Source organism: Pseudomonas sp. CFBP 5748, assembly GCF_053850495.1.
On record NZ_JBSPTN010000003.1, the window covers coordinates 1 to 55587 of the forward strand.

Consider the following 55587-nt stretch of genomic DNA (forward strand, 5'->3'; position numbering starts at 1 on the left):
TGTTGATCCGCTGATTGCAGGTGGATGATGTAACCCTTGTGGGGGCGGGCTTGTTCGCGAAGGCGTAGTGTCAGTTAACAAATAATGTGGCTGACACAGCGCTTTCGCGAGCAAGCCCGCTCCCACAGTTGTTTTGGGTTGGTTTCAGCAGTGGCTCAGCCGCAGCTCGGCACACAGCCCGCCGCCGTCGCGGTTGCTCAAGGTCAGTGAACCGCCCATGGCATGGGCCAGTTGCTGGGCGATGGCCAGGCCCAATCCTGTGCCGCCGGTTTCCCGGTTGCGTGAACTTTCTACCCGGTAGAACGGCTTTAGCACCTCGGCCAGTTCCTGTTCATTGATGCCTGGGCCACGGTCCAATACCTGGATCGCCAATTGCCCGTTGTCAGCGAGGAGCACCTGGATCTGGGCAGCACCGCCAAACTTCAATGCATTGTCCACCAGGTTGACCAGCACCCGGCGCAGAGCATGGGGCCGGGTGTCTATGACGGAAGCGTTTTTCCCGGATAACTGCACGTCCTGTCCGGTGTCCTGGTAGTCGAATACCAAGCTGTCGAGAAACGCATCCAGGCTAATGCGGCAACTGGCTTCGGTGGCGCCGTGGATGCTGCGGGCATAGGCCACGCCTTCACGCACCAGGTGCTCCATTTCACTCAGGTCGCTCCACAGCTTGTCCTTTTCAATGCCGTCGTCCATGAACTCGGCGCGTAGCTTCATGCGCGTGATGGGGGTCTGCAGATCATGGGAAATCGCCGCCAACAACTGCATGCGCTCCTTGAGGTAGGTGGCGATGCGATCCTGCATGGCATTGAACGCCTTGGCGGCATGCACCACTTCGGTCGGGCCTTTTTCGTCCAGGCGCACGCTGTGAGCGTTCGGGTCGAGGGTTTCCACCGCGTCGGCCAATCGGGTCAGCGGGCCGACGGCGATGCGCACGGCCAACCAGGTGCAGCCGATCAACAGCACTAACTGCCCCAGCAACACCACCGGCAGCCAGGGGGAGAGGGGCATCATCGCCGGCCTTACATCGATGGTCAGCGGACTGCCGTCGTTCAGGCGCAGATGGGCCTGATAGTGCTTCTGCGGCCCGGGAATGTCGGTGAAGGTCAGGGGGTAGGCCTGGCCGATGGCCTCTTGGATCGAACTCACCGACACCGGTGCGCTGGCAAGGTCCATCGGCTGGCCGGGCTGGCCTTCATCGAGTCGGTAACCGTAGTTGGGCCGGATGAGTTTGGGCAGCCAGGCCTGGCGCTCGATGGCCGGCAGGCGGTCGAGGATGGCGACAGAGGTCGAGACATCGGTTTCCAGATTGCCGAGCATGGTCGACTTGGCGGTTTGGTAGCGCTCGTAGTACTGGGCGCCAAACGACAGGCCCTGGGCCAGGATCAGCCCGATCAGGAAAATCAGCGACAGCCGCGAAGCCAGGGTGCGCGGCCAATGCAGCGGCAGACTCATACCGACGCCTCGAGGATCTCCACCGGCAACGAGAACACATAACCCTCGCTGCGCACCGTCTTGATGTAGGCCGGCTCTCGGGCATCGTCCAGCAGGCGCTGGCGCAGACGACTGACCAGCAGATCAATGGAGCGATCGAACAGATCGGCGTCCCGGCCCTGGGTCAGGTTAAGCAACTGGTCGCGGTTGAGCACCCGCTGCGGATGGTCGAGGAACACCCGCAACAAGCGATATTCGGCACCGCTCAGGGCGACCATGGTGCCGTCGGAATCCAGCAGATGGCGGGCGGTGGTGTCCAGGCGCCAGCGCCCGAAGGCCAACAGGCGACCGCTTTCAGTGACCACCAGGTTCGGCGGCAGCATGCGGGTGCGGCGTAGCACGGCGTTGATCCGTGCCAGCAGCTCACGGGCGGCGAAGGGTTTGACCAGGTAATCGTCGGCGCCCATTTCCAGGCCGATGATGCGGTCGGTTTCGTCGTTGCGAGCGGTGAGCATCAGCACCGGCGTGGCCTTGTGCTTGCCGGCGCGTAGTTCCCGACACAGCACCAGGCCGTCATCGCCCGGCATCATGATGTCCAGCACGATCAGGTCCACCGGGGTGGTTTCCAGAAAAGCGCGCATCTGCCGGCCATCGGCAACCACCGTGGTGCGCAGGCCGTTCTTTTTCAGGTAGTTGCCCACCAGCTCTCTGATCTCGCGATCGTCATCCACTATCAACACGTGATCGACATGATCCATGGTGTCCAGTCCCCTTGGCGTTTTCTTGTGATCAGTCTACAGGCGCCGGCCGGCACGGCTTGCGGCGCTTTGTATTGCAGTGTATCTGGCGCGCGACGGATACACAGCGATGTAAAAAGCCGTCTGGCTCGATACAGACGCGATACCTGCGCGGCATTCAATGGTTTACATCGAGGCAACACGACAGGCCTCGGCAGAAAAACACCCATTGAATGAATCGAGGACACCACCATGAACACCAAAGCCGTCTACGCCGCCTGCCTTTTCGCCGCGCTGAACATCTGCACCTTGTCGGCCCGGGCCGAGAGTGACGTCCAGGCGCAAACCTATGCCTACGGCACCCACCTTGATATCCAGAAAGTGCTGTCGCTGTCCGAAGACGCCGAGCCGACCTGCGGCGTGGTGAATGCCCGGATGACCTACCTGGACTCGGCGGGCCACAAGCAGGCGCTGGACTACCGCAAGTTGGCCGACAACTGCAATGACGGTAACTGAAACTAAAGTCTCAGGAATGATTGGTAACAGTTTGTTATTAAACATTTTTTATTAAAAAGTTCTCCACCATTGAGGTGATGCCATGCTTCTGATCGCTTTCCTCGGCGGGATCCTGACGATCCTCAGCCCCTGTATTCTTCCCGTGGTCCCGTTTCTGTTCGCCCGGGCCAATCGCTCGCGGGGTTCGGTGCTGCTGACGCTCGCCGGCATGGTGCTGACATTCGCCCTGGTCTCGAGCCTGGCGGTGGCCAGCAGCGACTGGGTCCTGCGCGCTAGCAGCCTGGGTCGGCAAGTCGCCCTGGGGGTGATGGTGCTGTTCGCCTTGTCACTGATGTTCAGCCGGTTCGGCACCTGGCTGGCGCGGCCGTTGGTCAGCCTGGGCAACCGGATTGATGCTGGCGCCGGACGGACCGCCGGGCCTGCCGGGGCGCTGCTGATCGGGGTGGCCACCGGGCTGCTCTGGGCGCCGTGCGCCGGACCGATCCTCGGGGTGATCCTGACCGGGGCCATGCTGCAAGGCGCCAGCGCCGAAACCAGTCTGCTGTTGCTCGCCTATGGGCTGGGCAGTGCCTTGTCGCTGGGAACATTGATCTTCGCCGGACGTGGGTTGGTCGGCCGCCTGAAGCTCTCTTTGCCGATCACCACCTGGCTGCGCCGGGGCAGTGGTGCGCTGGTGTTGCTGGTCGCTGCGGCGATTGGTACCGGTGCCGATGATCGTCTGTTGGCCAGTACCTCTTCCCAAGGCGCGGCGACCCTGGAGCAGAGCCTGCTGGAGAAGGTGCCCAAGGCCATCGATTACGTGGTCAGCAAGGCCGGCGCGGCCTCCATGCCGAGCCTCGAAGTCCAGGGCACCATGCCCTCGCTGGACGGTGCAGTGCAATGGCTGAACTCGCCACCCTTGAGCAGTGAGTCACTCAAGGGCAAGGTGGTGCTGGTGGATTTCTGGACCTATGACTGCATCAACTGCCAACGCACGCTGCCGTATGTAAACGGCTGGGCGAAGAAGTATGAAAAGGACGGACTGGTGGTGATCGGCGTCCACACGCCGGAATACGGTTACGAGAAGATCATCGACAACGTGCGCGAGCAGGTGGGCAAGCTGGGCATCGGTTACCCGGTGGCCATCGACAATCAATATGCGATCTGGCGGGCCTTCAACAACCAGTATTGGCCGGCCCATTACTTCATCGATGCCAAGGGGCAGGTGCGCTACAGCCACTTTGGCGAAGGGCGCTATGGTGAGCAGGAGCAGGTGATCCAGCAGTTGTTGCAGGAGGCGAAGGTAGGCCGGTAATTTAAATAAACATATTTAATTTCATTGGCTTAGGGATATGTCCTCTACCTATTTCTAGATTGGTGTTCCGCTTGGAGAGGGGGATACCGCAGTGGCGAAGGCAAGCCGATACCTGTGGCGAGGGAGCAAGCTCCCTCGCCACAGGTGTTTCCAGCCAAGTGCTGGCCCCTTGCTCATCTTTATACCGTCAAACTTCTTTCATTTCAGAAAGTTGAGCGACAAACCTATGCGAATTTCTAAGTGGGTCGTAGCGACGTTTCTCCTGGCCGCCGTCTCGTTTGAGGCCCAGGCCAGAGCCTTGACGCCAAACCAGCAGTCTGTGTGCCGCTGGGGTTCGGACATTGCCGCGGGGGCCCAGGCGTCGAAGCTCTCCGGGGTCAGCCTGTACGGCGCGCGCAAGAAGCTGCAGGTGCGCAAGTTTTCCCGGCCCTGGATGCGCATGACCGCCCTGGGCATCACCGAACAGACCTACAACAGCGCCTCGCGCCTCAAGCCCGCCGCAGTCAAGCAGACTTACTACGAACAATGCGTGCGTCACGAGCTGGCGCGAAGATAGCCTTCGATTTCACGCCGGGCTTCTTCCCGGCATGTCGATGCCATGTTGGTGCACTCTCCGATACAAGGTCGCTCGGGAAATCCCCAGGGCCCGAGCCGCGGCGGTGGGTTTCCAGCGGTGGCGTACCAGGGCATCGAGCAGAGCCTGGCGTTCCGGGCTGGCGCTCGGCTCCGGCCCATATGCAGCCGTGTCTGCGCTGTGCAATGACTCGGGCAGATGGCTGAGTTGGATCACATTCACTTCGCACACCGCGCAGGCGTAACGCAGCACATGGCGCAACTGGCGGACATTGCCTGGCCACGGATAACCGAGCAGGCACTCCAGGGCCGCACCGCTCAATTGCATGGCGTCCCCGCACCGCGCCGATTCCTCTTCAAGAATACGGTTGATCAGCGCCAGTCGATCCGTGCGTTCGCGCAAGGGTGGCAACTGGAAGCGGGCGCCGCCCAGGCGAAAATACAAGTCCTCGCGAAACTCGCCAGCGGCAACCAACGTCTCCAGGTCGCGGTGGGTGGCGCAGATCACCTGAATGTCCACGGCCTTGCGACGCGATGCCCCCAGGGGCGCCACTTCGCCTTCGGCCAGCACCCGTAGCAGGCGGGTCTGCAAGGCCAGCGGCATATCGCCGATTTCATCCAGGAACAGCGTGCCGCCATCGGCCTGTTGCAACAGGCCCTGCATGCCCTTGGCCGAGGCGCCGGTGAAGGCTCCGGCGACGTAGCCGAACAACTCGCTTTCGATCAGGCTTTCGGGGATCGCTGCGCAGTTCAACGCCACGAAAGGCCGGTCACGGCGCTGGCTGGCCTGGTGCAGTTGGCGGGCGAACACTTCCTTGCCGGAACCGGTTTCACCCTGGATCAACACCGGCAGGTTGCGATCCTTGACCCGCACCGCCAGGCGCAGGCTGTCGGCCAGGCGCGGGTCGATTTCGCATGGGTTCAGCGCCACCCGCGGACGCGGATTCGCTCGCCGTCGCGGCGCGCTCAAGCGCCCGTGCAGGGTCTGATCGAGCGGATAGAGACTTTCGTCGCGGGCGCGGTGCAGCAGTTGCGGATCGAAGACCTGGCTGATGTGCCCGGGTAACTGAGCGTAATGCTGCAGCAGGTACTGGCGCGCGGCCGGGTTCAGGGCTTGCAGGCAACCGTCGTCGTCCCAGGCGAACAGGAAGTCCGGTTGGCTATCGACGTAGCCGGCGTTGCGATGGGCCCGCAGCACCCAGTAGCCCTGGGCGCTGCTCATGAAAAATGCCTGTTCGATCTCCCGGGCGCTTTGCACCACCATTTGCCGGATCAGATGCTGGGAGCGTCGATCATCCGGCGAGCGCACCGCCGAGACGTCCAGCACCCCGAGCAACTCGCCTTGCGGGTCGAACACCGGGGCGGCGGAGCAGGTCAGGCCGATGAACGCGGCTCGAAAGTGGTCGCGCTTGTGCACCGTCACCGGGGCCTTGGCCGTGAGCACCGCCGCCACGCCGCAGGTGCCTTCTTCGCCTTCCGACCAACAGGTGCCCAGGTACAGCCCGGCCTTGCGACAGTCATTGCGAATGGTGGTTTCGACCCGGTAGTCGATGGTCTGGCCCTGGGCATCGGTCAGCAGCACGCAGTAATCGGCATCGCGCACCCGCCCATGCAGGCGCGCCACTTCTTCACTGGCGATATTGAGGAACAGCTCGGAACGCTCGCGGCATTGCTTGAGCACGTCCTGGGACAGGATGCGCGGGCCCTGCAGCGAACCGGGGTCCAGGTGATGTTGCTCCATGGAGCGACGCCAGGAGTCGAGGATCAGGTCCGGAACGGGCAGTTGTGGCAATTGGTCCGCGTTTTTCAGTACGCGGCTGACGCAATCCACATGCGCCCGGGAGTGAGCGGAAAGCATACGGGCCTCCGATTCAGCTTCTTATCGTTGTGCGCACATTAAGCGCCGTTCGCTGTTCGCAGACAAGCACGGCGGGCTGCCCGGAGGGCGTGAGACGCCACGTCTCAATGTCTCGCTGGAACTCCATGCAGGCTGACATGCGGCGTCTCACCGAGGCGCGGTTCGCCTCATTGAACATTGCACGGTGGCCGCTCTGGACCGCGGGTTTCGCTGAATTTGTACGCAACTGGCACCGGCCTTGCTCTATGCCCTGAACCCGCCTGACGGGTCTTCCAATAATAAAAAATCGAGGTGCTCATGGTTCCCTGCCCAGGTCATTTACCGTTTTCGTCTACGGTGACGCCATGAGCCGCCGGCCACTGACCGTAGGCATCATCGCCAACCCCGCCTCGGGCCGTGACGTGCGGCGCCTGACCGCCAATGCCGGGCTGTTTTCCAGCACCGATAAAGTCTCTGTGATCCAGCGCCTGCTGGCCGCCTTTGGCGCCACTGGCATCGAACAGGTGTTGATGCCCACCGACATGACCGGCATCGCCGCCGCTGTGCTGAAGAACAGCCACAGCCGCCAGGCCCGTAGCAGCCACTGGCCGGCCCTGGAGTTTCTGGACCTGACCCTGCGCCAGACCGTCGAAGATACCCGCCGCGCCGCGCGTCTGATGGCCGAGCGCGAGGTGGCGCTGATCGCCGTGCTCGGTGGCGACGGCACGCACAAGGCCGTCGCCGCCGAAGTCGGTGACATCCCGTTGCTGACCCTGTCCACCGGCACCAACAACGCCTTCCCTGAACTGCGCGAGGCCACCAGCGCCGGGTTGGCCGGTGGGCTGTACGCCAGCGGGCGGATCCCGGATCAGATCGGCTTGCGTCGCAATAAGCGCCTGCTGGTCTGCGATGCCGCACGGGGTTTGCGCGAAGTCGCCCTGGTGGACGTCGCCGTGTCGCCGCTGCGCTTTGTCGGTGCCCGGGCGATCAGCCGGGCACAGGACCTGGCCGAGGTGTTCGTGACCTTCGCTGAACCGCAATCCATCGGCCTGTCGGCGCTGTGCGGCTTGTGGTTCCCGGTGTCACGCCAGGCAGCGGGCGGCGCCTGGATGCGCCTGGACCCGCAATCGCCCGAAGCGCTGCTGGTGCCACTGGCCCCCGGCCTGCTGCAAGGCTGTGGCGTGCTCGCCGCCGGCCCACTGGACCCCGGCATTGCTCACGGACTGTCGTTGTCCAGCGGCACCCTGGCCCTGGATGGCGAGCGGGAAATCGAATTCAACGCGCAGGACCGGCCCACGGTCACCCTCGATGCCGGCGGCCCGCTGAGCATCGATGTCAACGTGGTACTGGCCTATGCCGCGCAACACCGTTTGTTGGCCATCGGCCGCGAACACCCGCAACACCCTCTGAATCTTCAAGAAGACACCCCAGGAGAATAAAAAAATGTCGACATCGCTCAGTCACGATCAACTGCTGCATGCCTATCAGGTGATGCGCACTATCCGCGCCTTCGAAGAGCGCCTGCACGTGGAGTTCGCCACCGGCGAAATTCCCGGTTTTGTCCACCTGTATGCAGGTGAAGAGGCTTCAGCCGCAGGCGTCATGGCCCACTTGGGCGATGCCGATTGCATCGCCTCCAACCACCGTGGACACGGTCATTGCATCGCCAAGGGCGTGGATGTCTACGGGATGATGGCCGAGATCTACGGCAAGAAAACCGGCGTCTGCCAAGGCAAGGGCGGCTCGATGCACATTGCCGATTTCGAGAAGGGCATGCTCGGCGCCAATGGCATTGTCGGTGCCGGCGCGCCCCTGGTGGTGGGTGCCGCGCTGGCGGCGCGGATGAAAGGCACCGACAGCGTCGCCGTGGTGTTCTTCGGTGACGGTGGCTCCAACGAAGGCGCGGTGTTCGAAGCCATGAACATGGCCTCGGTGTGGAACTTGCCGTGCCTGTTCGTCGCCGAAAACAACGGTTATGCCGAAGCCACGGCCTCCAATTGGTCGGTGGCCTGCGATCACATCGCCGACCGCGCCGCCGGGTTCGGTATGCCTGGGGTGACGGTGGATGGCTTCGATTTCTTTGCCGTGCATGAGGCGGCCGGGGCGGCGGTCGAGCGGGCGCGGGCCGGGGAGGGGCCATCGCTGATCGAGGTCAAGCTGACCCGCTATTACGGCCACTTCGAAGGCGATGCCCAGACCTATCGGGCGCCCGATGAGGTCAAGCATTTTCGCGAGAACCACGATTGCCTGATGCAATTTCGTGAGAGCACCACTCGCGCCGGGCTGTTGGCGGTCGAGCAGTTGGACCAGATCGACAAGGACGTGGAGTTGCTGATCGAAAACGCGGTGCGCAAAGCCAAGTCCGATCCCAAGCCCACGGCGGCGGACCTGCTGACCGACGTCTACGTCTCCTATCCCTGAATGCCCTTTATAAAACAAGAATAGAGAATCTCATCATGGCGAGAAAAATCAGCTATCAGCAGGCAATCAACGAGGCCCTGGCCCAGGAAATGCGTCGCGACTCCAGCGTCTTCATCATGGGCGAGGACGTGGCTGGCGGTGCCGGCGCGCCCGGTGAAAGCGACGCCTGGGGCGGTGTGCTCGGCGTCACCAAGGGGCTTTACGATCAGTTCCCCGGACGCGTGCTGGACACGCCTCTGTCGGAAATCGGTTACGTCGGCGCGGCGGTCGGGGCGGCTACCTGCGGCGTGCGTCCGGTGTGCGAACTGATGTTCGTCGACTTCGCCGGGTGCTGCCTGGACCAGATCCTCAACCAGGCGGCGAAGTTTCGCTACATGTTCGGCGGCAAGGCTTCCACGCCGCTGGTGATCCGCACCATGGTCGGCGCCGGCCTGCGCGCCGCCGCCCAGCATTCGCAGATGCTCACGTCCCTGTGGACGCACATCCCCGGGCTGAAAGTGGTGTGCCCATCGTCGCCCTACGACGCCAAGGGCTTGCTGATCCAGGCGATCCGCGACAACGACCCGGTGATCTTCTGCGAGCACAAGTTGCTCTACAGCATGCAGGGCGAGGTTCCGGAAGAGCTCTACACCATTCCCTTCGGCGAGGCCAATTTCCTGCGTGACGGCAAGGACGTGACCCTGGTGTCCTACGGGCGCATGGTCAACACCGCGATGGACGCGGCGCGCAGCCTCGCCGGGCGCGGCATCGACTGCGAAGTCATCGACCTGCGCACCACCAGCCCGATGGACGAGGACAGCATCCTCGAAAGCGTCGAGAAAACCGGGCGCCTGGTGGTGATCGACGAGGCCAACCCACGCTGTTCCATGGCCACCGACATCTCGGCGCTGGTCGCGCAAAAAGCCTTCGGTGCGCTCAAGGCCCCGATTGAAATGGTCACCGCGCCGCACACGCCGGTGCCGTTCTCCGATGCCCTGGAAGACCTGTACATCCCTGACGCGGCGAAGATCGAACAAGCCGTGCTCAACGTGATCAAGTGGAGCAAGCGCTGATGAGCCAGATTCATACCTTGACCATGCCCAAGTGGGGCCTGTCGATGACCGAGGGCCGGGTCGATGCCTGGCTCAAGGAGGAGGGCCAGGCCATCACCAAGGGTGATGAGGTGATGGACGTGGAAACCGACAAGATTTCCAGCAGCGTCGAAGCGCCGTTTTCCGGCGTGTTGCGCCGGCAGATCGCCCGGCAGGACGAAACCCTGGCGGTCGGCGCCTTGCTCGGGATTGTCGTTGAAGGCGAAGCCAGCGATGCCGAGATCAATGCGGTCATCGAGCAGTTCCAGGCCAGTTTTGTGCCGGGCGATGCCGCCGCCGAAGACAGCGGCCCGAAACCGCAGAAAGTCGAATTGGACGGCCGGGTGATCCGTTATTTCGAGCGTGGCGAGGGCGGCACGCCGTTGGTCCTGGTGCACGGTTTCGGTGGCGACCTGAATAATTGGCTGTTCAATCACGAAGCACTGGCGGCCGGGCGTCGGGTCATCGCCCTGGACCTGCCGGGGCATGGCGAATCCGCCAAGACCTTGCAGCGCGGCGATCTGGACGAACTGAGCGGCGTGGTGCTGGCCTTGCTCGATCACCTGGACATCAACGCTGTGCATCTGGTGGGGCATTCCATGGGTGGGGCGGTGTCGTTGAACGCCGCACGCCTGATGCCCCAGCGTGTGCGTTCCCTGACCTTGATCGGCAGCGCCGGCCTGGGCCCGCAGATCAATGGCGGCTATTTGCGAGGCTTTGTCGAGGCCGCCAACCGCAATGCCCTCAAGCCGCAGTTGGTGCAACTGTTTTCCAATGCCGAGCTGGTCAACCGGCAAATGCTCGATGACATGCTCAAGTACAAGCGTCTGGAAGGGGTGGACGCCGCGCTGCAGCAACTGTCAGCGACGTTGTTCGCCGATGGCCGCCAACAGGTGGACTTGCGCGAAGTGGTGCAGGCCGGCCACGTGCCGACCCTGGTGATCTGGGGCAGCGACGACGCGATCATCCCGGCGGCCCACAGCGACGGGCTGAATGCCCAGGTCGAGGTGCTGCCTGGCCAGGGCCACATGGTGCAAATGGAAGCGGCCGAGCAGGTCAACCGACTGATCCTCGATTTCATTGAACAGCACTGATCAAGCGGGCGGCGAAGTGATTCGTCGTCCCTACAAAATTCTGGAGGCAACGTTATGAACGTTTCAATCAAGCCTACCCGCAGCATGCGCGCCGCCGTCTGGCATGGCCGCAATGATATCCGCGTCGAAGACGTGCCACTGCCGGTCTCGCCGCCCGCCGGCTGGGTACAGATCCGCGTGCAATGGTGCGGCATCTGCGGTTCCGACCTGCATGAATACGTGGCCGGGCCGGTGTTCATCCCGGTGGACGCGCCGCATCCACTGACCGGGATCAAGGGCCAGTGCATCCTCGGCCATGAGTTCTGCGGCGAGATCGTCGAGCTGGGCGCCGGCGTCGAAGGTTTCAGCCTCGGTGAACCGGTGGCGGCCGATGCCTGCCAGCATTGCGGAACCTGCTATTACTGCACCCACGGGCTGTACAACATCTGCGAAAACCTGGCGTTCACCGGGCTGATGAACAACGGTGCGTTTGCCGAACTGGTCAATGTGCCGGCCAATCTGCTCTACAAATTGCCGGCCGATTTTCCTGCCGAGGCCGGCGCGTTGATCGAACCCCTGGCGGTCGGCATGCACGCGGCGAAAAAAGCCGGGAGCCTGTTGGGCCAGAACGTGGTGGTGGTTGGCGCCGGTACGATCGGCCTGTGCACCATCATGTGCGCCAAGGCCGCTGGCGCGGCCCAGGTGATCGCCCTGGAAATGTCCGGCGCGCGCAAGGCCAAGGCCCTGGAGGTCGGGGCCAGCCATGTGATCGATCCGAATGAATGCGATGCCTTGGCCGAAGTGCGCCGCCTGACGGGCGGCCTGGGTGCCGATGTCAGTTTTGAATGCATCGGCAACAAGCACACCGCCAAACTCGCCATCGACCTGATCCGCAAGGCCGGCAAATGTGTGTTGGTGGGCATCTTCGAGGAGCCCAGTGAATTCAACTTCTTCGAACTGGTGGCCACCGAGAAGCAAGTGCTCGGCGCGCTGGCCTACAACGGCGAGTTCGCCGATGTGATCGCCTTCATCGCCGATGGACGCCTGGACATCTCGCCGCTGGTGACCGGACGCATCCAGCTGGAGCAGATCGTTGGCCAGGGTTTCGAGGAGCTGGTCAATAACAAGGAGCACAACGTGAAAATCATCGTGTCTCCCGCACGGATCTGAGAGCGCCTGACGTGGGCGATTTGGCGATGGCCGGCAGCGGCCATCGCCTTTTTTTCAGGTGTAGTTCAGGTATAGGCCAGCAACCGACCGCAGAGAATGACCGAGGTCCATAGCATCATGGACGCCAGTGCTTGAATTCTGGCCAGGCTGGGCGCCTTGTGGCCGGTGTTCCATTGCTCGACCGAACGGTAGGTTCCAACGTGGAACAGCAGGGCATTGATGCCCGCCGCCGCAATCAGACAGAGCTTGAGCACAAAGACCTTGTTGCCGACGAAGTCGTGGGGATGTGCGCTGAACATCATCAACCCGGCAGGCACGATCAACAGCAGGGCCGCAACGGCCCAGGGCAGCAGGTGGCGGGCCAGGGCGGTCACGGCGATGCCCTTGGACAGCCCCAGGATGCGCAGGTCGAACATCACCACCGCGCCCACCAATACCGAAAAGCCGATGATGTGCACCACTTCCACCAGTGGATAGAGCCACAGCTCGCTGCGCATGGCCAACGCCAGGGACGAATCGCCCAGCCGGTCCATCCAGCCTTGGGCTGAGCCTGCCTGGGAGGCCTGCATCAGCGCAACTCGGTGGTCTTGTTGTCGAGGGTGATGCGCTCGGCGCGCAATTCGTCGGGTTTGTTGCGGTTCGCATAGCCGACCACGGTGGCGCGGTTACCCGCTTTGAGCATGTCTTTGGTCAGTCCCCGATTCTCCATGCGTGACGGCGGGGCCAGCACGACGGTCCAGGTTTTGTCGGTGGTCTGCACGCGCACGTAGCCATGGGGATGGGAATAGCCGGCTTCCTTGATGGTGCCTTCGAGTTCCAAGGGGTTGCTGGTGTCGTATTCGCTCCAGCCGTGGTGAGCGAGTGCTGCCGTGGTGATCAGCATCAACGCCAAACCGATGCAACGAAGGATAACGTTCATGGCAAGGTCTCCTTTGGGAGGTCGGTTCAACCGCGCAGGTATTCGCGCCAGACCCGCCGCTCATCGAGTTGAAGCCGCTGTTCCTCGTCCACGCGGAACCGACGGTCGCACTCGAGAAAAAACTCATCGAGTTGGGGCGGCTTGACGGGGGTGGCGCTGAGCAGGGTGTGGACCTGCCCACGATGATGGATCTGATGCTCGAACAGGTGCAACAGCAGCCGGTCGATTCGTTCGCGCACCACACCGTCGGCACGCACCAGGTCGACGGAGCGGGCGAGGTCGTTTTCCCGCAGGGCTTCGCAGAGCGCCACCAGCCGCTGGTCGGTTTGGGTTTGGCTTTCCCTCAACCGGGGAAAGGTCAGGGTTTCAGAAAAGTCCTTGTTCTGGCCATCTCGGTCGCCTTCGAGGGCGGTCAGGTAATAGCGGTCCACTTCCAGAATGTGGCAGAGCGTGCTTTGGATGGAGGGGAAGAAGCTGGTGCGCTCCGCGAGGTATTCGGCCTCGCTCAACTGCGCGCAGGCCGTGAGTAACCGGTGATTGGCCCACTGATTGTTCAGGGCCTGGGCCAGGAAGTAATTCATGGGGCACCTTGAATCCCTGTGGGAGCGAGCTTGCTCGCGATGATGGCGGCACATCCAGCATAGTCGATTCAGACAGACCGCTATCGCGAGCAAGCTCGCTCCCACATGGGTTTCCTTACCTACCTGGCGTGCCGGGTCGGTTCTTAAAGCCCCACATCCGGCAACACCGGCCGATTGGCCAAGGCCTTGGCCATGATCTGTTCCACATACACCCGATCCTCTTCCGGCAAGGCCAGGCGCGGTGGGCGGGTGAGGGCGCTGCCACGGCCAGCGATGGCTTCGCACAGCTTGATGCATTGCACCAGATCGGCGCGGGCGTCCAGGTGCAGGATCGGCATCAGCCATTCGTAGATCGGCATTGCCTCGGCAAAGCGCCCGGCGCGAGCCAGGCGGAAAATGGTCTCGCCTTCTTGCGGGAACACGTTGGACATACCCGAGACCCAGCCTTCGGCACCCACGGCGAGACTTTCCAGCACCACATCATCCAGGCCTGCGAACAACACAAAACGGTCACCGACTTCATTGCGCACGTCGATGAAACGCCGGGTGTCGCCGGAGGAGTCCTTGAAACACACCACGTTGTCGCAATCGGCCAGGGAAATCAGAATGTCCGGCGTCACGTCGTTCTTGTAGATCGGCGGGTTGTTGTAGACCATCAACGGCACGTCGGCATGCCGAGCGACGTAACGGAAATGCTCGGCGGTCTCGAACGGCTTGGAGCCGTAGACCAGCGCCGGCATCAGCATGACCCCGTCGACCCCGACCTTGCGCACGGCGTTGGCAACCTTGGCCGCTTGCACACTGGTGAACTCGGCCACGCCGCAAATCACCGGCACCCGGCCCTGGGAAGCGTCCACCGCGACTTCGGTCACGGCGATTTTTTCCTCGGCGCTCAGGGAGGTGTTTTCCCCCACCGACCCGCAGACCACCAGGCCGGAAACGCCATCACGAATGACGTTGGAAATCACTTGGTGGGTTTTTTCCAGGTTGATGGAAAAGTCATCGTTGAATTGGGTGGTGACGGCAGGGAAGACGCCGCTCCAGTTGATGCGTTTGCTCATGGGTTGTCTCCGGTTAGGGTATGTGGCGAGGGGATTTGTGGGAGCAGAGCTTGCTCGCGAAACAGGCGCCTCGGTTCCACCGAAGACCGCGTTATCTTCATCGCGGGCAAGCCTTGCTCCCACAGGGGGTGTGCAAATATGGAAATCATGCGCCAGGCCAGGTATCCGAAAGTCGATACCCCTGCGGCCACGGGTCGGCCGGGTCGAGCAGCAGTTGATGAGTGCCGGTGATCCACGCCCGTCCGGCGATGCATGGATAAATCGCCGGGCGCCCGGCCACATCGGTCAGGGAGTCGATACGGCAGTGGAATTCGGAGCCGATGATCGAGCGGCCGATGAACCGTTCGCCAACCTGCATCAAGCCCTTGGCATGCAGCACGGCCATGCGCGCCGAGCAACCGGTGCCGGTCGGCGAGCGGTCGATCTTGCCCGGTTGGATCACCACCGCGTTGGCGCCGGTGGCAATGCCGTTCTCCTGGACGATGGGCGCGGCGATCTGGCAGAACGAGATGTGCGACCAGTCGGGGTTCAGTGGATGCACGAAGCCCAATTGTTCGTTGGCGGCCCGGGTGATCTTCAGCCCGACGGCCACCAGCTCGGCGGCCTCAAAGGGGCGGATGGTAAAGCCCAGACGCTGGGCGTCGACGATGACAAAGCTGTCACCGCCATACGCCGTGTCCACCTGCAACGAGCCCAGGCCCTCGACTTCGATCCAGGCATCGAGACGGTCGGCGAAGGAGGGCACGTTCTTGATCTCCACCCGCTGCACCTTGCCGTCGCGGCAGTCGGCCACGGCTTCGATCAGGCCACCCGGTGCCTCCAGCACCAGGTGGGTCTGGGGTTCGGTCATGGGCAGGATGCCGCTGTCCAGCAGCACAGTGGCGACGCACAACGAGTTGGAGCCGGACATTGGCGGGGTGTCGGCCGGTTCCATGATGATCCAGGCCATGTGCGCCCGCGGGTCCTTGGCCGGCACCAGCAGGTTGACGTGGCGGAATACGCCGCCCCGGGGCTCGTTGAGGACGAAGTTGCGCAGGGTCTGGTCCTGGGCGATCCAGCGCGACTGCTCCCACACGGTGGCGCCGGGCGGTGGGGCGACGCCGCCGACGATCACGTCGCCGACTTCGCCTTCGGCGTGGCAGCTGACTACATGGATGATTTTCGATGAGCGCATGAGTCAAATCCTTGTGTTGTCTGTTCGGGCCTCATCGCGGGCAAGCCTTGCTCCCACAAAAGGTTCTGTGGTGTACACGAAACAGTGTGGGAGCGAGCTTGCTCGCGATGGGGCCATCCGTTATTTCACCGACTTGAGAAACGCCGCCGTCTCCGGCTGCAGGGGGTTGCCAATCACCTGTTCCGGCCGTCCTATCTCATGGACCCGCCCGTTGCAAAAGAACGCCACGCGGTCGGACACGTCCCGGGCGAAGCGGATCTCGTGGGTCACCAGCACCATGGTCATGCCGTCTTCGGCGAGCATGCGCATGGTGTCCAGCACTTCGCCCACCAGTTGTGGGTCGAGGGCCGAGGTGGCTTCGTCGAAGAGCATGTAGTCCGGCGACATCGCCAAGGCCCGGGCAATCGCCATGCGTTGTTGCTGACCACCGGAAAGCTTGCCGGGGAAAGCCTTGAGCTTGTCCCCCAGGCCGACGTGCTGGAGCTGTTGCACCGCCAGTGCCTCGGCCTCCTGCTGGCTTTTACCCAGCACCTTGCGCGGTGCCAGCATCACGTTTTCCAGCACGGTCAGGTGCGGAAAGGCGTTCCATTGCTGGAACACGATGCCGATCTTCTGCCGCAGGCGATTGAGGTCGGTGGCGCGATCGTGGACCTCGACGCCATCCACGCGGATGCTGCCTTTCTGGATCGGCTCCAGGCCGTTGATGCACATCAGCAGGGTCGATTTGCCGGAGCCGGAGCCGCCGATGATCGATACCACTTCACCCTTGTCCACGGTCAGGCTCACGCCCTTGACCACTTCCAGGTCACCGAAGGATTTGTGCACGTTTTCGATCTCAATCATTTTCCTGCCACCTTCTTTCCAGACGTGCGCCGAGGCGGGCGACCACCAGGCTCATGACGTAGTAAATGAGGCCCGCGATGCACAGCACCAACAGGGGTTCCTGAATGCGCGTGACAATGGTTTGCGAAGCACGGAGCAATTCGACGATGCCGATCCACATCACCAGCGCGGTGTCTTTCATCACGCCGAGCACCAGGTTCAGCCAGCCGGGAAAGGCTACCCGCGTGGCAATCGGCAGGACGATGAAACGCAAGTCCTGCAAATAACTCAGGCCCAGGGAGCGGCTGGCCCGGCGGGTGCTCAGCGGCACCGCCAGCACACCACCGCGGACGATTTCGGTGAAGTACGCAGCGGCATAGACCCCGAGCACGATGCAGCCAACCGCGAAGGCGCTGAGGTTCAGGCCGACGATGCTCTTGAGGGAGTTGAACAGCACGAACTGGATCAACAGCGGCACGCTGCGAAACACGTCCAGCACCCAGGCCAACGGCAGGCTGGCCCGAGGCAACAGCGCACGCAACAGGCCGAACAGCAGGCCGGCCAGGGTGCCCAGCAGGATCGACCAAACGGTCAATTGCAGCGTGACCCAGGCTCCCTCAAGCAAGTACAACAGGTCGTTAACAGTGAGGCTCGTAGAAAACATGACCAGTCCTCAATAGCGGAACAATCGCCAAGACAACAGTCGGGCGAGCCCAACGATCAGCTTGGCGATCAGGTAATACAGCAGCGCCGCGAGGGCGAAGTATTCGAAGGTGCGGAAGGTCTTGACGTTGTATTCCTGGGTGACGCCGGTGAGGTCGTTGTTCAGGCCGACGACCACACCCAACGACGTCATCAACACCGCCCAGACCATCTGGTTGGTCAACGGGTAAAAGACGATGCGCAGCAATTGCGGGACGATGATCATCCGGTAGGCCTGGAAGGCGCTCATGCCCAGGGAACGGGCGGCGCGCATCTGCGTAGGCGGCACGGCCTTGAGGCCGCCGCGAAAGTTTTCCGCCAGGTAACCGGCATTGTTGAAGGTGATCCCGGCCAGCAAGGCCAGCCAGGAGCTGACATGCAGGCCGAGGGAGCCGAGCCCGAAGTAGAGGATGTAAATCTGGAACAGCGAGGGCGTGTTGCGGGCGATGGACACCCAGCCATTGCCCACCCCGCGCAGCAAGGGCTGCCGCGCCTGGCGCATCACCGTCAGCACCAGGGCGATCAGCACGCCGAAAATCATCGACAGCGCTGCGGTTTCGAACGTCACCCACGCCCCAGCGAGCATGTCGGGCAGGGCGCGTAAAGCCGGGCGCCATTGGAAGCTGTAGTCAAACATGGGTCGGGCTCCCCGTGCGGGTGGTGGGTTGCAGCCACCTTGGCGGCTGGCCACTGGTCGAGGCGCTGCACGCGGCGTCGACGCAATCGGCGAGGGCGGCAAAGTGCACGCCGCGACCGACCAGGCCCGGTGCGTAGTGGGCGTATTTGCCAGAGTTGGTCATCAGCGTGGTGGCGTGGGGCGGGATCACCGGTTCGCCCAACATGCACCAGCAGGTGTCGGTCACCAGTACCGCGCCGAAGGCCTCGATGGCCGCCAGGTAGCCGGCTTTGCGGGCCTGCTCCAGCACAGCCCGACCGCAGGTGATCGCCAACACCACGTACGGATGCTTGAGCCGACCCGCGCACAAGGTCGCGAGGACGGCGAATTCGCTGAGGGAGAAATGCGGGTTACCCAGCGAGACCACGTCCACCCAATTGTCCCGAGCGCTGTTGAGCTCGCGCCAACTGGCAAGCAGGCCCGCGACGCAGACGGTTTCCAGTGGCAACGTGACCTCGCTCTCCAGCACAGCGGCAAGGTCGAGGGCTTCCGGCGTCACCCCGGCGATGTGGAACAACGGCGCGGCGCTGGTGGTGGCGAACGCGGCGCCGAAGGCCTTGAGGTCGTCCAGGGTTGGCGCGGCGTGTTCCAGGCCGAGTATCAGCGGGATGCGCCGGCCCGCCAAAGCGCCGATGTGATAGCCCAACAGCGGATAGAAACTGTCGTCCACGTTGCCCAGCGCCGGCACGTCGACGATCAGCCTGGCCTTGCGCTGGTCGTCGAGATGACAGCCAGTCAACGGCGCCCGCCCGCACAGGGCAATGCATATATCGAGGAAGTCCGGGTACTTCTGCGTGCGCGCCCCCAGCACACTGTTGGCATAAACCACCGCGTTGGATTCGGCCCAGACGATTTGCTCGCCGGCCTTGGGCGCGGTGTCCAGCAGGTAGGGCGCGCAGGTGAAACTCAGCTGGGCGCCCATCGCCATGTAGGCATCGCCCAGGGCACTGGCCGGCTCGCCCAGGGCCGGATCGACGCCCAACTCCCGCCAGCGGCGCTGGTCCACGGAAATGGAATTGAGGGTGGTGGGCACGCGGACCTTCGCGCCCCACTGCACCAGTTGTTCGGCAAAACGCAGGCTGGCCGGGCCGGTGTAGATGCAGCCGTCAATGTGGGCCTGGGTCACGTTTAGCAGTTGCGTGGCACCCTGGATCTCGGCCATGCGCAGCACGATTTGCATCGCCACTTGGGCTGCCTTCCCGTGGGTGCCGTCGAGCAACACCCGGTCCTGTTCGGTCAGGTCCAGGGTCGAGGGAGTGGGCGGCTGGCAGGCGTCCGAACCCTGCCAGCCGTCGTTGGGACGGCGGCCAGACAGCGTCAGGACGTCCTCCTCGAGGCGGACAAAGCCCTGGCCGCGCAACCCATTGAAGGCCTCGTACCCCACGCACACCACCGGCAAGGAACGCTGGAAAATCACCTGCGCCACCAGCACGCCCAGGGTCAGGATTTCATCGGCTTCGGCCAGCACCAGGGCCGCAGGTGCATGGCCGTTGCTGATCAGTTCCATCAGTACGCTGCTGCCGGTGCAGGAGCCGCGTCCGCTGGGAATCGCCAGCACCCGTCCGGCCAGGCGTTCACCGCTCAGCGGGTGATGCCGGTCAATGACTTCGCCACTGGCCGGATCGACCCCGCCCCAGAAACTCAAGCCGACATCGGCGAACAGCAGGGCGCCCTGGGCGGCGCCCCCGACCAGGCTGCGGCCTTTCACACGGACAGGTGTGCTTGGCATGCGCCGATCCTCAATAGTAGACCTGGGGAACAGTCAGGTTGGCCGGCGGGATGTCGGTGCCGACCCATTTGACGAACAGCTCCTTGTACCGCCCAGTGCGCACTTGCTGGTTGACGAACAGGTTGAGGTAGTTGAGCAGGCCGTACTCACTGCGCTTGGCACCCAGGGACACGTAGTCGATGACATAGGGCGCATCTCCGGCGATCTTCAGGCCCTTGTACTTGCCCGACTTGATGGTCGCGGCCGCCACGGTGTTGGTGACCACGGTCGCGTCGATGTGCCCTTGGGCGACCGCCAGCAGGGTGTCGTTCTGCGACTGGTAGGCGCGGAAACTGCCGCTGCCCCAGCTCTTCTGGTCCTTCTCCAGGGCGATGGCTTCGTAGGTGCTGCTGGTGTTTCCGAGTTTCTTGCCCTTGAGGTCGGCGTAGCTGTTGATGCCAGTGTCGTCGCGGGTCAGCACGACCATTTGGAAGGCGAAGTAGGGCACGGTCAGGCCGACGGTCTTGGCTCGCTCCAAGGTGTCGGAGGTGGAGGCGACGATGACATCGGCGCGGCCGGACAGCAGCGCGGGGATTCGGTCAGAGAAAGGGGTTTCCACCACTTCGGCGTCCACACCGAGGACCTTCGCCAGATCGTTGCAGTAGTCCACGTCGAATCCCGCCGGTTTGTTACTTCCATCGCGGAAGCCCATGGGTGGGAAGTCCAGGGTCACGGCGCAACGCAGTTTGCCGGAACCGATGATGTCATCGAGTTTGTCGGCGTGGGCGGGGGTAATGAAAAGCGGGGTGAGGACAACGCTGAGGGCTACGGCCAATGCAGGGTTTTTCATAAATGCCTCGCTGTCGAATAAATGCGGTGAAATATCGTATTGAGGATTTCGTATACGATATTGAATAAGCAATCGACGTGCCTGTTTGCTGTTTTCTCATGGGAACGTTGCTGCAGGACTGAGATAGAGGCGTCCCTGCAAAACGGTAACGTTCAGGGCCGCGGGAAACGTTGGCTCAGGGTGTTACAGATGGGAGCAGCCGCGGGGCTCGACGCCCCTTTAGGGATCAGCGTTGATTCTCACGATACTGGCTGGGTGACAGACTGGTCAGGGCCCGAAACTGGCGACTGAAGGCACTGTGGTCGGTGTAACCACAGCGCAAGGCGATTTCGGTGATCGGCAGGTCCTGGTCCAGTAACAGCCGGGAGGCCTCCTCCAAGCGTGCCTTGTGAATCATCTGCCGGGGCGTGAGCTGGAAAATGCGCTTGCAGTGCCGCTCCAACTGCGCCACCGACAACCCGGCGATGGCCGTCAGTTCGGCCAGGCTGATGGGGCGGGCGAAGTGGCTTTTGATATGAGCATCCACCGCCGCCAGTTTCTGGAAGGCTGGGTGGCCCGACTGGGGCAATTGCAGGTCACGGGAAATGCCAGCGAGGCCGACGATCTGACCATTGGGGTCGTGTAGGGCCAGTTTGTGGGTCAGGCACCACACGGGTTGATTGCCGTAATACAGATGCAGCTCTAGCTGGTCGGCCAACTCCCGGCCGCTGGCCAGCACCCGGCGATCCTGTTCGGTGTACAACGGGCCGAAGCGTTCGGGGAACACCTGTTCGGCGGTGAGGCCGAGCAAGTCGGCGCAGTGCTTGAAGCCGCAGCGCCGGGCCAGGGTCTGATTGACGAAGGCGTAGCGGGCTTGCTTGTCCTTGATGAAAAACACCACGTCCGACAGGGTGTCCAGCAGCGGCGCGATGGGTTGCAGGCTGCGCAGCAGGGTGTCGAGGTCGCAGGGTGCGAAAGAGGTGAGCGTGGGGTACATGGCGCCAGGTTTCTGAGGGGACGCACAGATCATAGGGGCAAAGTCATCGAGGCAGGAAGTCCAGGCCCGACGTGGTCCACTGTGGGAGCGGGCTTGCTTGCGAAAGCGGTGGGTCAGCTTGCATCGATGCTGGATGTGCCGACGCATTCGCGAGCAAGCCCGCTCCTACAGAAGGATCTGGCGTGAGCTCAAGTGGGTGGGGTTTGTTCCAGATGCAGCAAGGTATCGATTCGCGCCGGGCTGAACGGCGGGCGCGGGGTGGGAGGTGTCCAGCCGAACAGATGTTCCAGCGCGGCGCCGCACACCCGGCCCTGGCACGCGCCCATGCCGCAACGGCTCGCCAACTTCGCTTCGCGCCAGTTTTCCTGGCCGGCCAGTTCGCCATACGGCACGTCTTCGCAGCGACAGACCAGGGTGTCGGCGCGGGCCAGGGTCTTGAGTCGGGCGTCGAGGGCAAACGCCTTGTTCAATGCCCGGGCGAAACCCTGCCAGCGTGCGCGGCGGGGCCACAGGCGCTGGGCCGCCGCAGTATTGCCGACGGCGGCGTGGCCGGCGATGGCACCTTCCACCAGGGCCAGTTCGCTGCCGCCAAAACCGCTGCATTCACCGGCGGCGTAATGTCCGACGCGGGTGGTGGCTTGCCAGGCGTCAACGGCCAGCGCCTGGCCTGCCAGTGCGCAGCCCAGAGCCTGACCGAGTTGGGTGTTGGCAATGAGTCCGAAGCCACAGGCCAGTCGGTCGCAGGCCAGTTCAATCGTCTTGCCCTGTTGCAGCAGGCGCACGCCTTCGAGCCGCTCCCGACCCAAAGCCTCCAACACGTAAGAGCCAGTGCGATAGTGGTGGTCGAACAAACTGATCGATTGGAAGAGCTTGCCCGGCCAGCGTGGCAACTGCGCGGCGAAACCAGCCACGGCGGCGCGGCTGGCCTGCTCGGCGATCCGCAGCACCTGCGCACCCTGATGTTTCGCCGTGGCGGCGCTGGCCAGCAGCAGAGGTCCGCTGCCGGCGATCACCAGCCGTTCGCCACACACCGGCAGGCCGCCCTTGATCAAGGCTTGCAAGCCGCCAGCACCGGTCACACCGGGCAGTGTCCAGCCGGGGAAGGGCAGCAGCAATTCCCGGGCGCCGGTGCAGAGGATCAAGCGTTCGTAAGTGATCTGCCAGCCGCGCTCGGCATCTTCCACCAACAGGGTTTTATCGGCGGCGCAGGCGATCACCCGGGTGCCGGTGTGGCAGCGGACGTTAGCGCAGGCATGCAACTGCTCTCGCAGGCGTCGTGCCTCGGTGGGCAGGTTGGCCTGGGGGCCGTCGCGCCAGATCTGCCCGCCCGGCAGCGGATTGTCGTCCAGCAGCACAATGTGCGCGCCGCTGCTTGCTGCCGCCAGGGCGGCCGCCATGCCGGCGGGGCCGGCGCCGATGATCAGCAGGTCGGTGGTTTCGTTCATGGTCGGGTCTGCACTTGCATGCCATCGCGGCACAACGTCTGACAGGCCAGGCGTCGATGGCCGTCGATCGTCACCCGGCATTCCTGGCAGATGCCCATGCCGCACAACGGCGCGCGGCGCTGGCCGCTGACCGAGGTGCGGCTGCAACCGTCCGCGGCCAACGCCAATGCCGCCGCGACGCTGGTGCCGTTGGCGACCGACAGCGGGCAGCCGTCGAGGAATAGATCAGGCATAGACCGGTTCTCCCAGGAATCGCTGTGGCAGGTAAGGTTGAGCGGCAAGTGGCGGCGTTTCGTTGAACAACTGCGCGGCCAGCAGATCGGCGGTCGCGGGGGCCGTTGTGACCCCCAGACCTTCGTGACCCACCGCCAGCCATAGTCCCTGACGTTGCGGATGTTGGCCCACCAACGGCAGGCCGTCGGGGCTGGCCGCACGAAAACCGGTCCAGGCACGAATGCCATTGAGCTGCGCCAGCCCCGGCATGTATTCGACGGCCCGCTTGAGCATCTTTGCCAACATCCAGCCTTCCACCTGCGGGTCAACGGTGCCGAACTGCCGCGAGGCGCCGATGAACACTTGTCCGGTCGGGCGCGGCTGGATATTGCACGCCACCGATGGCCCGCTGGCGTTGTGGGCGCTGGTGACATAGCCCAGTTCCACCAGCGTATGGGTGATGGTGGCGGGGTAGCGATCAGTGATCAGCAGGTGTCCTTTTTTCGCTTCGATGGGCAGCTCCGGGCACAGCTCCGTGGCCTGGATGCCATTGGCCAGGACCACCGCTTCGGCGCTCAACCAGCGACCGTCGTCAAGGCGCACGCGGTGGCCATCGACTTCGCTGACCCGGGCGCGCTGCTGGCGAATGTTGGGCGCGTCCAGCATCCAGCGGGCGGCAGCCGGGGCGTAGAGGATGCCGTCACCCTTGATCAGCAGGCCGCCTTCCAAGCCTTCGCGCAGCTCGGGTTCACGCTGGTGCAGAGCGGTGCGGCCGAGCAATTCGCAGGCTTCGCCATGGGCCAGCAGGTTCAGGTATTTGCTGTGGGCCACGGCCATTTCCTCGGCATCGGCCGCCAGCCACAGGGTGCCGTTGTTGCGCCAGGCGCAGGCCTCTGGCAGGGCCGGGGCCAGTTCGCGCCAGCGTTGCAGCGAATATTGACTGAGGGCCAGTTCCGCCGGGTTGTCATCCAGTACCAGCAGATGGCCCATGCCGGCCGCCGTTGCGCCGTGCCAACCGGCGTCCAGCACCAGCACTTGCAAGCCGCGTTGGGCCAATGCCCGGGCACAGGCAGCGCCAATGATACCGGCGCCGATGATGATCACGTCGGCGACCTGGCCCTCGCTCACGAACGGATACCCCAGGCGAACGGGTCATCCGCGTCGATGATCAGCGTGGTTTCGGCGCTGATGTAGGCTCGACCACGGATCGTCGGCACGATGCGTTCGCCCGAGCGTTCATAGGAACCCTCGAACTCGCTGCCAATGACACTGGCCTGGCGCCAGATCTGCCCGGGTTGCAGTTTTCCATCGGCGGCCAGGCAGGCCAGTTTGGCACTGGTGCCGGTGCCGCAAGGGGAGCGGTCATAGGCCTTGCCGGGGCAGAGCACGAAGTTGCGGCTGTCAGCGTGCGGGTCGTCGGCGAACAGTTCGATGTGGTCGATCAGGCCGCCGTCCTCGCCGCGAAAACCCTGCTGCTCCAAGGCTTGCTGCACGGCGTAGGTATAGGCGGTCAATGTGTCGAGGTTATCGCCGGCCACGCGCTGGCCGTGGTCGGCGATCAGGAAAAACCAGTTGCCACCCCAGGCCACATCACCCACCACCTTGCCGATGCCCGGCACCTCCAGTTCCAGAGCCTTGCGGTACCGGTAGGCCGGCACGTTGCGCACGCTGACCGAGTGATCGTCGTGCAAGGTGGCTTGTACCGTGCCCACAGGGGTTTCGATGCTGTGCACGCCGGGACCGATCCGCCCCAGATGGGCCAGCGACGCTACCAGGCCGATGGTGCCGTGACCGCACATGCCCAGATAGCCGCTGTTGTTGAAGAAGATCACCCCGGCACAGGCACGTGGGTCCACCGGTTCACAGAGCAGCGCGCCCACCAGCACATCACTGCCGCGGGGTTCCAGCACGCAGGCCGTGCGCCAGGCATCGTGTTGCTCGGCCAGGCGCTGCCGGCGCTCGGCCATGCTGCCTTGACCCAGGTCGGGAAAACCGTCGGTGACCAATCGGGTCGGCTCGCCGCCGGTGTGGGAGTCGATCACGGTGATGCGTTTCATGGGGGCCACGTCCGTTCAGATGAGTGACGGCAAGCGTGGCCCGCGCCGGGGGGCGACGGCTTGATGGATTTATCTGGCGCTGATGACGAAATCGGCACAGTGCGGCAACAGCCAGGTGAGCCTGGTCAGGCGTCAGCGTTGCGCCATCGCCATTCGATATGCTCGGTATTGATCCCCAAGGCCTCGAACTTCTCGGCCACATACCGCAGGCAAGCGCCACCGTCGGGCTGGTAGTGCCCGGAAGCATCGTTGACCATGGCAAGCACATGGTCCATACGATGTTCGGTGACCCTGAACTCCCCGGCACACATGACCGGCCTGCCACTGCCGAGCTGGCTATGCCTTACATAGTTGGCCCGGTCGCTATGTTCCCAGCGCTTATAAATAATGGCGTGTTCCGGTGTATAGACCCATGTGTAGCTGTTGGACTGGTCGTTGGGGGACAGCAGCTCACTGGTGTGTGTTTTCAGTTGATTGCCGATCAACTTGCCGTCCCACATCCCGACCAACTGACCTACGCCGTCTATTTTCGACGGGTCATAACAGCGCCAATGCATCAGGTCACCGATAAAGGGCATCCACCTGATCGGATAGGTCTGGGCGTTGAGATCGATGGATCTGTGGTCGGAATTTTTCCAGTCGGCGAAGTGAACATGGCCTGACCATACGAATTGCAAGTGCGCGGATGAGTTTCTGAGCCATTTGTTGATCTGTTTGAATGAGGTATTGGTGTAGATGTCATTGGCTTTGATCAGCACCGATTCCAACGCCCAGTCATCAGAAGCGATCGGGTGTGCGACGGGCACCTGGTAGAGGACCAGTCCGTCAATTTCCATGAGTGAAATACGTGGTCGGCCGAACATCCGGGTAATGTCGATATCCACGTGGATAACTTGCCCCACTCTGGGCGCTTCACAGAACAACTGCATCTGACCCAAGGGGCCCATCGATATATAGATGCTGTCGTCCGTGCCCGCCCAGTTTTGATTCTTTATGGAGGCCGTCACAGAAAGGGTGTCGATGAAGGTGTCGAATGGATGTGTCATGGAAAGCAAGTGTCTGTTTCAGATAACCAAGGCACCTGATTCTAGAGCGACGTCGGACAGTCGCTGCGGTACATATGTATAGGTCCTCAAGAAATACCGAGTCGATCATCGACTCGATATTTCGGGCAGGCTCAATGGCTGGAAGGCAGGAACTCGAACAGCGTCTTGCAGACCCCGGCGATGTGTTCATCCAGCAGCTTCACCGCCCGTTCGACATCACCGGCGCGGCAGGCGTCGAGGATTTCCCGGTGCTCGTGGTCGGCGCGCTCCTTGCCAGCCGAAAGGCTCATTTGCATGCGCAAGTAGCGCTCCAGCTTGTCATGGACCGAACGGATCAAACTCACCAGGAAGGGTCGTTGCGCCGGCTCATAGAGGCAGGCATGCAATTGCCAGTTCAGTTCAGCCCAGCGTCCTACGTCGTCCTCACCGATGAACTCCTGGCAGATGCTCTCGGCGCGGGCGAAGGTTTCTTCGGTCATGTTGGGAATCGCCAGGCGCAGCACCTTGTCCTCCAGCAGCATCCGCACTTCAAACATCTGCGCCAACTCCGCCTCGGAAATGCGCGTGACCATCGCCCCGCGATTGCGCTGGAACATCACCAGGCCCTCGGCCTCCAGGCGCTTGAGGGCCTCACGCACGGGGATCTTGCTGACGTTGAACTGACGGGCGATGTCGTCCTGGCGAATCGGCTCGTCCTCGGCAAAATGCCCGGCGACGATGGCATCGCGCAGGTGCCGGGTGATGATTTCCGAAGTGGAGGGGGTGTTGCCCAGGTCAGGTAGATTGAACTTGGATAAGGTCACGGCGGCGGGTCGTTCGGCTGAGATGGGGATATGGTATACGACTTTGCCAGGGGCAAGTCGAGCTGTCCGGGCCTCCACCTGTGGCGCGCTGTCCAAAGGTTTTGTGTTCAACCGTGGGACAGCTGGGTGGCGTAGGCCTGCGTCCGGACGATGATCAATCCCGTAACACACGCCCCGGCTGTCAACACTAGGCCGAACAAGATCAACGCCACGTCGGCACCGAAATAATCCGCCAACAAACCGGTCACCACCACCGGGATGCTGAAGCCGACATAGGCAAACAGGAAAAAACCGGCGCTGACCCGCGCCTTTTCCGCGCCGGCCATGGCCGTGACGGCGGATAATCCACCCAGGTACAGAAAGCCATAACACGCACTGCTGGCGCCCAGTGCCCCGAGTAGAACAGCGGCCAGGGAACCAACACTCGCGCCCCAGGCCAGCAACGCGTAGCTCAAGGGCAGGATCAACAGCCCCAAGCCAGTGGCCCTGGCCGGTTGCATGCGGCGCACCCAAGGTTGAAAGAGCAGCCCGCAACTGATCACGGTGAAGGTCGACAGGCCGGACCAGCGCTGCAGGTCGTGGGTGGCAAGCACCGAAGGCAGGATAGCGATGACCAGGCCGGAGGTCGCCCAGGCCAGCAGCATGGAAAAGCTATAGGGCAGGCTGCCGGCGGGAAACAACGGTAGGCGCAACAGCGGTGCGTTTTTGATTTTTACGGCAGGGTCCGGTAACCGCCACACCACGACAAGCGCGATGCCGGCCAGCAGCAGTTGCAGCCAGAAACTGCCGGGTGTGACGCTGTGGTGGGCGAACAGGAACAGACTGGTCAATGCGGCGCCCAGGCCAAATCCCAGGGAGGTGCTGGCGGTGACCCGGTTGGCCGGTGAACGGGCATCCCGGGAGGCCATCAGCTCTGTCATATAAGCGGTCGCCGTCGCCGAGGCCAACCCGGTGCCGACGCCCATCATCAAGCGCGCCACACCCAGCGCCACCAGGCTCGGCCAGAGCAATGTCACCACGGTTGCCAGCATCGACAGAGCCAGCGCGATCAGGATCAACGGCCTGCGGCCCACCCGGTCGGCCAGCCCGCCGAAGGCCAGCAGGACCGGCAACACGCCCAGCACGTAAGCGGAAAATGCTACCGCCGTGGCACCGGCACCGTAGCCGGACAACTGCGCGTAGGTGGTGTACAGCGGTGCTTGCAGGTTGACCGCCAGGGTGATCAGGCAAAGGCCGAAAGCCAGTCCCCACGCGTGTCGATGCTGTGTGTTCAAGGGTGTTCCTTAAGGGGTGTGAAGTCCTTGGGGACTATCACGTCCGGGCACAATGCAAACAAGGAACAGACAAAGGCCTTTTGTGCTTAACTGTTCGCTCGAAATTCAAGAACACTTGGGCAGAGTGCGCGCCATGGACCTGAACATTGATCGCAATGCTGCTGAGCCGCTGATCCGGCAACTGGTAACTCACGTCATGGGTTGGATCGAGTCCCATGGCATCCGCCCCGGCGCGCGCATGCCTTCCATCCGTCAATTGGCCCAGGAAAATGACCTGAGCCTGTCGAGCGTGATCAAGGCTTATGACCAACTGGTGGCCGTCGGGGTGCTGGAGTCGCGCCATGGGTCGGGCTTCTTCGTCGCGCAGCCGTTGTCCCAGCCCACGGTGCCAGACATTGAAACGGACAATGCGCGCTGGCGGTTATTCGACAATCAATCGACGCAACTCAAGCTGGGCTGTGGCTGGCTGCCCGACGCCTGGCGTGACGATACCGACCTGGGCCAGGCCATCCGCCAGGTGGTGCGCAGCGACAGCCAGGCCTTGTTCAATTACAGCACCGCGCTGGGCTCCCCTCAGCTGCGTCTGCACATTCAGAAGCGCCTGGGCCTGATCGATATCCACGCCGATCTGCGGCAGATTCTCACCACCCAAGGCGCCAGTCATGGCCTTGACCTGCTGGTGCGGACGTTGCTCAAACCCGGCGACCTGGTGTTGGTGGAGAGCCCCGGTTATTACAATCTGTTCAATCTGTTGCAACTGCATGGGGTCAAGACCCTGGCGGTACCCAGGACCGCCCAGGGACCGGATATCGCCAGCCTGGAGCGAATCCTGAGCCAGCACAAACCCACGTATTTCTTCATCAACAGCATGTACCAGAACCCCACCGGTACCAGCCTGGCGCCGAGCGTGGCGTATCGTTTGCTGCAACTGGCCACGCTGCATGACTTTCGGCTCATCGAGGACGACATCTACGCCGACTTCCAGAACGGCCCGACGTCGCGCCTGGCGACCCTCGACGCCCTGGACCGGGTGATTTACCTCGCGAGTTTCTCCAAGACGCTGTCCAGTTCGCTGCGCATCGGTTATGTGGTTGCCCAGCCCGAAATCGTCAATCGACTGGCCGAGGTCAAGATGATCACCGGCATCGGTTGCTCGCTGCTGGCCGAAAACGTGGTGGCGACGTTATTGGCCAACGGCGCTTACCGCAAGTTGATCCAACGCTTGCGCCAGCGCCTGAATAAACAGATGGCGAATACGCTGCGCCAACTGGACCCGGCGCATTGGGAGGTCTTTGCCGAACCGACGGGGGGCCTGTTTATCTGGGCCAGGCCCCGGCGACTGGAGGCAACGCGAGTGCAGCAGATTGCCCGGGAACTGCACGTCCAACTGTCCCAGGGCTCGACGTTTCTGCCCGAGGGGGAGGCGTGTGACTGGCTGCGGCTGAACGTGGCCTATACCCAGGATATTCGTGCGCAGAGGTTCTTTCAGCGGGTTGAGGAGGAGTCGGTTGTGCTTCAGTGAGCGTTGCGGGTGATGGTTAGGGGGACAGCGATTTCAACTGTGGGAGCGGGCTTGCTCGCGAAGGCGTCGTGTCAGGCGCCATTGATATTGACTGATACCCCGCTTTCGCGAGCAAGCCCGCTCCCACAGGAGATTGGCTCAGCAAAAATGACAGCGTTAATGGGAATATATATCAAACAAGAATGAGTTCATGTATCTTTCGCGACACATTCTTGTCGGCCCCCAAAGTGGCCGATGTTCTTTCATTAGGATTGTGCATCGATGCGTCGGATTCTTGTATCACTGTGTGTGCTCCAGGCTTACTCCATTCCCACCTGGGCAGAGGAGCCCATCGCCGCCAACCCGGCGACCCTCGAACTGCAAGCCACGGACATCGTCGGCGAGTCGGACTATGAGACAGCCCAGGGGCCAGTGAAGGGTTATCACGCCACCCGTTCCGCCAGCGCAACCCGTACCGACACCGCGATCCATGAAACCCCGCAATCGATTTCCGTGGTGTCCCGCGACGTGGTCGAAGACCTCGGTGCCACACGCCTGCAAGACGCCCTCGATTACGCCGGTGGGGTAGGCCGGGGCAATAACTTTGGCGGCCAGGGTTTGACCACGTTCACCGTGCGCGGCTTCACCACGGGGGAGTTCTATCGCAATGGCTTCCCGATCAACCGTGGCTACCCGAACATGCCTGACGCCAACACCATCGAGCGCCTGGAAGTGCTGCGGGGGCCGGCGACCATGCTGTACGGCCGTGGCGACCCGGGCGGTACCTTCAACGTGGTGTCCAAACAACCTTTGGCCGAGCGCACGGTGACTTTGGGCAGCCAGGTCAGCGACCAGGGCATGCGCCGTGGCACGCTGGATGCCTCCGGCCCACTGGATGAACAAGGAAGCCTGGCCTATCGCCTGAACGTGATCGGTGAGGGCGGTGATACGTTCCGCGACCACGTCGAGACCGAGCGTTACGGCATCGCGCCGGTGGTCACCTGGCAGGTCAACGACACCACGCGCCTGACCTTCGAAGGCGATTTCATGCGCAACAATGCGCCGCTGGACCGCGGCTTGACGCACTATCCCGGGCAGCGCGGCACCGCGTCGCGGGATACGTTTTTCGGCGAAAAAAACGCCGGCAAACTGCACAACGACAACAACATGCTGCAAGTGCGTTTCGAACACATGCTCAACGATGACTGGACCCTCGCCGGCGGCACCCAGTGGCTCGATGGTACGTTGCAGGGCAACGCGGTGGAAGGCAACGGCATCGCTGCCGATGGACGCACCCTGGGGCGTAATTTCAACTACCGCAAACTGGAATGGACCGACCACGACACTCAGTTGAACCTCACCGGGCATTTTTCCACTGGTGGGTTCGAGCACACGTTGTTGACCGGCATCGAGTACGAAGACTACGACTACAAGTCCATCATCCAGCGTTCCGCCGCCGGGGCCGGTGCATACCCGATCGATATCTTCGATCCAGTGTATGGCCAGCCGCGTCCGGCGCTGACGCGCACGCCCACCAATGATGAGGAAAACCTCAAGACGTTCGGCGTGTTCGTCCAGGATCAAGTGGCGCTTACGGAGCGCTTGAAACTGCTGGCCGGTGCGCGTTTCGAGCGTTTTGAGCATGAGTACGAGACGTTCGTCCCTCAAGTCCGGCCCGGCAGCAGGAACTGGGATGTCACTGACAGCGCCGTCACCCCGCGCCTGGGGGTGATCTACGACCTGACCGACACCGTGGCGGTCTACGCCAACACCGCTCGCTCTTTCAAACCCAACACCGGTGCCAGCCTCCAAGGGGGCGGGTTCAAGCCGGAGGAGGGCAAGTCCTACGAAATGGGCGTCAAGTGGGAAGCGCTGGATCGCCAGTTGAGCGTCGACGCGGCGATCTACCAGATCGAAAAGCGCAACGTGCTCACGCCCGACCCACTGGATTCCACATTCAACGTGGCCGCCGGCGAAGTGCGCAGCCGTGGTTTTGACCTGAACGTGGCGGGCAACCTCACGCCACAATGGCGCATGATCGGTGGCTACGCCTATGTGGACGCCGAGGTGACCAAGGACATTAATATCCCGACCGGCACCCGCCTGCTCAACGTGCCCCGGAACACCTTCAGCCTGTTGAACGTCTACGAGTTCCAGGATGGCGGTCTCAAAGGCCTGGGCCTGGGGCTGGGCGGCAAGTACGTCGGCGAGCGGGCCGGCAACACGGCGGCCAACGCCTTTACCATGGACAGCTACACCGTCGTCGACCTGCTCGGCTACTACAAGGTCAACGAGCGGATTCGCCTCAACCTGGACCTGAAGAACCTGTTCGACGCCGATTATGAAGAAGGCGCGTTTGGTGGCGTCTACGCCTATCCAGGCGCACCGCGGACGGTGCAGGCCGGGATCTCCTACACGCTCTGAGTCCAATGCTTCATGGAAACCCCGCAGGCTCAGCCTCCGGGGTTTTTCTTTTTTACCACTTGCCGGTACTCATCCCGCCATCCACTGGCAATATCGCGCCGGTGGTAAAATCCGCGCCCGCCAGGTACAGCACGGCCTCGGCAATTTCCTCGATGGTGCCCACCCGACCGGCAGGGGCCAGGTTGTTGAGGAACTCGCGGTGCGCCGGATCATGCATCGGCGTGTCGATGATGCCGGGGGCGACGGCGTTGACCTTGATGTTGTGGGGTGACAGTTCCAGTGCCAGGGCACGGGTCATCTGGTTGACGCCGCCCTTGATCAACACCGGCAACGCCGCTGGCACCTGGATGTTCGGTTGCAGGGCCACAGCGGCGGAGATGTTGATGATGAAACCTTGCTGGCGGCCAATCATGTGGGCGGCGGCAGCCTGGCTGGCGTAGACGAGCCCTTTGAGGTTGGTGTCCAGCAGCGCGTCCAGGTCCTGGGGGCTGTATTCGACGAAGGGTTTTGGCAGGAAGAACCCCGCGTTGTTCACCAGCCCGTCCACGGCACCGAACGCCTTGATGGCTTGGGTAATGAGGGTGGCGGAAGTGGCCGGATCGGCGACATCGCCGGCCACGCCGATGAAGCTGGCCGGGTGCCCGAGTTGGCCGGCGGCATCGTCCAGGCCAGATTGGGAACGGGCGTTGCCCACCACGTTATAGCCATGATCGAGAAATGCCTTGACCAAGCCAAGGCCGATGCCGCTGGAGGCGCCGGTGATGATGACGGTTTTGTTGAGGCTCATGATTGAACTCCTGATCACGTTGAGTGGAAACCGTTGCGCCTGGGGGGCGGTGGTTGAGATCAGGGTATTGATGTGTTGTGGGTTGATAAATGGGGGTTCTGGTATTTGAGTTGATACCTCATGTAATCAATTTTTATGTTCACCACCCGCTCCCACAGGAGTCATCATCAGGCACAAAAAAGCCCGGTCAATCGGACCGGGCTCGGAAGTTTAGAACGTCATTCCTTGGGCAGACTTCGATACTCAGTCGTGGTGATCCCCGCATACCCCCAGTTATCCGTATCAACCTCCTCGATCACGATATGGGTCAAGTGTGGGTCCTTGCCCAGCACGCGCTGGAGGGTTTCGGTGATTTCGGCAATCACCTGGGCTTTCTGCTCGCGGGTAACGCCGTCGCGGGTAATACGTACATTGACGAAGGGCATGTTGCACTCCTGCTCGTGGGAAATGAGCGCAGGATGTTTCCCGCGCAGCTGGGGCCACTATATTTATACGCTCGCGGCTGATAAACAGGCGCCTGGGATCTTCAGTTGATACGCGGTGTAATGAATCATGAAGCGGCATTTCGAAGACTTGCAGTTGGGCAGCATAGAGCTGTTTTGCCTGGCGGCCGAGGCGGGCAGTTTCACCGCGGCGGCCCAGGCGGCGGGCGTTACCCCGGCGGCGGTGAGCCGCTCGATCTTTCGCCTGGAGGAGCGCCTGGGCTCGCGCCTTTTTGTGCGAACTACGCGCAGCATCCGCCTGACCGAAGCCGGCAAGACCTATTTTGAGCAGTGTCGGCAGGCGTTGACCCAGTTGGTCGAGGCGCAACAGGAGATGATGGGCGCGCAATCAGTGCCGTCCGGGCTACTGCGCATCAGCCTGCCCACTACGTACGCTCATCACCGGATCCTGCCCTTGCTGCCGGCCTTTCGGGCGTTGTACCCGCAAGTGACGGTGGACCTGCACTTGAGCAATCGAAACATCGACTTCGTGGCCGAGGGTTATGACCTGGCGATCCGGGTGCGCGCCCAGCCGGACTCTTCCTTGATCGCCCGGTTGCTGGAAGACGCGAAACTGGTGGTAGTCGCGGCACCGGACTACCTGCACAAGGCCGGCACGCCACAGGTTCTTGAAGACCTGGCCGATCACGAGTGCATCCAGTTCGAACTGCCCAGCAGTGGTCGGCGAATTTCCTGGTTGTTCGATGTCGATGGCAAGGAGCGGGAGGTATTCGGCCAGGGTGGCTATTGCTGTTCGGATGATGTGCTGGGCGGGGTGACATTGGCCAAGCATGGCGCGGGGTTGTTCCAGACCTACAGATTCATCGTCGAACAGGAGCTGGCGGACGGTCGCCTGGTAGAGGTCCTGCAGCCCTTCGCGGGCCGCTCACGTCCTTTCACCTTGCTCTACCCCCACGGCCGCTACATGCCGCAGCGGGTGCGGGCCTTCGTGGATTTTCTCTTGCAGCATCGCGAACAGTGGGCGGGAGCCTGACGATAACTTCGGGCCAAGGCGTTCCCTGTGGCGAGGGAGCTTGCTCCCGCCTGAGTGCGAAGCGCTCAGCAGAAGCTCGCCACAGAAAACACCTGAGTCAACCTAATATCAGAACCGAAACGCCTGACGACCAATCAGCAACCACTTGCCATTTTTCTGCTTCTGCCAGATCTGGAAGTTCTCGATTTCGGTGGGAACCACTTCAGTACCCTTGAGCGCCTGCGCCGAGAAATGGTTACGCACCAGCGCCACATCGCCAGACAGGGTGATTTTCTGGTTCTTCATTTCCAGGGTCTTGAACGCGCTCTTGCCGGTTTCGATGTCGGCGATGAAGGCTTTTTTGTCCTGGATGTTCCCGCTGGAGTGCCCGTAGGTCAGGTTTTCGGCGGCCAATGCCTGCAGTTGTGGGATGTCTTTGTGCAGCATGGCTTGGGTCAGGTGCTCGACGGCCTGGGCCACGTCTTGCTCGGGCGATGAAGTGGCTGCCGCTGCGTAGCCGCTGAACAGGCACAGGAAGCTGATGACCAGTGTGGTTTTTTTCATGGGGATTTCCTTATTTTTGTAGGTATCGGGAACGGAGGAGCGGTTTTGCGTTGCCCTCATCGGTCATCGTACAACTTGTCTGGGGCGACGGGAATAGGCAGGTCGTTGGTCCACTGGCAAAATCCAGCCAGGGGGTAGGGTGGGGCTTGTGCAATGTGGCGAGGGAGCAAGCTGCCTCGCCACGGATTTCACATGTCACAACTTTGCTGGCGGCCTTCACAACCCCTCTCGAACCGCCCCCCGAATCCCCTCCAGCAACATGGTGAACGCCGGGTTGTCGTTGTCCTGGCGCCACACCAGGTGCAGCTCGCTCTGCACCCCTTCGCCCAGGTCGATCTCGCGAAACACCACCTGCTTGAACACCACGCTGGTGGCGCATCGCGGCACCAGTGCCAGGCCCATGCCAGCGTTGACCAGCGCCAGGATCGTCAGCGACGACCCCAACCATTGCACGAATTGTGGCGCGACCCGGGCCGAGCGAAGCATGCCGGTGAGCAGTTCGTTGAAGGGCGGGTAGGCGGAATGGGAGTACATGAGGAACGGTTGACCGTCCAGGTCCTGGACGCCCACGGTCTTGGCATTGGCCAGCGGATGTCCGGCAGGCACCGCCAGGACGAAGGGTTCGCGCACCAGGCACTCGGTGGCGTAACCGGTTTCCAGGAGTGGCGAACGGACGATCCCCAGGTCGATGCGCCGGGCGCGCAGGGCTTCGTGTTGCTGGTAGGTGTTCATTTCCGCCAGGACGATCTTCACTTGGGGCTGTTTCAGCCGCGCCTCGGCAATCACCTTGGGTAAAAACTCATACACCGCACTGCCGACGAAGCTGATGGTGACCGAGCCAATGTCGCCTTGGGCAAAACGTTTGGCGGCTACGGCAGCTTGTTGCGCCTGTTCCAACAGGTTTTGCGCCTCGATGAAAAACGCCCGGCCGGCGGCGGTGAGCGCCACGCTGCGGGTACTGCGGGTGAACAGTTCGACACCGAGGTGGTGTTCCAGCAATTGGATCTGCCGGCTCAACGGTGGCTGGGTCATGTTCAGGCGTTCGGCGGCGCGACGGAAGTTGAGTTCGGTCGCCACCGTGGTGAAGCAGCGCAACTGGGCCAGTTCAAACATTGATTCAATCCAGGTATCAATCAAGTGCCAAGTTAGATTAGACGGGAACAATCCACCACGTCCATCATCGTCCCGTTCCCCACAAAAACAACGATCGGGAGGCACCCTTGAATAACGTAACGGACTCCACCCATGACAGCACCCTGGCGCTCGCGGCGGCCAAGGTCAAACGTCATGTACTGCCGCTGGTGGTGGTGATGTTCATCGTCAACTACATCGACCGGGTCAACATCGGCTTCGTGCGCAGTCACCTGGAAACCGACCTGGGTATCGGCGCCGCCGCCTACGGGCTAGGTGCCGGGCTGTTCTTCGTCGGCTATGCGCTGTTCGAAGTACCGTCCAATATGCTGCTGCAACGCTACGGCGCCCGGGCCTGGCTGACGCGCATCATGTTCACCTGGGGCGCAGCGGCGATGGCCATGGCCTTTGTGCGCGGCGAAACCAGCTTCTATGTGCTGCGCTTCATCCTTGGCGCGGCGGAGGCGGGGTTCTTCCCCGGCATCATCTACTACTTCACCCAATGGCTGCCCGCTAACGAACGCGGCAAGGCCATGGCGATTTTCCTCAGCGGTTCCGCCATCGCCTCGGTGATCTCCGGCCCGGTGTCTGGCGCATTGCTGCACCTCAGCGGGCTGGGCCTGCACGGTTGGCAGTGGATGTTCCTGATCGAGGGCTTTGCTTCCATCGTGTTGTGCGGGTTCGTCTGGTTCTGGCTGCAATCCCATCCGAGCCAGGCCAAATGGTTGACCGACGACGAGAAAACCGTGCTGATCGCCGCCATTGCCGAAGAGCAACGGGCCCGGGAAGCCGCGCAGGTGATCAAGCCGTCGATGTTCAAGTTGCTGGCCGACCGGCAGATCGCGCTGTTCTGCTTCATCTACTTCTCCATCGCCCTGACTATCTACGGCGCCACGTTCTGGCTGCCGAGCATGATCAAGAAAATGGGCAACCTGGGGGACTTTCAGGTCGGCTTGTTCAACTCCATTCCATGGATCATTTCCATCGTGGCGATGTACGGCTTCGCCGCCCTGGCCGGCAAATGGAAATTCCAGCAGGCCTGGGTCGCGGTGACGCTGGTGATCGCCGCGTTCGGCATGTTCATGTCCACCACCGGCGGGCCGATTTTCGCCTTCGTCGCGATCTGTTTTGCGGCGATCGGTTTCAAGGCGGCATCGGCGTTGTTCTGGCCGATTCCCCAGGGTTACCTGGATGCGCGCATCGCGGCGGCGGTGATTGCCTTGATCAACTCCATCGGCAACCTTGGCGGCTTCGTCGCGCCTACGGCGTTTGGTTTCCTGGAGCAGACCACCGGTTCCATCGAGGGTGGCCTGTATGGATTGGCCATCACCTCGCTGGTCGCCGCCGTGGTGATCTTTTTCGCCCGCACCGCGCCGAAGCGCGACACCCCGGACTCACTGTCCGGCCGGCCTGAAACCGTTACTGAAGTCGATCAGCCGCAGACACGTCAAGCCTTGAACCCTGGCCCATCGGGAGCCGCTGTATGAAGATCAAACGCGTCACTGTCACACCCATTGCGTTTCGCGATCCACCGTTGCTCAACGCCAGCGGTATCCACGAGCCGTACGCGTTGCGCTCGATCATCGAAATCGAGAGCGACAACGGTTACATCGGCCTCGGCGAGAGCTACGGCGATGCCCCGGCCCTGGCGATCCAACAGCAACTACAAAGTCAGTTGATCGGCCTGGACCCGTTCAACCTCAATCAGTTGCGGGCCATCGTCCAGGCCACCGTGGCCGCCCATAAACCGGCCAGCGTCGCCGGGGCCGAACTGGCGCCGGGCTCCCATGCGAGCAAGGCGGTGAGCAATGCTTATTCGGCGTTTGAGGTGGCCTGCCTGGACCTGCAGGCCCATTACTTGAATGTGCCGCTGGTGGATCTGCTGGGTGGCGCGATTCGCGATGAGATTCCGTTCAGCGCGTATCTGTTTTTCAAGTATGCCGAGCACGTCGATTCGCCGTATCCACCGGACAGTTGGGGCGAGGCGCTCAACGAACAGCAAATCGTTGCCCAGGCCCGGCGGATGATCGAGGACTATGGCTTCAAGAGCATCAAGCTCAAGGCCGGCGCCCTCGATCCGGAGCATGAAGTGGCGTGCATCAAAGCGCTGAAACGGGCGTTTCCCGGCTATCCGTTGCGCATCGACCCCAATGGCAACTGGTCCCTGGAAACCTCCATTCGCATGGCTGAACTGCTGGGCGATGACCTGCAATATTACGAAGACCCGACGCCGGGGCTGGAGGGTATGGCCGAACTGCACAAACGTACGGGCCTGCCGCTGGCGACCAACATGGTGGTCACCGATTTCGACGAGTTTCGTCGCAGCGTCGCGCTGAACAGCGTGCAGATTGTGCTGGCGGACCATCATTACTGGGGCGGCCTGCGGGACACCCAGGCCTTGGCGAAGATGTGCGGCACTTTTGGTCTGGGTGTGTCGATGCACTCGAACTCGCATCTGGGCATCAGCCTGATGGCCATGGCCCATGTGGCGGCGGCGGTGCCGAACCTGGACTACGCCTGCGACACCCATTACCCGTGGCAGGAGCCGGATGAGGAGGTGATCAAGGGGGGCAAGCTGCCGATCGTCAACGGCTGTGTGAAAATCACCCGTGCGCCGGGTCTGGGTTTGGAGCTGGACCGGGATCAACTGGGCAAGCTGCATGACCAGTTTCTCAGTTGCGGCATCCGCCAGCGTGATGATGTGCGGCAGATGCAGCGCTACCGGCCGGACTGGAAAACCGTCAAGCCGAGGTTTTGAACCCTAGGCGGAGGGCCTGCTGCGCAGGCCAGCGTGAACAAGCTCCTGTGGCGAGGGGATAAATCTCCTCGCCACAGTTAACCAATATTCAGTAACACCATCGGCGTGCCTCCCAGGCCGCCCTGCGACCCACACCCAAAGTCTCGCGCCCGGCGCCATCAGAGTCTTACACCCAAACTGCCGCACCGGGCCGGCGCCTCCAAAGCATCCGCCAATTGCCTCCAAGGCAGCGTATGACGCGGCCTGTGGCCTTTCGATAATCGCCTCCGACATCCAGTCCCCTGTTGCGGAGCGCGCCATGCACAACAATAAAAATACCCGCCAACGTTTTTTACCTGCGGTCATCGCCGGTCTTTCGACCCTGGGCCTGACGCCTTGGGCCCAGGCCGAAATCATGCTGTACGACAAGGACCAGACCACTTTCTCCACTGACGGTTACATCAACGCCTTTTACGTCAACAGCGACGTGGACCGGGCAGGGGAGCAGTTCGACCGTCGGCAGGCGCGGGTCAAGATGGGTTTCTTGCCCAACTACCTGGGCTTCAACATGGGCAAGCAGGTCGATGACCTCAAGCTCGGCGCCCGTGCCTCGTTCTGGGTGACCATCAACGACAGCGAAACCAACGGCACCGACACCGCCATCGACGTGCGGCAGTTCTACGGCACCGTCGCCAACCCGGAGTGGGGCGAGGTGTTGATCGGCAAGGACTTCGGCCTGTTCGCCCGCTCCAACATCCTGCTCGATGAACTGTTGGCCGGTTACGGCCAGGTCAGCGACACCTTGGGCCTGGTGGACGGCGGTGGCGTGTCATTCGGCAACATCGGCAGCGGCTACCCTTATCCGTTCCCGACTTCGCAGATCACTTACCGCACTCCGGTGATGGACGGCTTGCGAGTCGCAGTGGGCATCATGGATCCGGTGGACACCAACGACAGCAGCGCCACCGGCAAGGCCTACCAGGAAAACCCGCGCACCGAGAGTGAGATCACCTACCAGTTCGACCTCGCCGGGGCGAAGATCTACAGCTGGCTCAACGGCAGCTACCAGACCTCGGACAACACCGACTCCACTGTCGAATCGGTCACCTCCAAAGGCCTGGGTTATGGCGTCCAGGCGAAGATGGGCGGGCTGTCACTCACCGGTTCCGGGTTCCAGGCCAAGGGCATCAACCCGTTCTTCACTAACAACGCCGGTGAAGCGACGTTGCGCAACGTCGACAGCACGGGTTACCTGTTGCAGGGCTCTTATAAACTGGGCAAGAACCGCCTGGCGCTGTCCTACGGCAAGACCGAGGACGACGGCAATGGCGTGGTGGGCAGCGGCGCCGATTACGAAACCCGTGGTATCGCGCTGTTCCATGACATCAACGACAACCTCAAGCTCGTGGCCGAATACAACCAGTTCGAAATCAACGGTCACGACACCAGCGCGCAGAATGAAGACACAGATACCTTTGCGGTGGGGGCGGTGTTGACCTGGTAAAGGCGATTCCCCATCCCTCGCCACAAAAAAGCATTCCCGAGCAAGCCTGAAGTGTTTTTGTGGTGGCCCCAGCCGTGCGCATCGCGGCCAGGGCCGCCACTGTTCTCCTCCCATGGGAGCCCCCACCCGCTACCCAAGTAGCATTCGTAGAGCGGACGCGGCTTCGTACACTCAAGGTTCCTATCACGCACCCGTCGGAGGCGAAGATGCTAAAGGCCCAGAGCGAAGGTGTGGTGAGCGCCATGTCCCAGGCCACGGACGTCCAGCAGGTGGCCCAGGAGCTGGCGCGACAGTTGTTGCACCCGCACCTGGGCTTCGTGCTGTTCTTCTGTTCCGCCGAATACAACTTACCGGCCCTCGGCCAGGCGCTGTCCCAAAGCTTCGGCGGGATTCGCCTGGTGGGTTGCACCAGCGCCGGGGAAATCACCACCCTGGGTTATGGCCGCAACTGCGTGACGGCGGTGGGCTTCGATCACCGGCATTTTTCCATCGCCGCCGAGCTGATCGGCGAAATGGAACACTTCAGCCTGATCGACGCCCAGCAAATGGTCGAGCGATTGGCGAGCGGTTGCCGCAGCAACGCCCTGGCACCGATCAAGGGCCACAGTTTCGCCTTGACCCTGCTCGACGGCCTGTCCAGCCGCGAGGAAATGGTCCTGGCCGCCTTGAGCGCCGCACTCGGGGATATCCCGCATTTCGGCGGTTCCGCCGGTGACGATAATTACCTGACCCACACCCATGTGTACTTCGAAGGCCAGTTCCACAGCGGCGCGGCCGTGGTGCTGCTGATCAATACCTGGCTGGAGTTCGAAGTGTTCACTACCCATCACATCCTGCCGCGAGAGGAAAAACTGGTGGTGACCGGCGCTGACAGCGCTTCACGACGGGTCTATGAACTCAACGCCGAGCCCGCCGCCGAGGAATACGCCCGGCACATCGGCGTGCCGGTGAGCGCACTCGACTATCGGGTCTTCGCCGCCCACCCGCTGGCGGTGCGCATCAATGACCAGTACTACGTGCGGGCCATCCAGCAGGTGCACCCGGACCTGAGCCTGAGCTTCTACTGTGCGGTGGAGAACGGCATCGTCCTTACCGCGATGACTCCGGGCCCCTTGCTGGACAACCTGCAAAACCTGTTCGACGGCTTGCAGGCACGCCTCGGCGACTTGCTGCTGACCATCGGCTGTGACTGTTTCCTCCGACGCCTGGAGCTGGAAGACCGTGGCGGCCTGGAGCAGATCGGCCAGTTCCTGCGCGAACAACGGGTGATGGGTTTCAACACCTATGGAGAACAGTTCAATGGCATGCACATCAACCAGACCTTCACCGGAGTTGCCATTGCCCGCCATCGCGTCCCCGGCCATCGCTGAGCTGCAGGCGCAGATCGCCAGCCTGCAGCATGAAAACAACAAGCTGCGGCGGATCAACGCTGCGCTGATCGAACGGGTGGAGTCCGGCGTGACCCGGGGCAATGACCCGTATGCGGCGTTCCAGCATTCGGTGGTATTGGCCGAGCAGGTTCGCGAGCGCACCGACGCGCTAAACCAGGCGATGGCCGAACTCAAGGCCGGCAATCACTTGCTGGGCGAGGCGCGGCTGCGGGCGGAAACCGCCCATCGACATTTGATCGACGCCATCGAGAGCATTTCCGATGCATTTGTGCTGTTTGATGAGCAGCAACGCATCGTCCTGTTCAACAGCCGCTTCAAGGCGTTCTGGGCCAACAGCCGGGTCCGCATCATCGCCGGGATGCGCCTGTCGCAGGTCAAGCGCTTGATGACCGCCAACGGTTTGTTCAGCGAAGAACCCCGTGGGCAGGCCGATGAGCATGTGTTGTACCGCTTGCAGAACGGTCGCTGGCTGCAAGTCAGCGAGCGGCCGACCCAGGAAGGCGGGCGGGTGATCCTGTTTACCGACATCACCGACGTCAAGCTCAGCGAAACCGTGCGCCGCGAGCAGGCCATCGCGCAGAAATCCCACTTGTTGCAACGGGCGGTGGACAACCTGTCCCAGGGCGTGGCGATGGTCAACGCCCAAGGCGTGCTGGAACTGTGGAACCGGCGGTTCCTGGAACTCAGTGGCCTGGCGCCGGTGGCGGCCCATCGGTCGTTCAGCGAGGTCATCGCCGACAGCGAACTGCACCTGCTGACCCCGGCCAGTCGCGACAGCAATGGGCGGCTGATTCACGAATGCGAACAGCGCCTCTCCGATGGCCGGGTCCTGGAGATTCGCACTCATCCGCTGCCCACCGGCGGTTACGTCAACACCTTCACCGACATCACCGAGCGCTACCAACACGCTGAGGCCCTGAGCGAAAGCGAGCGCTGGATCCGCCTGATCACCGACCATGTGCCGGCGCTGATTGCCTACCTCAACGCCGATCTGGTCTACGAATTCACCAACAAGGTCTACGAACAATGGTACTGCTGGCCGCGCGGCGTGATGCTCGGCCAGAGCTTGCGCGAGGCCCACAGCGAGCAGCATTACCAACGCCTGGAGGCCTACGTGGCCCGGGCCTTGGCCGGTGAGAGCGTGACGTTCGAGTTCGCCGAAACCAACATCAACAACCAGGAACGCTACATGTTGCGTTCCTATGTGCCCAACCGGCTGGCCAATGGCGAGGTGGTGGGGATCTTCGTGCTGATCCGCGACATCACCGAACGTCGCCGCACCGCCGAAGCCTTGCACCAGGCTTATCAGAACCTGGAACAACGCGTGCAGGAACGCACCGCCGAACTCACCACTCTCAACGATCAGTTATTGCGCGAGATCGACGAGCGCAGCCGCGCGGAATTGCGCCTGCGGGAGGCCAAGCGCGAGGCTGAGCAGGCCAACCTGTCGAAAACCAAATTCCTCGCGGCCGTCAGCCACGACCTGTTGCAACCGCTCAACGCCGCGCGGCTGTTCACCAGCGCTTTGCTCGAGCGCCGCGAGCCGGTGGCGAACGCGCAACTGGTGCGCAACGTCAGCCATTCGCTGCAGGACGTGGAAAACCTGCTGGGCACCCTGGTGGACATTTCCAAGCTCGACGCCGGGGTGATCAAGGCCGATATTGCCCCGTTCGCCCTCAGCGAATTGCTCGACAACCTGGCCGCCGAATACGCCGAGGTCGCCCGCAGCGAAGGGCTGGAACTGCGCTTTGTGCCTTGCTCGGCCCTGGTCCGGAGCGACATTCAGTTGTTGGCGCGGATCCTGCGCAACCTGCTCAGCAATGCCATTCGCTACACCGATAGCGGTCGGGTAGTGCTGGGATGCCGGCGGCAGGGGCAACGGCTGTCTATCCAGGTCTGGGACAGCGGCATAGGCATCGCCGAGAACCGCCTGGAGGAAATTTTCCAGGAGTTCAAGCGCGGCGACGTGCAGCGCCCGGACCAGGACCGAGGCTTGGGCTTGGGGCTGGCGATTGTCGAGAAGATCGCCGGGATCCTCGGGCACCGGATCCAGGTTCGCTCATGGCCGGGCAAGGGTTCGATGTTCGCCATCGAAGTGCCCCTCAGCGCCACCGCGCCCAAGCCGTTGCCGTGCCTGGACATGAGCGAACCGATGCTCGAGCGCTTGCGTGGAGCGCGGGTCTGGGTGCTGGATAACGACGCGGCGATCTGCGCAGGCATGCGGACCTTGTTGGAGGGCTGGGGTTGCCGGGTGGTCACCGCGTTGTCGGAGCAGGACCTGGCCCGCCAGGTGGACAACTACCATGCCGAGGCGGACCTGCTGATCGCCGACTATCACCTGGACAACGAGCAGAACGGTGTCGACGCCGTGGCCCGGATCAACGCCCGCCGTACTTCAGCGATCCCGGCCATGATGATCACCGCCAACTACAGCAACGAACTCAAGCAGCAGATCCGCGAACTGGGCCATACCCTGATGCACAAGCCAGTGCGGCCGATGAAGTTGAAGATTGCGATGAGTCATTTGCTGGGTCAGTCCCAGAACCATTAAGCCGAACGGCTGTGTGGAAGCAAAGCTTGCTTGCGATACAGGCGCCTCGGTTCCCTGGAAGACCGCGCCATCTTCATCGCGAGCAAGCTTTGCTCCCACAGCTATGGTGTGGTGCCTTTCACCGCCGCAAATAAGCCCCGAAATCAATATCCCCGGCACTGAGGATCGCCTGCACCCGGTTGTGCACATTGAGTTTGCGCAGGATGGCCGAGACGTGGGCCTTGACCGTGGTTTCGGCGATATCCAGCGTATAGGCGATCTGCTTGTTCGACTCGCCTTTGGTCATGCGTTCAAGCACCAGCAGCTGCTTGCGGGTCAGGGCCTGGAGCAATTCCGGTGGGAAGCTCGGGTTTTCGTTCAGGCGCCGGCCCATCGGGCTTTTTTGCGTGCGAATGATGTCGGGCGGCAGGTACACGTTGCCGTTGAGAATCTGCTCGATGGCGTCGGTCATCTGCGAACGTGGAGAGGATTTGGTGATGAAGCCCACCGCGCCATAGGTGATGGCCTGCAAGACCACCTGCTTGTCCTGCTCGGCGGAGACGATCACCACCGGGATGGTTGGCGCCTCGTTGCGCAGATTGATCAGGCCATTGAGGCCGTGCATGCCAGGCATGTTCAGGTCCAGCAGGATCAGGTCCAGGTCGTCGTGCTCGCGGGTCAGCGCCAGGGCGCTGTCCAGGTCGGCGGTTTCCATCACCTCGCTGCCAGGAAAACCGTCGCTGATGACGTTGTGGATGGCTTCGCGAAACAGTGGGTGATCGTCGGCTATCAGGATTTTATACATGGCCATTCACCTCGTTATTGTATGGGCAGGGCTGTTGCGTGCACTTCTTGCAAATCAGGGAAAGGGTTCGGGCCGGGCCGCTTGCAGGGGCAGGTTGGCCGTCTCCCAGGCATCGAGGCCATCGCGATACCAATACACATGCTTATAGCCCATGGCAGCGGCGCGTTTTACCGCGTTCCAGCTCAACCAGCAATCCGAGCGGCAATAGAAGACCAGCGGTTGATCCGCGCGCCCGGCGGTGGCCTTGCGCAGATGATAGGTGAAGTACTCCTGCCAGGTCGGGTCGAGATCACCGTCGCCGGTATTGGCCAGCCACAGGCTGCCGGGAAGGTTGGCGTGGGGCTCATTGTCGATGAACTGTCCCTGGACCCAGGGCCGACGGTAGACGTCGATCAGCACCGGGCGCGGCGATTGTCCGAGCAGTTGTTGCAAGGCTTGTGTGTCGAGCGTCCGTGCGCCGTCCACCGCTACGGGTGTCGGGCTACGGTAAAGGGCGATACGGTATCCCTGCGGGGAAAACAGCGGGGTGTCGGCCTGTGCGACATTCAGCGCCAGGCCCAGCAAGATGATCGCCAGCAAACGGGGCATAGGAATTTATCCTTTTTGTTATGCGCCCATTACATGCCAGGGTCGAGGTCTTGTGAATGCGACCATAGACAGGAAAACCAGTACTAAAGTCGTAATTTGAGACGATGGATCCTGCACAGCCCCCACAGGAATCCATCCACCAGGGAAGACGTGTGTGGGCTGGATCAGTTCGCCTTACGCAACGCCGCATGCTGCGGATTGAACGTCCACACCGCCAGCAGCGCGAACACCAGGGTCAAGCCTACGCACACCGCCATCGCCAACAGGTTGAACTGCTCATACAAGGCAAAACGCACCAATTCCACCCCGTGGGTGAATGGGTTCACCGCGCACAGCCAATACAGCCAGGGGCTGGCCTCGAGCATTTTCCACAGTGGGTACAGCGCCGAGGACAGGAAGAACATCGGGAAGATCACGAAATTCATCACCCCGGCGAAGTTTTCCAACTGCCGGATGGCGTTGGACAGCAACAAACCCAGGGCGCTGAGCATCAGGGCCACCAGCAGCAGGGCCGGCAGGGCGAGCAACAGGCCCATGGTCGGCGGCTGGATGCCGTACAGCCAGGCAATCGCGAGAAAGGCGTAGACCTGCAACAGCGAGATCAGCGAGGTCGCCAACAACTTGCTTGCCAGCAGAAAAGCCCGGGGCAGGGGGCTGGTCAACAGCACGCGCATGCTGCCCATTTCCCGGTCGTAGACCATCGACAGCGAACCTTGCATGCCGTTGAACAGCAGGATCATGCAGGCCAGTCCGGGCACGATATACACCTCGTAGGGAATGTAGGTGTCATAGGGCGCGATGATGGCGATGCCCAGCGCTGCGCGAAAGCCGGCAGCGAACACCAGCAACCACAGCAGCGGCCGCACCAGGGCACTGAGCAACCGCGTGCGTTGCAACACAAAGCGCAGCCATTCGCGCGTCACGATGCCACTGAAACAATGCCAGTACGCGCTCATGAATGGACTCCCGAGGCGGTCAAGTGGGTGAAGGCCGAGCCAAGGCTGCCGCCGTGTTCCAGGCTAACGGCATCGGCGCGGCCACTGGCGACCAGCCGCCCCTGGTGCACAATCAACAGGTTGTCGCTGGGCCGCACTTCGTCCAACAGATGAGTGGTCCACAGCACGCTGATACCGTGTTCCTGGCACAGTTGCCGCACGTGCAGCCCCAGGGCCAGGCGGCTGGCCGGATCCAGGCCGACGCTGGGCTCGTCCAGCAGCAACAGGCGCGGTTCATGCAACAGGGCCCGGGCGATTTCCACCCGGCGCCGATGGCCACCGTTGAGGTCGCGCACCCGCTCGTGGCGTCGCTCTGTCAGGTGCTGGCGGGCCAATTCGGCGTCGATTCGAATGCTGCCTTGGTGTCGCGACAAGCCATGCAATGCAACGTGATAACGCAGGTTCTGCTCGACACTCAGGTCCAGGTCCAGGGTGCTCTGCTGGAAAACCACGCCCAACTGGCGCAACGCCGCTCGTGGTGATTTCTGCAGGGAATGACCGCCGACCAGAATGTCGCCGCATTGCACGTCGTACAGGCGCGTAAGCAGGGCAATCAGTGTCGACTTGCCAGCCCCATTGGGGCCCAGCAGCGCAGCAAATCCCCCGACGGGCAAGCCGAAGCTCACCTGCTTGAGGGCTTCACGCGCGCCGTAGGCGAAGCTCAAGTCACTGACTTGTAGTGCGTTCATGGCGTGACCACCACGCCCCAGGGATAACGCCCGACCTTCACCGACTTGAGCACTTTGCGACGCTCGATGTCGATCACCGAGACATCGCCGCTCACGCCATTGGTTGCCAGTAGCTGGCGTTGGTCCGGGGTGAACGCCAGTTGCCAGACACGGCGGCCCACCAACAGATAATCCAGCACTTCAAAGGTCTTGGCGTCGATGACCGCCACATGATTGGCCGGGCCCAGGGCGACAAACGCAAGCTTGCCGTCGGCGCTGAGCTTGATACCCACCGGTTGTACTTTGTCCGGGTGCACGCCTTTGATCTGGAATGTCAGGGTCTTGAGGGGCTTGCGCGTGGCGACGTCGAGAATCGTCAAGGTACCGCCGATCTCCGCCGATGCCCACAGTTGGGCCCCGTCGTGGCTGAACTCAACGAAACGTGGGCGCTGATCCACCAGCGTATTGTCGGCCAAGGTCTGGGTGCTGGTGTCGATCCAGTGCAGCATGTTCGTGGTTTCACTGGTGTTGACCGCCCACTTGCCATCGGGGCTGACGGCCATGCCTTCGGGCTCGACACCCACACCGATCTGGCCCAGCACTTCGGAGGTCTGGGTATCGATCACCGTGACCAAGGCGTCGTCTTCGTTGGACACGTAGAGCCAGCGGTCGTTGGGGTGCAGGGCGAACTGCTCGGGGTCTTTGCCGGAGGGCAGTTCCTTGATGATCTTGCGGGTAGCCACGTCCATCACCTGGACTCGGTCTGAATCACTGGCGCAGATGTACAGCAGGCGATTGTCGTGGGACAGCAGCAAACCTCGGGGGCGCTGGCCCACCGCCAGGGTGTCGATGACTTCCAGGCTTTGCATGTCGATCAGGCTCAGGCTGTTGTCTTTCTCGTTAGAGACCCAGGCAATACTGGCGGCGGCCGGGCCGGCGACAAGCAGCGCAGCGCCGAGGGCGAGGGTTTGGCAGAGCAGGGCCGGGCGGAGGAGGCGGCGCATGGCGGTTTTCCTTATTGTTGTTATCGATCAGGGGTAACGGCAGCTCACTTCGGGCTGGTCGTAGCCCAGGCTGTCCATCTCATTGGAAGGGTGCAGAAATCCGTCCTGGGGTGAGGTGCTGACCAGTGCCCGGGGTTGAACCAGGGGAATCGGTTGACGCAGTTGGCCGTTCCACGGCCGGTAGCTGAGCTTGCGGCCCTTGAAGCCATCCAGCGGCAACTGGTCGCTGAGGGCCAGTTGGCGAATGGCGAGCGGCTCGGCCTGGCGCAGTTTGCCCACGGCGCTGGCGATGCTGCGCACGGCGATCCAGGCGGCGAAGTCGCGGTCATTCATCCAGCGTCCGGCCAGGGCTTCGAAGCGCTTTTGCAACTGCGCCGCGCCGTAGGTTTCCACGGTCTTGTGCCAACCGGTGGGGGTCAGCCCCTGCGTGCCGGCCACCGGGCGTGGGTACCAGGTTTGATAGGGCACGTATTCGCCGAAGTCGCCACGTTCATCGGCGACCAGCACCACGTCGTACTCGGCGGTTTGGGTGAACAGCGGCATGTCGGCCTGGGCGCTGCGGCGTTGGTCGTTGTCCAATTGCCAGTTTTTTTCCGCGACGATCTTCAGACCAAAGCGCTTCATGGCCCGGCGCAGCGCGGCGGCGTAGGCCTGGTCCTCGGGCGTTTGGCCGACGATCAGCAAGGCCCGCTGCCACTTGCGCACCACGCTGAACTGCACCAGGGCATCGGCGAGCATGGCCCGGTCGGGCAGGCTGTGCAGCACGTTGCCCAGGCAGTCGGTGGTGCGCAGGCTGTCGTCGGGGCTGCCGGCGTTGAACAGCAGGCTGTCGGGCAGGGCGGCGCTGAGCTGGCGCAGGCTCGCGGCCGGGGCATTGACCACAAATAACCGCAGGCCTTGGTCATATTGGGTGCGGGCGGCTTGAAGCAGCGCTTCGGGGCTGTCGACGCTGGCGCTTTCCAGGCGGTAGTCGTGCTTGAGAAAGCGTCCGGTGCTGTTGCTGTCGATGATCGCCAGCTCAGCCCCGCGCAGGCCGGCGTCGGCCGGTTCGGCAATGACGTTGGACAGCAGCGGCCCCGGGTCGGGGCGATACCCCAGATAGCCGATGCGCACTTGCAACGGCGCCTCGTCGCCCGCCTGGACGATGCTTGGCAGCCAACCACTGACGACCGCCAGCAGAGGGATCAAGGCGTAACTGAGAAGCCTGCGCATACCACCTCCATTGCGGGTAGCGCCAGCATAGGAAGCCCTTGGTCGCGGGGAAATATGCAGAAAGTACCGCCGGGCCAGTACCAAGGTAGTAACCCACCGCCGGAGTTGGGGTTTTACGATGCAGGCAATCGTCATTCACCAGGAGCGGACAGACTGTGCGGATTCTCAAAGCCCTGCTGCTGCCGTTGCTGCTGATCCTGAGTCTGATCGGGGTTGACCGGTTGGTCGGTAAACACAAAACCAGCAAACACCCGCTCCCACAGGAAGTGAGTGTCAGCCCGCAAACAGGCCGCTAACCATGTCCGCTCTCTGGCGAATCAATCTCTGGGTAACGGCGTTTTTCGCCCTGGTCACCCTGGCCTGCGCGGTCTTGTTGCTGCATCAGGCCATGGCCGATGTGAAACGCGAACTGCAATCGGCCGAATCGGTGGTGCATTACTTGCGCGAAACCGCCGAGCGCGACCCGGCCAGTCTTCAGCAGCGGCTGACCGGCAGCCTGCGTCATGTGCGCGTCCGTTGGCTGGCACCGGGGGAACTGTTCCCGGTGGATGTCGAAAGTGGGGTGAAAGCCTGGCTTGGCCGGCGGTTGCTGGATGACGGCCCCGCCGCTCAGGTGGTGGATTTACCGGACGGTCGGCGGGCCTTGATCGCCGTCGATCCCCGGGATGAAATCGAGGAAGTCTTCGACTCATTGGTGCAATTGTTGGGCGTATGCGCCTTCGCGCTGCTGCTCAGCTTGCTGGTGATTCGCTGGGCGGTGCGTCGGGGCATGTACTTGCTGGATGAGTTGCTGCAGGCGCTGCGTCAGGTCTCCGCCGGGAACCTTCAGGTGCATTTGCCGGCTGAAGGCGTCCCCGAAGCGCAACAACTGGCGGGGCATTTCAACCGCATGACCGCCGCCCTGGCCCAGTCCCAGGCTGATAACACCCGGCTGACCCAGGCCTTGCTGGCCGTGCAGGAACAGGAGCGCACTCGCCTGGCCCAGACCCTGCACGATGACCTGGGCCAGTACGTGGCCGGCATTCGCGCCCGCGCCTGCCTGTTGCGCCTGGTGATCGACCAGCCGCCGGCGTTGGAGCAGACCGTCAGCCAGCTCGAAGAGCATTGCGAGCATTTGCAGAAGGGTTTTCGAGCGCTGGTGCATGACCTGTACCCGGTGGTGTTGCAGCACCTGCCATTGTGCGAGGCCATCGGGCTCTTGGCCGAGCAATGGCAGGAGACCCAGGGCATTGCCTGTCAGCTGCACATCGACCAAGCGCTGCCGCCATTGTCCGGGCCGGACAAGACTCATCTGTATCGCTTGTTGCAGGAAGCACTGACCAACGTTGCCCGGCATGCCGGCGCCAGTGAGGTGCGGATCCGCGTGCAACACCGCGCCGGGCGCCTGCGCTTGTTGGTACGTGACAACGGCCGTGGCGCGGCGCAACCCGCACGCGCTGGCGTTGGCTTGCACTCGATGGCTGAAAGGGCCCGCAGCCTGGGCGGTGAACTGCGCATCATCAGCCAGCCTGGCGCCGGTTGGGCGTTGGCCTTGAATATACCTCTGGAGGCGTGATGAACATTTTGTTGGTGGACGACCATGCGGTGGTTCGGCAGGGTTATGCCGGTCTGTTGCGGGCACTGATGCCGGACTTGCAAGTCCGGGAAGCGGCCACGGGCGAAGAGGCGTTGAGCCTGGTCCAGGAGCAGGTGCCGCACCTGGTGATCATGGACTTCGGCCTGCCCGGTATCAGCGGCCTGGAAACTACCCGGCGCTTGCGCCAGCGCCTGCCGCAACTGCGGGTGTTGTTCTTCAGCATGCACGATGAGCTGCCGTTGGTGCGCCAGGCGCTGGATGCCGGTGCCGCGGGTTACCTGACCAAGAACTCGGCACCCCAGGTGCTGGTGGAAGCGGTGCGGCGAGTGTTGGCCGGGCATGTCTACATCGAACAATCCCTGGCCACGCAACTGGCCTGCGCCAGCTCCCGGCACAACGCCGACCCGCGCTTGCAATGCATGACCCAACGCGAGCTGGAGATTTTCGTCATGCTCGCCAAGGGCACCCCCGCACGCACCATCGCCGAACAACTGTGTATCAGCGCCAAGACCGTGTCCAACCACCTCACACTGCTCAAGAGCAAGTTGCAGGTCAGCTCCCATGCCGAGCTGGTGCACCTGGGGATTGATATGGGGGTGGTGCGGGTGGCTGGCTGAAATGACGGAGCGTAGGAACGATCAGGTCCTCACTGATCCCAGGATGTTGGGCATCCGGTACAGCCTTGCATATTCGCACCCTGGAAATTCCCATAGTGCTGGCGTGAACCGCTCAGATTGGCCTGTTCCAGGTTGCTTTCGCCGAGCTTGGCTTCCTGCAGGTTGGCGTCGCGCAGGTCGGCGCCCTTGAGGTCTGCCTTGCTCAGCCAGGCCATTTCCAGGTCGGCGGCCTGCAGGTTGGCATTGTGCAAACGAGCACCGGACAGGCGAGCGAACTGAAGGTACGCAGCGCTCAGGTCGGCCCGCTGGAACTGCGCGCCCTGGGCGAACAGGCCCCAACCCTGGATCGCCTTGAGCGTGGCGCCAGTGAAGTCTGCCAAGCGCAGATTGCTCTGTTGCAGGCTGGCACGGGTCAGGTTGGCGCTTTGCAGGCGGGCTTTTTCCAGATTGGCCAGGTCCAGCCGCGCGTGACGCAAGTCGGCATCGCGCAGGTCGGCACCGCTGAGGTTCATCTTGCGCAGGTCCTGGTTGGCCAGTTTTGCGCCGCGCAGGTCGGCGCCAGGGCATTGGCTGGATTCGGCGATGATGCAGCCGTTGATGGTCAGCGGTGTTTCGGTGTCGTCGGCGTTGGCATGGGCGATGATCGTGAGCAATACAAGCGGCAGATAGTTCATGGCAGGACACTCGGGCAGCTAATGTGGGGGCGAGCTTGCTCGCGATTGCGCCGGTTCAGCTGGCATTGATGTTGGCTGACAGCACGCTATCGCGAGCAAGCTCGCTCCCACAGGGGATTGTGTTTGGGCTCAGAGGCTATTTCTGCGCCGTTGCCTTATCCCAACTCGGAATCTTGAACACCCAGAACGAGCCGCCCTGGGCCACGGGTTTGGTCAGTTCGGCCATGTCGCCCCCCCACAACGGCACGGCGCCGCCGTAGCCGACGGTTACGCCGATGTACTGCTCACCGTCCTGTTCCCAGGTGATGGGCGGGGAGACGATGCCGCTGCCGGTCTGGAATTTCCACAGTTCCTGGCCGGTCTTGGCGTCGAAGGCCTTGAAGAAACCGTCGCCGGTGCCGGTGAACACCAGGTTGCCTTTGGTCGCCAGCACACCGGCCCAGAGCGGCAGCGGCTCCTTATGCTCCCAGACCACCTTGCCGGTGGTGGGGTTCATCGCCCGCAAGCTGCCGACGTGATCGTCGTACATGCGTTTGATGCGAAAGCCCATGCCCAGGTAGGCCGAGCCCTTCTTGTAGTTCACTTCTTCGGTCCAGTATTCCTCTTTCCACTGGTTGCCAGGGACGTAGAACAGCCCGGTATCCTGGCTGTAGGCCATGGGGTTCCAGTTCTTGCCGCCGAGAAATGGTGGCGAGACTTCCACCGGCTTGCCCTTGGTTTCACCCGGCAATGGCTTGGCCGGACGCTGACCGGGGTTTTCCACCGGGCGACCGGTCTTCAGGTCGATGTGGCTGGCCCAGGTGATGTTGTCGACGAAAGGGAAGGCGTTCTGCAGCTTGCCGTTGTTGCGGTCCACCACATAGAAGAAACCGTTGCGGTCCGCGTGGGCGGTGGCCTTGACCACCTTGCCGTCCTTGTCCTTGTAGTCGAACAGCACCAGCTCGTTGTTGCCGGAGAAGTCCCAGGCATCGTTAGGCGTGTGTTGGTAGAACCACTTCACTTCACCGGTGCTCGGATCGACGCCGACCTGGCCTGAGGTGTAGAGGCTGTCGTAATCGTGGGGGTTGCCGTCCTTGGCTGTGCGGGCCCAGGTGTTCCAAGGGCCTGGGTTGCCCGCGCCGACGATGATGGTGTTGGTCTCGGGGTCGAAACTGGCGCTCTGCCAAGGCGCGCCGCCGCCATGGCTCCAGGCTTCGACCTTGCCGGTCTCGGTGGTCTTGTCGTCAGGCCAGGACGGTGCCTTGACGTCCCCGGTCGGGGTGCTGTCTTTGCCATTGAGGCGGCCCATGTGGCCTTCGACGAAGGGGCGCATCCAGACTTCTTCACCAGTGTCCGGGTCGCGGGCGAACAACTGCCCGACCACCCCGAACTCGTCGCCGGAGCTGCCATGGATCAACAGCACCTTGCCGCTGGTCTTGTCCTTGATCAGCACCGGGGCGCCGGTCATGGTGTAGCCGCCGGCGTGGTCGCCGAACTTCTTGTTCCACACCACCTTGCCGGTGTTTTTATCCAGGGCGACCACGCGCGCGTCCAGAGTACCGAAGTAGATCTTGTCGCCGTAAATGGCCGCGCCACGATTGACCACGTCGCAGCATGGGCGAATGTTGTCCGGCAGGCGATGGCTGTAGGTCCACAAGCGTTTACCGGTCTTGGCGTCGAGGGCGAACACCCGCGAGTACGAGCCGGTGACGTACACCACGCCGTCGCTGACGATGGCTTGGGATTCCTGGCCACGCTGCTTCTCGTCGCCGAACGAGTAGGACCAGGCCGGTGTGAGCTTGAACACATTCTTGTCATTGACCTGGGCCAGCGGGCTCCAGCGCTGGGCGTTGGTGCCCATGCCGTATTGCAAGACATCCCGGGTGGTCAGGTGGTCGTTGGCGATGTCTTCCCAACTGACTCCTGGCGCTGCGGCGTTGGCCAAGGGGCTCAGCGACAGGCTGCCGGCCAGCAGCAAGGCGATGGTCAGGGCGGAGAGGGCGGGTAGCGTTTTTATTGTCATGGTGGGCATTCCCAGTGAGGTTTTGGCCCGACTAGGTTGGGTTGCGCCGGGCCTGGCCGATACGGAAAAAGTCCCGCCCTTGCCGGGAAGACTTCCCGAACCGCCTGTCTTTGCGACCCGCGCCGGATGACCCGCTACCAAGGGAGTAGAGCGCGGCCACCAAAGCAGCATTCGGCTGGCGCCAGGGGGTTCCTAAGATGACGGCACGGCTTCTTCACAGAGGCCCTGCGTGCAATCTGAGAGGGCATAACAATGACAACAAAACGCAACGCCATCATCGCTACCGCACTGCTGATGGGGCTGGCCGGCTCGGGCTCCGTGTGGGCCCATGGCAACGTAGTGCCCCAGGCAGTGGAAACCAAGGGGCTGACCCCGATCAAGGACACCAACCTGCCGCTGGACGGCGACGGTTGGGCAGCCCAGAACCCCTATCGCAGTTCGCCCGAGCGTGACAAGGCCGTGGAAATCGGCGCCTCGGCCTACAACCAGAACTGCGCGGCGTGCCATGGTCTGGAGGCCAAGTCTGGTGGTATCGCGCCGGACCTGCGCATGCTCGACGCGGCTGAAGCCGGGGATGAATGGTTCGTCGAACGCGTGCGGCACGGTGCGGTGCGCGACGGTCGGGTGTACATGCCGAAAATGGCCGACTACCTGAGCCAGGAAGCCTTGTGGGCGGTGCGTACCTATCTCGACAGCGTGCACGTCGAGGAGTGAGCGCCATGCGCCTGTTCGCGTGGGTAATCTGCAGTCTGCTGCTGTGTGGCCAGGCGGTGCAGGCGCAGGTGCGCAGCTACGATCAGATGATCGCCGCCGGGGAGTTGAAGGTGGCGGTCTATAAGGATTTCGCGCCCTACAGTTTCGAAGATCACGGCCAGCCCAGGGGGGTGGACGTTGAATTGGCCCAAGCCTTGGCCAAGGCACTGGGTGTGCGCCTGCAATTGGTCTGGGCGCCACCCGGCGAGAAGCTTGACGATGACCTGCGCGATTACATCT

General features: G+C 62.5%; 54 protein-coding genes (1 of these 54 only partly in view). 21 read left to right on the plus strand and 33 right to left on the minus strand.

Annotation, left to right across the window (positions count from 1 at the left end; translation table 11 throughout):
• Positions 1–144: 144 nt before the first annotated feature.
• Together ACWNZ1_RS07700 and ACWNZ1_RS07705 are read right to left on the minus strand one after the other, a co-directional pair.
• On the minus strand, positions 145–1452 hold the full coding sequence (locus ACWNZ1_RS07700; protein ID WP_256452807.1) for an ATP-binding protein: 1308 nt from the start codon (positions 1450–1452) through the stop codon (positions 145–147).
• Positions 1449–2189: a response regulator gene (locus ACWNZ1_RS07705; protein WP_123344949.1), complete on the minus strand. Its 741-nt coding sequence runs from the start codon at positions 2187–2189 to the stop codon at positions 1449–1451. The genes ACWNZ1_RS07700 and ACWNZ1_RS07705 overlap by 4 nt, the downstream gene beginning before the upstream one ends.
• A gap of 231 nt (positions 2190–2420) precedes the next feature.
• On the opposite strand from ACWNZ1_RS07705, the gene ACWNZ1_RS07710 reads away from it, so the two are divergent.
• The 3 genes from ACWNZ1_RS07710 (at position 2421) to ACWNZ1_RS07720 (ending at position 4534) form a co-directional block, all read left to right on the plus strand.
• Entirely contained in the window at positions 2421–2684 is a 264-nt protein-coding gene (locus ACWNZ1_RS07710) for a DUF2790 domain-containing protein (RefSeq protein ID WP_265073069.1), read from the plus strand.
• Positions 2685–2766: 82 nt separating this feature from the next.
• Positions 2767–3978, plus strand: coding sequence for a cytochrome c biogenesis protein DipZ (locus tag ACWNZ1_RS07715; RefSeq protein WP_265073070.1), 1212 nt, complete (start codon positions 2767–2769; stop codon positions 3976–3978).
• A gap of 226 nt (positions 3979–4204) precedes the next feature.
• Complete coding sequence (locus tag ACWNZ1_RS07720) at positions 4205–4534, plus strand: hypothetical protein (protein WP_135845305.1); 330 nt, start codon at positions 4205–4207, stop codon at positions 4532–4534.
• A 9-nt stretch (positions 4535–4543) separates the two neighbouring features.
• Here ACWNZ1_RS07720 and ACWNZ1_RS07725 read toward each other — a convergent pair whose 3' ends face one another.
• Positions 4544–6409 carry a sigma-54-dependent Fis family transcriptional regulator gene (locus ACWNZ1_RS07725; RefSeq protein WP_265073071.1) on the minus strand — a complete coding sequence of 622 codons (1866 nt, stop codon included), beginning with the start codon at positions 6407–6409 and terminating at the stop codon, positions 4544–4546.
• A 344-nt stretch (positions 6410–6753) separates the two neighbouring features.
• Here ACWNZ1_RS07725 and ACWNZ1_RS07730 point away from each other — a divergent pair, with 344 nt between their 5' ends.
• The 5 genes from ACWNZ1_RS07730 to ACWNZ1_RS07750 all read left to right on the plus strand — a co-directional run bounded on the left by ACWNZ1_RS07730 (position 6754) and on the right by ACWNZ1_RS07750 (position 12122).
• Positions 6754–7827, plus strand: coding sequence for an ATP-NAD kinase family protein (locus tag ACWNZ1_RS07730; RefSeq protein ID WP_265073072.1), 1074 nt, complete (start codon positions 6754–6756; stop codon positions 7825–7827).
• 4 nt (positions 7828–7831) lie between these two features.
• Positions 7832–8809, plus strand: a complete 978-nt coding sequence (locus ACWNZ1_RS07735) for a thiamine pyrophosphate-dependent dehydrogenase E1 component subunit alpha (RefSeq protein WP_256452812.1) — start codon at positions 7832–7834, stop codon at positions 8807–8809.
• A 35-nt stretch (positions 8810–8844) separates the two neighbouring features.
• Entirely contained in the window at positions 8845–9861 is a 1017-nt protein-coding gene (locus ACWNZ1_RS07740) for an alpha-ketoacid dehydrogenase subunit beta (RefSeq protein ID WP_456027540.1), read from the plus strand.
• Positions 9861–10973 (plus strand): acetoin dehydrogenase dihydrolipoyllysine-residue acetyltransferase subunit, encoded by a 1113-nt coding sequence (locus tag ACWNZ1_RS07745; protein ID WP_280944921.1) that lies wholly within the window; start codon positions 9861–9863, stop codon positions 10971–10973. The genes ACWNZ1_RS07740 and ACWNZ1_RS07745 overlap by 1 nt, the downstream gene beginning before the upstream one ends.
• Positions 10974–11057: 84 nt before the next feature.
• On the plus strand, positions 11058–12122 hold the full coding sequence (locus tag ACWNZ1_RS07750; protein WP_456027616.1) for a 2,3-butanediol dehydrogenase: 1065 nt from the start codon (positions 11058–11060) through the stop codon (positions 12120–12122).
• Positions 12123–12187: 65 nt separating this feature from the next.
• Here ACWNZ1_RS07750 and ACWNZ1_RS07755 read toward each other — a convergent pair whose 3' ends face one another.
• The 18 genes from ACWNZ1_RS07755 to ACWNZ1_RS07840 all read right to left on the minus strand — a co-directional run bounded on the left by ACWNZ1_RS07755 (position 12188) and on the right by ACWNZ1_RS07840 (position 28429).
• Positions 12188–12691: a DUF6644 family protein gene (locus ACWNZ1_RS07755; protein ID WP_280944922.1), complete on the minus strand. Its 504-nt coding sequence runs from the start codon at positions 12689–12691 to the stop codon at positions 12188–12190.
• Positions 12691–13041 carry a DUF6152 family protein gene (locus tag ACWNZ1_RS07760; RefSeq protein WP_456027541.1) on the minus strand — a complete coding sequence of 117 codons (351 nt, stop codon included), beginning with the start codon at positions 13039–13041 and terminating at the stop codon, positions 12691–12693. The genes ACWNZ1_RS07755 and ACWNZ1_RS07760 overlap by 1 nt, the downstream gene beginning before the upstream one ends.
• Before the next feature lie 26 nt (positions 13042–13067).
• Positions 13068–13622, minus strand: coding sequence for a DinB family protein (locus ACWNZ1_RS07765; RefSeq protein WP_135845313.1), 555 nt, complete (start codon positions 13620–13622; stop codon positions 13068–13070).
• 143 nt (positions 13623–13765) lie between these two features.
• The gene (locus ACWNZ1_RS07770; protein ID WP_456027542.1) at positions 13766–14683 is read right to left on the minus strand and encodes a dihydrodipicolinate synthase family protein; all 918 of its coding nucleotides are present in this window, start codon (positions 14681–14683) and stop codon (positions 13766–13768) included.
• A 145-nt stretch (positions 14684–14828) separates the two neighbouring features.
• Entirely contained in the window at positions 14829–15857 is a 1029-nt protein-coding gene (locus ACWNZ1_RS07775) for a trans-3-hydroxy-L-proline dehydratase (protein WP_135845315.1), read from the minus strand.
• 120 nt (positions 15858–15977) lie between these two features.
• Complete coding sequence (locus tag ACWNZ1_RS07780; RefSeq protein ID WP_135845316.1) at positions 15978–16700, minus strand: amino acid ABC transporter ATP-binding protein; 723 nt, start codon at positions 16698–16700, stop codon at positions 15978–15980.
• Entirely contained in the window at positions 16693–17343 is a 651-nt protein-coding gene (locus tag ACWNZ1_RS07785; RefSeq protein WP_135845317.1) for an amino acid ABC transporter permease, read from the minus strand. The genes ACWNZ1_RS07780 and ACWNZ1_RS07785 overlap by 8 nt, the downstream gene beginning before the upstream one ends.
• Positions 17344–17352: 9 nt before the next feature.
• Positions 17353–18018, minus strand: coding sequence for an amino acid ABC transporter permease (locus tag ACWNZ1_RS07790; RefSeq protein ID WP_135845318.1), 666 nt, complete (start codon positions 18016–18018; stop codon positions 17353–17355).
• Complete coding sequence (lhpI, locus tag ACWNZ1_RS07795) at positions 18011–19786, minus strand: cis-3-hydroxy-L-proline dehydratase (RefSeq protein WP_456027543.1); 1776 nt, start codon at positions 19784–19786, stop codon at positions 18011–18013. The genes ACWNZ1_RS07790 and lhpI overlap by 8 nt, the downstream gene beginning before the upstream one ends.
• 10 nt (positions 19787–19796) lie before the next feature.
• Positions 19797–20615, minus strand: a complete 819-nt coding sequence (locus ACWNZ1_RS07800) for an ABC transporter substrate-binding protein (RefSeq protein WP_256452817.1) — start codon at positions 20613–20615, stop codon at positions 19797–19799.
• A gap of 226 nt (positions 20616–20841) precedes the next feature.
• Complete coding sequence (locus ACWNZ1_RS07805) at positions 20842–21591, minus strand: AraC family transcriptional regulator (RefSeq protein WP_135845321.1); 750 nt, start codon at positions 21589–21591, stop codon at positions 20842–20844.
• A 188-nt stretch (positions 21592–21779) separates the two neighbouring features.
• The gene (locus tag ACWNZ1_RS07810) at positions 21780–23036 is read right to left on the minus strand and encodes an NAD(P)/FAD-dependent oxidoreductase (protein WP_256452818.1); all 1257 of its coding nucleotides are present in this window, start codon (positions 23034–23036) and stop codon (positions 21780–21782) included.
• A complete protein-coding gene (locus tag ACWNZ1_RS07815) occupies positions 23033–23269 on the minus strand; it encodes a 2Fe-2S iron-sulfur cluster-binding protein (protein WP_135845323.1) in 237 nt (78 codons plus the stop codon). The genes ACWNZ1_RS07810 and ACWNZ1_RS07815 overlap by 4 nt, the downstream gene beginning before the upstream one ends.
• On the minus strand, positions 23262–24377 hold the full coding sequence (locus tag ACWNZ1_RS07820; RefSeq protein ID WP_256452819.1) for an NAD(P)/FAD-dependent oxidoreductase: 1116 nt from the start codon (positions 24375–24377) through the stop codon (positions 23262–23264). The genes ACWNZ1_RS07815 and ACWNZ1_RS07820 overlap by 8 nt, the downstream gene beginning before the upstream one ends.
• The gene (locus ACWNZ1_RS07825; RefSeq protein ID WP_135845325.1) at positions 24374–25306 is read right to left on the minus strand and encodes a 4-hydroxyproline epimerase; all 933 of its coding nucleotides are present in this window, start codon (positions 25304–25306) and stop codon (positions 24374–24376) included. Before ACWNZ1_RS07825 ends, ACWNZ1_RS07820 begins: the two co-directional genes overlap by 4 nt.
• 125 nt (positions 25307–25431) lie before the next feature.
• Entirely contained in the window at positions 25432–26352 is a 921-nt protein-coding gene (locus ACWNZ1_RS07830; protein WP_265073076.1) for a hypothetical protein, read from the minus strand.
• Between the two features lie 131 nt (positions 26353–26483).
• A complete protein-coding gene (locus tag ACWNZ1_RS07835; protein WP_256452821.1) occupies positions 26484–27155 on the minus strand; it encodes a GntR family transcriptional regulator in 672 nt (223 codons plus the stop codon).
• 107 nt (positions 27156–27262) lie between these two features.
• Entirely contained in the window at positions 27263–28429 is a 1167-nt protein-coding gene (locus ACWNZ1_RS07840) for an MFS transporter (RefSeq protein ID WP_256452822.1), read from the minus strand.
• A 133-nt stretch (positions 28430–28562) separates the two neighbouring features.
• Between ACWNZ1_RS07840 and ACWNZ1_RS07845 the strand changes: the two genes are divergently transcribed.
• Complete coding sequence (locus tag ACWNZ1_RS07845; protein ID WP_265073077.1) at positions 28563–29951, plus strand: aminotransferase-like domain-containing protein; 1389 nt, start codon at positions 28563–28565, stop codon at positions 29949–29951.
• A 261-nt stretch (positions 29952–30212) separates the two neighbouring features.
• Complete coding sequence (locus ACWNZ1_RS07850; RefSeq protein WP_456027544.1) at positions 30213–32354, plus strand: TonB-dependent siderophore receptor; 2142 nt, start codon at positions 30213–30215, stop codon at positions 32352–32354.
• A 52-nt stretch (positions 32355–32406) separates the two neighbouring features.
• On the opposite strand, the gene ACWNZ1_RS07855 is transcribed toward ACWNZ1_RS07850, so the two are convergent.
• Both ACWNZ1_RS07855 and ACWNZ1_RS07860 read right to left on the minus strand, forming a co-directional pair.
• Positions 32407–33141 (minus strand): SDR family NAD(P)-dependent oxidoreductase, encoded by a 735-nt coding sequence (locus ACWNZ1_RS07855; RefSeq protein ID WP_256452824.1) that lies wholly within the window; start codon positions 33139–33141, stop codon positions 32407–32409.
• A gap of 218 nt (positions 33142–33359) precedes the next feature.
• Positions 33360–33566 carry a tautomerase family protein gene (locus ACWNZ1_RS07860; protein ID WP_135845331.1) on the minus strand — a complete coding sequence of 69 codons (207 nt, stop codon included), beginning with the start codon at positions 33564–33566 and terminating at the stop codon, positions 33360–33362.
• A 127-nt stretch (positions 33567–33693) separates the two neighbouring features.
• On the opposite strand from ACWNZ1_RS07860, the gene ACWNZ1_RS07865 reads away from it, so the two are divergent.
• Positions 33694–34617 (plus strand): LysR substrate-binding domain-containing protein, encoded by a 924-nt coding sequence (locus ACWNZ1_RS07865; RefSeq protein WP_456027545.1) that lies wholly within the window; start codon positions 33694–33696, stop codon positions 34615–34617.
• A 108-nt stretch (positions 34618–34725) separates the two neighbouring features.
• Here the strand turns inward: ACWNZ1_RS07865 and ACWNZ1_RS07870 are convergent, their stop codons facing one another.
• Both ACWNZ1_RS07870 and ACWNZ1_RS07875 read right to left on the minus strand, forming a co-directional pair.
• The gene (locus ACWNZ1_RS07870; protein ID WP_135845333.1) at positions 34726–35160 is read right to left on the minus strand and encodes a nuclear transport factor 2 family protein; all 435 of its coding nucleotides are present in this window, start codon (positions 35158–35160) and stop codon (positions 34726–34728) included.
• 216 nt (positions 35161–35376) lie between these two features.
• The gene (locus ACWNZ1_RS07875; protein ID WP_135845334.1) at positions 35377–36273 is read right to left on the minus strand and encodes a LysR substrate-binding domain-containing protein; all 897 of its coding nucleotides are present in this window, start codon (positions 36271–36273) and stop codon (positions 35377–35379) included.
• A gap of 107 nt (positions 36274–36380) precedes the next feature.
• Between ACWNZ1_RS07875 and ACWNZ1_RS07880 the strand changes: the two genes are divergently transcribed.
• From ACWNZ1_RS07880 to nahK, 5 genes are all read left to right on the plus strand, one after another.
• Entirely contained in the window at positions 36381–37778 is a 1398-nt protein-coding gene (locus ACWNZ1_RS07880) for an MFS transporter (RefSeq protein ID WP_135845335.1), read from the plus strand.
• Positions 37775–39049 carry a glucarate dehydratase family protein gene (locus ACWNZ1_RS07885; RefSeq protein ID WP_265073079.1) on the plus strand — a complete coding sequence of 425 codons (1275 nt, stop codon included), beginning with the start codon at positions 37775–37777 and terminating at the stop codon, positions 39047–39049. The genes ACWNZ1_RS07880 and ACWNZ1_RS07885 overlap by 4 nt, the downstream gene beginning before the upstream one ends.
• A 298-nt stretch (positions 39050–39347) precedes the next feature.
• Positions 39348–40532 carry a porin gene (locus ACWNZ1_RS07890; RefSeq protein ID WP_135845337.1) on the plus strand — a complete coding sequence of 395 codons (1185 nt, stop codon included), beginning with the start codon at positions 39348–39350 and terminating at the stop codon, positions 40530–40532.
• 206 nt (positions 40533–40738) lie between these two features.
• Positions 40739–41902, plus strand: a complete 1164-nt coding sequence (gene nosP / locus ACWNZ1_RS07895) for a nitric oxide-sensing protein NosP (RefSeq protein WP_256452828.1) — start codon at positions 40739–40741, stop codon at positions 41900–41902.
• The gene (gene nahK / locus ACWNZ1_RS07900) at positions 41832–44474 is read left to right on the plus strand and encodes a hybrid sensor histidine kinase/response regulator NahK/ErcS' (RefSeq protein WP_135845339.1); all 2643 of its coding nucleotides are present in this window, start codon (positions 41832–41834) and stop codon (positions 44472–44474) included. The genes nosP and nahK overlap by 71 nt, the downstream gene beginning before the upstream one ends.
• Before the next feature lie 118 nt (positions 44475–44592).
• Here the strand turns inward: nahK and ACWNZ1_RS07905 are convergent, their stop codons facing one another.
• The 6 genes from ACWNZ1_RS07905 to ACWNZ1_RS07930 form a co-directional block, all read right to left on the minus strand.
• Entirely contained in the window at positions 44593–45258 is a 666-nt protein-coding gene (locus ACWNZ1_RS07905) for a response regulator transcription factor (RefSeq protein ID WP_135845340.1), read from the minus strand.
• 54 nt (positions 45259–45312) lie between these two features.
• Complete coding sequence (locus ACWNZ1_RS07910; protein ID WP_135845341.1) at positions 45313–45846, minus strand: PQQ-dependent catabolism-associated CXXCW motif protein; 534 nt, start codon at positions 45844–45846, stop codon at positions 45313–45315.
• A gap of 164 nt (positions 45847–46010) precedes the next feature.
• On the minus strand, positions 46011–46802 hold the full coding sequence (locus ACWNZ1_RS07915; RefSeq protein ID WP_135845342.1) for an ABC transporter permease: 792 nt from the start codon (positions 46800–46802) through the stop codon (positions 46011–46013).
• Positions 46799–47530, minus strand: coding sequence for an ABC transporter ATP-binding protein (locus ACWNZ1_RS07920; RefSeq protein ID WP_135845343.1), 732 nt, complete (start codon positions 47528–47530; stop codon positions 46799–46801). Before ACWNZ1_RS07920 ends, ACWNZ1_RS07915 begins: the two co-directional genes overlap by 4 nt.
• The gene (locus tag ACWNZ1_RS07925) at positions 47527–48513 is read right to left on the minus strand and encodes a YVTN family beta-propeller repeat protein (protein ID WP_135845344.1); all 987 of its coding nucleotides are present in this window, start codon (positions 48511–48513) and stop codon (positions 47527–47529) included. Before ACWNZ1_RS07925 ends, ACWNZ1_RS07920 begins: the two co-directional genes overlap by 4 nt.
• 27 nt (positions 48514–48540) lie before the next feature.
• Positions 48541–49725 carry an ABC transporter substrate-binding protein gene (locus ACWNZ1_RS07930; protein WP_256452830.1) on the minus strand — a complete coding sequence of 395 codons (1185 nt, stop codon included), beginning with the start codon at positions 49723–49725 and terminating at the stop codon, positions 48541–48543.
• Between the two features lie 155 nt (positions 49726–49880).
• Here ACWNZ1_RS07930 and ACWNZ1_RS07935 point away from each other — a divergent pair, with 155 nt between their 5' ends.
• From ACWNZ1_RS07935 to ACWNZ1_RS07945, 3 genes are read left to right on the plus strand one after another with little or no spacing between them, the layout of a single operon-like run.
• Complete coding sequence (locus ACWNZ1_RS07935) at positions 49881–50021, plus strand: hypothetical protein (protein WP_158296354.1); 141 nt, start codon at positions 49881–49883, stop codon at positions 50019–50021.
• A 2-nt stretch (positions 50022–50023) separates the two neighbouring features.
• Positions 50024–51280, plus strand: coding sequence for a HAMP domain-containing sensor histidine kinase (locus ACWNZ1_RS07940; protein ID WP_135845346.1), 1257 nt, complete (start codon positions 50024–50026; stop codon positions 51278–51280).
• Positions 51280–51918, plus strand: coding sequence for a response regulator (locus tag ACWNZ1_RS07945; RefSeq protein ID WP_265073082.1), 639 nt, complete (start codon positions 51280–51282; stop codon positions 51916–51918). Before ACWNZ1_RS07940 ends, ACWNZ1_RS07945 begins: the two co-directional genes overlap by 1 nt.
• A 29-nt stretch (positions 51919–51947) precedes the next feature.
• On the opposite strand, the gene ACWNZ1_RS07950 is transcribed toward ACWNZ1_RS07945, so the two are convergent.
• Together ACWNZ1_RS07950 and exaA are read right to left on the minus strand one after the other, a co-directional pair.
• Positions 51948–52592, minus strand: coding sequence for a pentapeptide repeat-containing protein (locus ACWNZ1_RS07950; RefSeq protein WP_135845348.1), 645 nt, complete (start codon positions 52590–52592; stop codon positions 51948–51950).
• Between the two features lie 136 nt (positions 52593–52728).
• A complete protein-coding gene (exaA, locus tag ACWNZ1_RS07955) occupies positions 52729–54594 on the minus strand; it encodes a quinoprotein ethanol dehydrogenase (protein ID WP_135845349.1) in 1866 nt (621 codons plus the stop codon).
• A gap of 252 nt (positions 54595–54846) precedes the next feature.
• Between exaA and pedF the strand changes: the two genes are divergently transcribed.
• Positions 54847–55308: a cytochrome c-550 PedF gene (pedF, locus tag ACWNZ1_RS07960; protein WP_135845350.1), complete on the plus strand. Its 462-nt coding sequence runs from the start codon at positions 54847–54849 to the stop codon at positions 55306–55308.
• A 5-nt stretch (positions 55309–55313) separates the two neighbouring features.
• Positions 55314–55587 carry the 5' end (the start) of a substrate-binding periplasmic protein gene (locus tag ACWNZ1_RS07965; protein WP_135845351.1) on the plus strand. 602 nt of this gene lie beyond the right edge of the window, so 274 of the gene's 876 nt are visible here — the first part of the coding sequence; the start codon lies at positions 55314–55316; its stop codon lies off the right edge, out of view.

What these genes read in the sequence shown, in the direction of transcription:
- exaA (WP_135845349.1), bottom strand. Translation starts at nt 54,594, where the DNA reads ATGACAATAAAAACGCTACCCGCCCTCTCCGCCCTGACCATCGCCTTG.
- ACWNZ1_RS07920 (WP_135845343.1), bottom strand. Translation starts at nt 47,530, where the DNA reads ATGAACGCACTACAAGTCAGTGACTTGAGCTTCGCCTACGGCGCGCGT.
- ACWNZ1_RS07945 (WP_265073082.1), top strand. Translation starts at nt 51,280, where the DNA reads ATGAACATTTTGTTGGTGGACGACCATGCGGTGGTTCGGCAGGGTTAT.
- ACWNZ1_RS07710 (WP_265073069.1), top strand. Translation starts at nt 2,421, where the DNA reads ATGAACACCAAAGCCGTCTACGCCGCCTGCCTTTTCGCCGCGCTGAAC.
- ACWNZ1_RS07930 (WP_256452830.1), bottom strand. Translation starts at nt 49,725, where the DNA reads ATGCGCAGGCTTCTCAGTTACGCCTTGATCCCTCTGCTGGCGGTCGTC.
- ACWNZ1_RS07700 (WP_256452807.1), bottom strand. Translation starts at nt 1,452, where the DNA reads ATGAGTCTGCCGCTGCATTGGCCGCGCACCCTGGCTTCGCGGCTGTCG.
- ACWNZ1_RS07765 (WP_135845313.1), bottom strand. Translation starts at nt 13,622, where the DNA reads ATGAATTACTTCCTGGCCCAGGCCCTGAACAATCAGTGGGCCAATCAC.
- ACWNZ1_RS07875 (WP_135845334.1), bottom strand. Translation starts at nt 36,273, where the DNA reads ATGTTTGAACTGGCCCAGTTGCGCTGCTTCACCACGGTGGCGACCGAA.
- ACWNZ1_RS07855 (WP_256452824.1), bottom strand. Translation starts at nt 33,141, where the DNA reads ATGAGCCTCAACAAAACCGTCATCATCACCGGCGCCTCCAGCGGCATC.
- ACWNZ1_RS07870 (WP_135845333.1), bottom strand. Translation starts at nt 35,160, where the DNA reads ATGAAAAAAACCACACTGGTCATCAGCTTCCTGTGCCTGTTCAGCGGC.
- ACWNZ1_RS07885 (WP_265073079.1), top strand. Translation starts at nt 37,775, where the DNA reads ATGAAGATCAAACGCGTCACTGTCACACCCATTGCGTTTCGCGATCCA.
- ACWNZ1_RS07805 (WP_135845321.1), bottom strand. Translation starts at nt 21,591, where the DNA reads ATGTACCCCACGCTCACCTCTTTCGCACCCTGCGACCTCGACACCCTG.
- ACWNZ1_RS07755 (WP_280944922.1), bottom strand. Translation starts at nt 12,691, where the DNA reads ATGCAGGCCTCCCAGGCAGGCTCAGCCCAAGGCTGGATGGACCGGCTG.
- ACWNZ1_RS07800 (WP_256452817.1), bottom strand. Translation starts at nt 20,615, where the DNA reads ATGAAAAACCCTGCATTGGCCGTAGCCCTCAGCGTTGTCCTCACCCCG.
- ACWNZ1_RS07950 (WP_135845348.1), bottom strand. Translation starts at nt 52,592, where the DNA reads ATGAACTATCTGCCGCTTGTATTGCTCACGATCATCGCCCATGCCAAC.
- ACWNZ1_RS07890 (WP_135845337.1), top strand. Translation starts at nt 39,348, where the DNA reads ATGCACAACAATAAAAATACCCGCCAACGTTTTTTACCTGCGGTCATC.
- ACWNZ1_RS07770 (WP_456027542.1), bottom strand. Translation starts at nt 14,683, where the DNA reads ATGAGCAAACGCATCAACTGGAGCGGCGTCTTCCCTGCCGTCACCACC.
- ACWNZ1_RS07925 (WP_135845344.1), bottom strand. Translation starts at nt 48,513, where the DNA reads ATGCGCCGCCTCCTCCGCCCGGCCCTGCTCTGCCAAACCCTCGCCCTC.
- ACWNZ1_RS07750 (WP_456027616.1), top strand. Translation starts at nt 11,058, where the DNA reads ATGCGCGCCGCCGTCTGGCATGGCCGCAATGATATCCGCGTCGAAGAC.
- nosP (WP_256452828.1), top strand. Translation starts at nt 40,739, where the DNA reads ATGCTAAAGGCCCAGAGCGAAGGTGTGGTGAGCGCCATGTCCCAGGCC.
- ACWNZ1_RS07905 (WP_135845340.1), bottom strand. Translation starts at nt 45,258, where the DNA reads ATGTATAAAATCCTGATAGCCGACGATCACCCACTGTTTCGCGAAGCC.
- ACWNZ1_RS07790 (WP_135845318.1), bottom strand. Translation starts at nt 18,018, where the DNA reads ATGTTTGACTACAGCTTCCAATGGCGCCCGGCTTTACGCGCCCTGCCC.
- ACWNZ1_RS07730 (WP_265073072.1), top strand. Translation starts at nt 6,754, where the DNA reads ATGAGCCGCCGGCCACTGACCGTAGGCATCATCGCCAACCCCGCCTCG.
- ACWNZ1_RS07725 (WP_265073071.1), bottom strand. Translation starts at nt 6,409, where the DNA reads ATGCTTTCCGCTCACTCCCGGGCGCATGTGGATTGCGTCAGCCGCGTA.
- ACWNZ1_RS07785 (WP_135845317.1), bottom strand. Translation starts at nt 17,343, where the DNA reads ATGTTTTCTACGAGCCTCACTGTTAACGACCTGTTGTACTTGCTTGAG.
- ACWNZ1_RS07815 (WP_135845323.1), bottom strand. Translation starts at nt 23,269, where the DNA reads ATGCCTGATCTATTCCTCGACGGCTGCCCGCTGTCGGTCGCCAACGGC.
- ACWNZ1_RS07825 (WP_135845325.1), bottom strand. Translation starts at nt 25,306, where the DNA reads ATGAAACGCATCACCGTGATCGACTCCCACACCGGCGGCGAGCCGACC.
- ACWNZ1_RS07860 (WP_135845331.1), bottom strand. Translation starts at nt 33,566, where the DNA reads ATGCCCTTCGTCAATGTACGTATTACCCGCGACGGCGTTACCCGCGAG.
- ACWNZ1_RS07910 (WP_135845341.1), bottom strand. Translation starts at nt 45,846, where the DNA reads ATGCCCCGTTTGCTGGCGATCATCTTGCTGGGCCTGGCGCTGAATGTC.
- pedF (WP_135845350.1), top strand. Translation starts at nt 54,847, where the DNA reads ATGACAACAAAACGCAACGCCATCATCGCTACCGCACTGCTGATGGGG.
- ACWNZ1_RS07720 (WP_135845305.1), top strand. Translation starts at nt 4,205, where the DNA reads ATGCGAATTTCTAAGTGGGTCGTAGCGACGTTTCTCCTGGCCGCCGTC.
- ACWNZ1_RS07760 (WP_456027541.1), bottom strand. Translation starts at nt 13,041, where the DNA reads ATGAACGTTATCCTTCGTTGCATCGGTTTGGCGTTGATGCTGATCACC.
- ACWNZ1_RS07850 (WP_456027544.1), top strand. Translation starts at nt 30,213, where the DNA reads ATGCGTCGGATTCTTGTATCACTGTGTGTGCTCCAGGCTTACTCCATT.
- lhpI (WP_456027543.1), bottom strand. Translation starts at nt 19,786, where the DNA reads ATGCCAAGCACACCTGTCCGTGTGAAAGGCCGCAGCCTGGTCGGGGGC.
- ACWNZ1_RS07865 (WP_456027545.1), top strand. Translation starts at nt 33,694, where the DNA reads ATGAAGCGGCATTTCGAAGACTTGCAGTTGGGCAGCATAGAGCTGTTT.
- ACWNZ1_RS07780 (WP_135845316.1), bottom strand. Translation starts at nt 16,700, where the DNA reads ATGATTGAGATCGAAAACGTGCACAAATCCTTCGGTGACCTGGAAGTG.
- ACWNZ1_RS07745 (WP_280944921.1), top strand. Translation starts at nt 9,861, where the DNA reads ATGAGCCAGATTCATACCTTGACCATGCCCAAGTGGGGCCTGTCGATG.
- ACWNZ1_RS07735 (WP_256452812.1), top strand. Translation starts at nt 7,832, where the DNA reads ATGTCGACATCGCTCAGTCACGATCAACTGCTGCATGCCTATCAGGTG.
- ACWNZ1_RS07775 (WP_135845315.1), bottom strand. Translation starts at nt 15,857, where the DNA reads ATGCGCTCATCGAAAATCATCCATGTAGTCAGCTGCCACGCCGAAGGC.
- ACWNZ1_RS07740 (WP_456027540.1), top strand. Translation starts at nt 8,845, where the DNA reads ATGGCGAGAAAAATCAGCTATCAGCAGGCAATCAACGAGGCCCTGGCC.
- ACWNZ1_RS07705 (WP_123344949.1), bottom strand. Translation starts at nt 2,189, where the DNA reads ATGGATCATGTCGATCACGTGTTGATAGTGGATGACGATCGCGAGATC.
- ACWNZ1_RS07845 (WP_265073077.1), top strand. Translation starts at nt 28,563, where the DNA reads ATGGACCTGAACATTGATCGCAATGCTGCTGAGCCGCTGATCCGGCAA.
- ACWNZ1_RS07715 (WP_265073070.1), top strand. Translation starts at nt 2,767, where the DNA reads ATGCTTCTGATCGCTTTCCTCGGCGGGATCCTGACGATCCTCAGCCCC.
- ACWNZ1_RS07915 (WP_135845342.1), bottom strand. Translation starts at nt 46,802, where the DNA reads ATGAGCGCGTACTGGCATTGTTTCAGTGGCATCGTGACGCGCGAATGG.
- nahK (WP_135845339.1), top strand. Translation starts at nt 41,832, where the DNA reads ATGGCATGCACATCAACCAGACCTTCACCGGAGTTGCCATTGCCCGCC.
- ACWNZ1_RS07810 (WP_256452818.1), bottom strand. Translation starts at nt 23,036, where the DNA reads ATGAACGAAACCACCGACCTGCTGATCATCGGCGCCGGCCCCGCCGGC.
- ACWNZ1_RS07830 (WP_265073076.1), bottom strand. Translation starts at nt 26,352, where the DNA reads ATGACACATCCATTCGACACCTTCATCGACACCCTTTCTGTGACGGCC.
- ACWNZ1_RS07940 (WP_135845346.1), top strand. Translation starts at nt 50,024, where the DNA reads ATGTCCGCTCTCTGGCGAATCAATCTCTGGGTAACGGCGTTTTTCGCC.